Origin of the sequence: Paenibacillus albidus, from assembly GCF_014644435.1 — a bacterium.
GTDB lineage: Bacteria > Bacillota > Bacilli > Paenibacillales > Paenibacillaceae > Paenibacillus_AQ > Paenibacillus_AQ albidus.
The window spans coordinates 57,672-115,342 of record NZ_BMKR01000015.1 but is presented as its reverse complement, the minus strand read 5'-3'; the positions used below and the strand labels follow the sequence as shown (position 1 = coordinate 115,342).

Annotated in this window: 52 protein-coding genes and 1 pseudogene (2 of these 53 cut by a window edge); 41 read left to right on the top strand and 12 right to left on the bottom strand. The window is 50.9% G+C overall.

The window, feature by feature from the left end; all coding sequences use genetic code 11:
* Nucleotides 1–27 carry the end of a carboxymuconolactone decarboxylase family protein gene (locus tag IEY53_RS18450; RefSeq protein WP_189027545.1) on the top strand. 429 nt of this gene lie to the left of the window's left edge, so only the last 27 of its 456 coding nucleotides appear in the window; the start codon falls outside the window, past its left edge; it ends in the stop codon at nt 25–27.
* A 37-nt stretch (nt 28–64) separates the two neighbouring features.
* Nucleotides 65–988: a sigma-70 family RNA polymerase sigma factor gene (locus IEY53_RS18445; protein WP_229696224.1), complete on the top strand. Its 924-nt coding sequence runs from the start codon at nt 65–67 to the stop codon at nt 986–988.
* A gap of 469 nt (nt 989–1,457) precedes the next feature.
* Here IEY53_RS18445 and IEY53_RS18440 read toward each other — a convergent pair whose 3' ends face one another.
* On the bottom strand, nt 1,458–2,813 hold the full coding sequence (locus IEY53_RS18440; protein WP_268240793.1) for a PFL family protein: 1,356 nt from the start codon (nt 2,811–2,813) through the stop codon (nt 1,458–1,460).
* A 30-nt stretch (nt 2,814–2,843) separates the two neighbouring features.
* A complete protein-coding gene (locus IEY53_RS18435; RefSeq protein ID WP_189027542.1) occupies nt 2,844–3,113 on the bottom strand; it encodes an ACT domain-containing protein in 270 nt (89 codons plus the stop codon).
* Nucleotides 3,114–3,398: 285 nt separating this feature from the next.
* Between IEY53_RS18435 and IEY53_RS18430 the strand changes: the two genes are divergently transcribed.
* Genes IEY53_RS18430 through moaA form a run of 4 tightly spaced genes read left to right on the top strand, consistent with a single transcriptional unit; the run spans nt 3,399 to nt 9,716 of the window.
* Entirely contained in the window at nt 3,399–5,030 is a 1,632-nt protein-coding gene (locus tag IEY53_RS18430; protein ID WP_189027540.1) for a GGDEF domain-containing response regulator, read from the top strand.
* A gap of 44 nt (nt 5,031–5,074) precedes the next feature.
* The gene (locus IEY53_RS18425; protein WP_189027532.1) at nt 5,075–5,455 is read left to right on the top strand and encodes a response regulator transcription factor; all 381 of its coding nucleotides are present in this window, start codon (nt 5,075–5,077) and stop codon (nt 5,453–5,455) included.
* A 40-nt stretch (nt 5,456–5,495) separates the two neighbouring features.
* Entirely contained in the window at nt 5,496–8,678 is a 3,183-nt protein-coding gene (locus tag IEY53_RS18420; RefSeq protein WP_189027530.1) for an ATP-binding protein, read from the top strand.
* A gap of 21 nt (nt 8,679–8,699) precedes the next feature.
* Nucleotides 8,700–9,716: a GTP 3',8-cyclase MoaA gene (moaA, locus tag IEY53_RS18415; RefSeq protein WP_189027528.1), complete on the top strand. Its 1,017-nt coding sequence runs from the start codon at nt 8,700–8,702 to the stop codon at nt 9,714–9,716.
* Between the two features lie 96 nt (nt 9,717–9,812).
* Here the strand turns inward: moaA and IEY53_RS18410 are convergent, their stop codons facing one another.
* A complete protein-coding gene (locus IEY53_RS18410; RefSeq protein WP_189027527.1) occupies nt 9,813–10,505 on the bottom strand; it encodes a DUF421 domain-containing protein in 693 nt (230 codons plus the stop codon).
* Between the two features lie 176 nt (nt 10,506–10,681).
* On the opposite strand from IEY53_RS18410, the gene IEY53_RS18405 reads away from it, so the two are divergent.
* The 5 genes from IEY53_RS18405 (at nt 10,682) to cysI (ending at nt 18,293) form a co-directional block, all read left to right on the top strand.
* Complete coding sequence (locus IEY53_RS18405) at nt 10,682–13,252, top strand: winged helix-turn-helix domain-containing protein (protein ID WP_189027525.1); 2,571 nt, start codon at nt 10,682–10,684, stop codon at nt 13,250–13,252.
* A gap of 21 nt (nt 13,253–13,273) precedes the next feature.
* On the top strand, nt 13,274–13,735 hold the full coding sequence (gene lspA, locus IEY53_RS18400) for a signal peptidase II (RefSeq protein WP_189027514.1): 462 nt from the start codon (nt 13,274–13,276) through the stop codon (nt 13,733–13,735).
* 231 nt (nt 13,736–13,966) lie between these two features.
* Complete coding sequence (locus tag IEY53_RS18395; protein WP_189027512.1) at nt 13,967–14,197, top strand: hypothetical protein; 231 nt, start codon at nt 13,967–13,969, stop codon at nt 14,195–14,197.
* 457 nt (nt 14,198–14,654) lie between these two features.
* Nucleotides 14,655–16,514, top strand: a complete 1,860-nt coding sequence (locus IEY53_RS18390) for an assimilatory sulfite reductase (NADPH) flavoprotein subunit (protein ID WP_189027617.1) — start codon at nt 14,655–14,657, stop codon at nt 16,512–16,514.
* 54 nt (nt 16,515–16,568) lie between these two features.
* The gene (gene cysI, locus IEY53_RS18385) at nt 16,569–18,293 is read left to right on the top strand and encodes an assimilatory sulfite reductase (NADPH) hemoprotein subunit (RefSeq protein ID WP_189027511.1); all 1,725 of its coding nucleotides are present in this window, start codon (nt 16,569–16,571) and stop codon (nt 18,291–18,293) included.
* Between the two features lie 103 nt (nt 18,294–18,396).
* On the opposite strand, the gene IEY53_RS18380 is transcribed toward cysI, so the two are convergent.
* Nucleotides 18,397–20,016 carry a cellulose binding domain-containing protein gene (locus IEY53_RS18380; RefSeq protein ID WP_189027509.1) on the bottom strand — a complete coding sequence of 540 codons (1,620 nt, stop codon included), beginning with the start codon at nt 20,014–20,016 and terminating at the stop codon, nt 18,397–18,399.
* A 207-nt stretch (nt 20,017–20,223) separates the two neighbouring features.
* Between IEY53_RS18380 and map the strand changes: the two genes are divergently transcribed.
* Nucleotides 20,224–20,970 carry a type I methionyl aminopeptidase gene (gene map, locus IEY53_RS18375; RefSeq protein WP_189027507.1) on the top strand — a complete coding sequence of 249 codons (747 nt, stop codon included), beginning with the start codon at nt 20,224–20,226 and terminating at the stop codon, nt 20,968–20,970.
* Between the two features lie 102 nt (nt 20,971–21,072).
* Here map and IEY53_RS18370 read toward each other — a convergent pair whose 3' ends face one another.
* Nucleotides 21,073–21,477 (bottom strand): CBS domain-containing protein, encoded by a 405-nt coding sequence (locus tag IEY53_RS18370; protein WP_189027505.1) that lies wholly within the window; start codon nt 21,475–21,477, stop codon nt 21,073–21,075.
* 392 nt (nt 21,478–21,869) lie between these two features.
* Between IEY53_RS18370 and IEY53_RS18365 the strand changes: the two genes are divergently transcribed.
* Nucleotides 21,870–22,751 (top strand): hypothetical protein, encoded by an 882-nt coding sequence (locus IEY53_RS18365; RefSeq protein WP_189027503.1) that lies wholly within the window; start codon nt 21,870–21,872, stop codon nt 22,749–22,751.
* A gap of 49 nt (nt 22,752–22,800) precedes the next feature.
* Nucleotides 22,801–23,250 (top strand): N-acetyltransferase, encoded by a 450-nt coding sequence (locus tag IEY53_RS18360; RefSeq protein WP_189027501.1) that lies wholly within the window; start codon nt 22,801–22,803, stop codon nt 23,248–23,250.
* A 68-nt stretch (nt 23,251–23,318) separates the two neighbouring features.
* On the opposite strand, the gene IEY53_RS18355 is transcribed toward IEY53_RS18360, so the two are convergent.
* The gene (locus tag IEY53_RS18355; protein ID WP_189027499.1) at nt 23,319–24,719 is read right to left on the bottom strand and encodes an SMI1/KNR4 family protein; all 1,401 of its coding nucleotides are present in this window, start codon (nt 24,717–24,719) and stop codon (nt 23,319–23,321) included.
* A gap of 111 nt (nt 24,720–24,830) precedes the next feature.
* Between IEY53_RS18355 and IEY53_RS18350 the strand changes: the two genes are divergently transcribed.
* The 8 genes from IEY53_RS18350 (at nt 24,831) to IEY53_RS18315 (ending at nt 32,080) form a co-directional block, all read left to right on the top strand.
* On the top strand, nt 24,831–25,109 hold the full coding sequence (locus IEY53_RS18350) for a hypothetical protein (protein ID WP_189027498.1): 279 nt from the start codon (nt 24,831–24,833) through the stop codon (nt 25,107–25,109).
* A gap of 85 nt (nt 25,110–25,194) precedes the next feature.
* A complete protein-coding gene (locus tag IEY53_RS18345; RefSeq protein ID WP_189027496.1) occupies nt 25,195–26,370 on the top strand; it encodes a pectin acetylesterase-family hydrolase in 1,176 nt (391 codons plus the stop codon).
* A gap of 91 nt (nt 26,371–26,461) precedes the next feature.
* Nucleotides 26,462–27,265, top strand: a complete 804-nt coding sequence (locus tag IEY53_RS18340; protein WP_189027494.1) for a hypothetical protein — start codon at nt 26,462–26,464, stop codon at nt 27,263–27,265.
* Between the two features lie 258 nt (nt 27,266–27,523).
* Complete coding sequence (locus IEY53_RS18335) at nt 27,524–28,186, top strand: WD40 repeat domain-containing protein (RefSeq protein ID WP_189027492.1); 663 nt, start codon at nt 27,524–27,526, stop codon at nt 28,184–28,186.
* A 93-nt stretch (nt 28,187–28,279) separates the two neighbouring features.
* On the top strand, nt 28,280–29,056 hold the full coding sequence (locus IEY53_RS18330; protein ID WP_189027490.1) for an RNA ligase family protein: 777 nt from the start codon (nt 28,280–28,282) through the stop codon (nt 29,054–29,056).
* Nucleotides 29,057–29,109: 53 nt separating this feature from the next.
* On the top strand, nt 29,110–30,378 hold the full coding sequence (locus tag IEY53_RS18325) for a WD40/YVTN/BNR-like repeat-containing protein (protein ID WP_189027488.1): 1,269 nt from the start codon (nt 29,110–29,112) through the stop codon (nt 30,376–30,378).
* A gap of 254 nt (nt 30,379–30,632) precedes the next feature.
* Nucleotides 30,633–31,286 carry a FusB/FusC family EF-G-binding protein gene (locus tag IEY53_RS18320; protein WP_189027486.1) on the top strand — a complete coding sequence of 218 codons (654 nt, stop codon included), beginning with the start codon at nt 30,633–30,635 and terminating at the stop codon, nt 31,284–31,286.
* Nucleotides 31,287–31,444: 158 nt separating this feature from the next.
* Nucleotides 31,445–32,080, top strand: coding sequence for a spore coat protein (locus tag IEY53_RS18315; RefSeq protein ID WP_229696227.1), 636 nt, complete (start codon nt 31,445–31,447; stop codon nt 32,078–32,080).
* Nucleotides 32,081–32,280: 200 nt separating this feature from the next.
* On the opposite strand, the gene isdG is transcribed toward IEY53_RS18315, so the two are convergent.
* From isdG to IEY53_RS18295, 4 genes are read right to left on the bottom strand one after another with little or no spacing between them, the layout of a single operon-like run.
* Nucleotides 32,281–32,598, bottom strand: a complete 318-nt coding sequence (isdG, locus tag IEY53_RS18310; protein ID WP_189027484.1) for a heme oxygenase — start codon at nt 32,596–32,598, stop codon at nt 32,281–32,283.
* Nucleotides 32,599–32,620: 22 nt separating this feature from the next.
* The gene (locus IEY53_RS18305) at nt 32,621–33,409 is read right to left on the bottom strand and encodes an ABC transporter ATP-binding protein (RefSeq protein ID WP_189027482.1); all 789 of its coding nucleotides are present in this window, start codon (nt 33,407–33,409) and stop codon (nt 32,621–32,623) included.
* Complete coding sequence (locus IEY53_RS18300) at nt 33,406–34,404, bottom strand: FecCD family ABC transporter permease (protein ID WP_189027480.1); 999 nt, start codon at nt 34,402–34,404, stop codon at nt 33,406–33,408. The genes IEY53_RS18305 and IEY53_RS18300 overlap by 4 nt, the downstream gene beginning before the upstream one ends.
* Nucleotides 34,401–35,363: an ABC transporter substrate-binding protein gene (locus IEY53_RS18295; RefSeq protein WP_189027478.1), complete on the bottom strand. Its 963-nt coding sequence runs from the start codon at nt 35,361–35,363 to the stop codon at nt 34,401–34,403. Before IEY53_RS18295 ends, IEY53_RS18300 begins: the two co-directional genes overlap by 4 nt.
* Nucleotides 35,364–35,761: 398 nt before the next feature.
* Between IEY53_RS18295 and isdC the strand changes: the two genes are divergently transcribed.
* The 19 genes and pseudogenes from isdC (at nt 35,762) to IEY53_RS18205 (ending at nt 56,560) form a co-directional block, all read left to right on the top strand.
* A complete protein-coding gene (isdC, locus tag IEY53_RS18290) occupies nt 35,762–36,616 on the top strand; it encodes a heme uptake protein IsdC (protein ID WP_229696223.1) in 855 nt (284 codons plus the stop codon).
* 20 nt (nt 36,617–36,636) lie between these two features.
* Nucleotides 36,637–38,706 (top strand): NEAT domain-containing protein, encoded by a 2,070-nt coding sequence (locus IEY53_RS18285; protein WP_189027476.1) that lies wholly within the window; start codon nt 36,637–36,639, stop codon nt 38,704–38,706.
* 77 nt (nt 38,707–38,783) lie between these two features.
* Entirely contained in the window at nt 38,784–39,710 is a 927-nt protein-coding gene (gene isdE, locus IEY53_RS18280; RefSeq protein ID WP_189027474.1) for a heme ABC transporter substrate-binding protein IsdE, read from the top strand.
* On the top strand, nt 39,710–40,666 hold the full coding sequence (locus tag IEY53_RS18275; protein ID WP_189027465.1) for a FecCD family ABC transporter permease: 957 nt from the start codon (nt 39,710–39,712) through the stop codon (nt 40,664–40,666). The genes isdE and IEY53_RS18275 overlap by 1 nt, the downstream gene beginning before the upstream one ends.
* A complete protein-coding gene (locus tag IEY53_RS18270; protein WP_189027463.1) occupies nt 40,656–41,474 on the top strand; it encodes an ABC transporter ATP-binding protein in 819 nt (272 codons plus the stop codon). Before IEY53_RS18275 ends, IEY53_RS18270 begins: the two co-directional genes overlap by 11 nt.
* 167 nt (nt 41,475–41,641) lie before the next feature.
* Nucleotides 41,642–42,013 carry a hypothetical protein gene (locus tag IEY53_RS18265; RefSeq protein WP_189027461.1) on the top strand — a complete coding sequence of 124 codons (372 nt, stop codon included), beginning with the start codon at nt 41,642–41,644 and terminating at the stop codon, nt 42,011–42,013.
* Nucleotides 42,014–42,133: 120 nt separating this feature from the next.
* Nucleotides 42,134–45,217, top strand: a complete 3,084-nt coding sequence (locus IEY53_RS18260) for an S-layer homology domain-containing protein (RefSeq protein WP_189027459.1) — start codon at nt 42,134–42,136, stop codon at nt 45,215–45,217.
* A 221-nt stretch (nt 45,218–45,438) separates the two neighbouring features.
* Nucleotides 45,439–45,921, top strand: coding sequence for a DUF2975 domain-containing protein (locus tag IEY53_RS18255; protein WP_189027458.1), 483 nt, complete (start codon nt 45,439–45,441; stop codon nt 45,919–45,921).
* Nucleotides 45,922–45,931: 10 nt separating this feature from the next.
* The gene (locus tag IEY53_RS18250) at nt 45,932–46,159 is read left to right on the top strand and encodes a helix-turn-helix domain-containing protein (protein ID WP_189027456.1); all 228 of its coding nucleotides are present in this window, start codon (nt 45,932–45,934) and stop codon (nt 46,157–46,159) included.
* A gap of 517 nt (nt 46,160–46,676) precedes the next feature.
* Nucleotides 46,677–47,222, top strand: a complete 546-nt coding sequence (locus IEY53_RS18245; protein ID WP_189027454.1) for a GNAT family N-acetyltransferase — start codon at nt 46,677–46,679, stop codon at nt 47,220–47,222.
* Nucleotides 47,223–47,245: 23 nt separating this feature from the next.
* Entirely contained in the window at nt 47,246–48,346 is a 1,101-nt protein-coding gene (locus IEY53_RS18240) for a metallophosphoesterase (protein WP_189027453.1), read from the top strand.
* Nucleotides 48,347–48,385: 39 nt separating this feature from the next.
* Nucleotides 48,386–49,381 carry a formylglycine-generating enzyme family protein gene (locus IEY53_RS18235; protein ID WP_189027451.1) on the top strand — a complete coding sequence of 332 codons (996 nt, stop codon included), beginning with the start codon at nt 48,386–48,388 and terminating at the stop codon, nt 49,379–49,381.
* 610 nt (nt 49,382–49,991) lie between these two features.
* Nucleotides 49,992–50,675: a response regulator transcription factor gene (locus IEY53_RS18230; RefSeq protein WP_229696222.1), complete on the top strand. Its 684-nt coding sequence runs from the start codon at nt 49,992–49,994 to the stop codon at nt 50,673–50,675.
* A complete protein-coding gene (locus tag IEY53_RS18225) occupies nt 50,668–51,858 on the top strand; it encodes a sensor histidine kinase (protein ID WP_189027449.1) in 1,191 nt (396 codons plus the stop codon). The genes IEY53_RS18230 and IEY53_RS18225 overlap by 8 nt, the downstream gene beginning before the upstream one ends.
* 67 nt (nt 51,859–51,925) lie before the next feature.
* A complete protein-coding gene (locus IEY53_RS18220; RefSeq protein WP_189027447.1) occupies nt 51,926–52,609 on the top strand; it encodes an ABC transporter ATP-binding protein in 684 nt (227 codons plus the stop codon).
* Nucleotides 52,606–55,281 (top strand): ABC transporter permease, encoded by a 2,676-nt coding sequence (locus IEY53_RS18215; RefSeq protein ID WP_189027445.1) that lies wholly within the window; start codon nt 52,606–52,608, stop codon nt 55,279–55,281. The genes IEY53_RS18220 and IEY53_RS18215 overlap by 4 nt, the downstream gene beginning before the upstream one ends.
* 361 nt (nt 55,282–55,642) lie before the next feature.
* Nucleotides 55,643–55,891, top strand: a complete 249-nt coding sequence (locus IEY53_RS36085) for a hypothetical protein (protein ID WP_373293883.1) — start codon at nt 55,643–55,645, stop codon at nt 55,889–55,891.
* Nucleotides 55,858–56,034: pseudogene (locus IEY53_RS36080) on the top strand (N-acetyltransferase); the annotation flags it as partial. The gene IEY53_RS36085 and the pseudogene IEY53_RS36080, both read left to right, overlap by 34 nt.
* Nucleotides 56,035–56,392: 358 nt before the next feature.
* A complete protein-coding gene (locus IEY53_RS18205) occupies nt 56,393–56,560 on the top strand; it encodes a hypothetical protein (RefSeq protein WP_189027443.1) in 168 nt (55 codons plus the stop codon).
* Nucleotides 56,561–56,745: 185 nt separating this feature from the next.
* On the opposite strand, the gene IEY53_RS18200 is transcribed toward IEY53_RS18205, so the two are convergent.
* Together IEY53_RS18200 and IEY53_RS18195 are read right to left on the bottom strand one after the other, a co-directional pair.
* Nucleotides 56,746–57,516, bottom strand: a complete 771-nt coding sequence (locus IEY53_RS18200) for a siderophore biosynthesis protein (RefSeq protein WP_189027441.1) — start codon at nt 57,514–57,516, stop codon at nt 56,746–56,748.
* 47 nt (nt 57,517–57,563) lie between these two features.
* Nucleotides 57,564–57,671, bottom strand: partial view of a serine hydrolase domain-containing protein gene (locus tag IEY53_RS18195; protein ID WP_189027439.1) — the 3' portion only. It continues 1,800 nt past the right edge of the window; only the last 108 of its 1,908 coding nucleotides appear in the window; its start codon lies off the right edge, out of view; the stop codon is at nt 57,564–57,566.

The following is a 57,671-nucleotide window of genomic DNA, read 5'->3' as shown; positions in this document are numbered from 1 at the left end:
TTCCCCGGTTGTTTTGACGCCAAATAACAACAGGCCCAGGCAGGACGGCAGAGGAGGAAGCGAATTGACGGAATTCGATAACAATACTCAAGGCAGCCCTCCGCTGCCGGAACAGCCGGGAATAGAGGAGCTGTACCTTGATTATAAAAGGTATGCCTTCTCTATTGCTTACCGGATGCTCGGCACGGTGGCGGATGCCGAGGACGCTGTGCAGGACTGCTTCGCGGAGCTGGCGCGGCGGGACCGGAGCGGGATTGTAAATGTGAAGGCTTATATCGCCAAAGGCATTACCAACCGCTGCCTGAATATCCTGAGTTCGGCGCGCAGCCGAAGGGAGACCTATGCCGGGGAGTGGCTGCCCGAGCCGATCTCGGAGCATTACAACGGGCCGGAAGCACTTATGGAACGCAAGGATACGTTATCCTATGCGTTTTTGGTGCTGCTGGAGCGGCTGACGCCAACGGAGAGGGCGGTATTTGTGCTGCGTGAAGTCTTCGAGTATGACTATGATGCCATTGCCGAAATGCTGGGCAAAGCCGAAGCCAATTGCCGCAAAATTTTCAGCCGCGCCAAGCGGAACCTCCAGCCGCTGCACGGCGCGGAGCCGGGCAGCACTTCGCTTGCACCTGCAAGAGAAGCGCTGCTGAAGCGGTTCGTCTCCGCTTTTGCCGCCTATGATGTCAGCGGCATGCTGGAGCTGCTGGCCGAGCAGCCGGTGCTTGTAGCCGATGGCGGCGGCCGGGTGCACACTGTTCTGCGGCCAATGAACGGCCGCAAAGGCGTACTCGCGCTGCTGACCTCGCGCCGGGTGCTGTACAACCTGCGCGAATGGGAGGTTGTGCCTGCCATCATCAACGGTGAACCCAATCTGGTATTTTACCAGCACGGGGAGGTCAAAGGGGTGTTATGCCTCGACATCTCGGGAGCGCGGGTCCAGGCGCTGTACCTGATGCTTAACCCGGAGAAGTTAGGTCGAATAGATAGGTGAATGGGTTTCTGACGATGTAGGTAAAGTGTATACCGCGGGTGGCTAATCGGACATTTCCCCTGAAGGGGAAGATTGGCTAGCCGTAAGCTAAAGAACCCTGCGTCCCGGTAGAAGGGATGCAGGGTTCTTGTTGCTGTTCTGAGACCTATGGTGCCCGGCTGCAAGGCAATCTAATGTATTTAGTGCAGCAGAATCGCACTCAAAACGCTTGAAACTGCGTCCTGATGTATTTCGTACAGCAGGATTATATAAAAAGGGTGTTCTTCGGTATTTCTTGCTTTTTTTGATGCACAAAATACACTCAAATCGGGAATCAGCATGATCTACTCGCTACCTGATGTACAAAATACACTCAAACGGTCGAGGCAATGAACTTGACCGTGCTCATATACTGCTTGTAGCCAGTAACTCCTAACTCCTAACTTCTAACTCCTAACTCCTAACTTTGAAGCCCGTCGCCCTTAACACCTTAATTCTTAAAGCTGTGAATCGGCGCCGGTATCCGGCCGCCCCGGTTCACAAAGCCCGAGCAGTCGAAGCTGTTCACGGCCATGACCGGCGCGTAGCCCAGCAGTCCGCCGAATTCGACCATCTCGCCTACATCCTTGCCGATCACGGGAATCAGGCGAACTGCGGTGGTCTTATTGTTGACCATGCCTATAGCCGCCTCATCGGCGATGATGCCGGAGAGCGTCTCCTTGCTGGTGCTGCCCGGAATGGCAATCATATCGAGCCCGACGGAGCATACGCAGGTCATCGCCTCCAGCTTCTCGAGCGTAAGGGCACCGCGCTGAACCGCCTGGATCATCCCGTGGTCTTCGCTGACCGGGATGAAGGCTCCGCTGAGTCCGCCGACATAGGAGGACGCCATGACCCCGCCTTTCTTCACATTGTCGTTCAGGATGGCCAGTGCGGCCGTTGTTCCCGGTGCACCGGCTTCCTCCAGGCCCATTACCTGAAAGATCTCTGCGATGGAATCGCCGATCAGCGGCGTGGGGGCGAGGGACAAGTCGATAATTCCGAAAGGAACGCCCATTCTTTTCGACGCTTCCTGTGCAACCAGCTGGCCGACCCGGGTTACTTTGAACGCCGTCCGTTTGATGGTCTCGCACAAAGTCTCGAAATCCTGTCCCCTGACTTCCTCCAAAGCCCGCTTGATCACACCCGGTCCGCTGACGCCGACGTTAATCACGCATTCCCGTTCACCGACACCGTGAAACGCGCCAGCCATAAAGGGGTTGTCCTCAACCGCATTGCAGAATACAACCAGCTTCGCACAGCCGATGGAATCGCGGTCCTTGGTCCGTTCCGCGGTCTGGATGATGATGTCGCCCATCAGCTTGACGGCATCCATATTGATGCCGCTGCGGGAGGAGCCGACATTAACCGAAGAGCAGACCCGTTCGGTGACCGCCAGGGCTTCGGGGATACTTTCGATCAGAATCCGGTCACCTTTGGTGCAGCCCTTCTGTACAAGGGCAGAGAAACCGCCGATGAAGTTCACGCCAACCTCTTTGGCGGCGCGGTCCAGTGCTTCTGCCACCGGGACATAAGTATCGGTATGCACAGAACCCGCAGCTATCGCAATCGGGGTGACGGATATCCGCTTGTTGACAATCGGCACGCCGAATTGGCGCTCCAGCTCTTCTCCTGTTTTGACCAGTTTTTCGGCGGAGCGGGTGATTTTGTCATACACATTCTGGTTGAAGGTCCGCATATCCGTATGGGCGCAGTCCATCAGGCTGATGCCCATCGTAATTGTACGCACATCCAGGTTCATTTCACGGATCATTTTATTGGTTTCCTGCACTTCTACGATTGAAATCATATGGCATTTGCTCCTTTGCTCTGCTCCTTATATCCGGTGCATAATGTTAAATATATCTTCATGCTGCAGCTTGATTTCCACGCCGATCGATTCGCCGACCTTCTGTAAATCCTCGACAAGCTCCTCAAAGGATTTGGAAGGACCCGACACATCCACAATCATCATCATGTTGAAGTAATCCTGAACAATGGTTTGCGAAATATCCAGAATGTTCACATTATGATCGGCAAGATAGGTGCAGACTTTGGCGATAATTCCCACTTTGTCTTTTCCGAGTACGGTAATAATTCCTTTCAAGTAAAACAGCCCCCTTAGTTACTCTGTAATCGTCCGCCGCGTTAACGGAGTGAATGATTCAACTATTATGACAAATCATCTCCGAAGCATCAACCAAAGTTTTTTTGTCCGACTCTTCGGAATTTTGTAGAAGTCTGCTATTTTATGTAGAATGTAATTGACAATGCAGGTAGAGTATGTTGAAATGGAAATTTTGAGCATACATTTAAATACCATCGGACCATCTAAAATGAACTTAAGCTCACATTCTATAACATTGATAATTGCCTGACTGAAGGAGTAGCGATGACAACAAGGAAATATAGGGATTTGGTGGAGCAACGCACCAAACAAACTTTGCAGCAATGGTCGGAGCGTCCGGCAGTGGAAGAAAGAGAGATTTATCGTTTCCTGCACAATCTGAAAGGAACAGCAGGGACGGTGGGCTTGAAGGAAGTCGAAGGGCTGGCCGAACGGACGATGCCGTTATTCTCGGATGATAGTCATAGAAGCTGGTCGGTAGGCGAATGGGGGGAGTATTTATACCCGTTCATTGCTGTGTTGGAAGGGGAGGCCCTGGAGGTGATGGAATCACCGCTGAAGCCGGAGCCGGGCAACTCTCTTACCGCTTTGCCGCAGCTGGAGATTCTTTTAATTGATGATGATGTGGAGCTTGTAGCCTTCCTGAAAGAGTCTTTGGAGAAGCAGTCCTATTATGTGCGGATTGCACTTTCTGCGGAACGGGGACTAAAGGTGTTTTATGAAAGCAAGCCGGACATGATTCTGCTGGATATTGTGCTGCCGGACAAAAGCGGGATTGAAGTTCTGGATCAAATTATCGTGAAAGCCAAGAAAGAACGGATCCCGATTCTGATTGTCAGCGGTGAAAAGTCCAAAGCGGTTCAATTGAAGGCCTATTCGATGGGAGTCATGGATTACGTGTCCAAGCCGATTGATATCGAGCTGCTTCTGGCGCTGATCCGTAACAGGTTTGAGATGAAGCGGGAGTGGCAGGAATCCATTATTGTGGATGAGCTGACCGGAGCCTTCAACCGCAAGCATTTCAACCAGACGATGAAGCAGCTGATATCGGATTTCAAGCGTACGGGACGGGTATTCTCCCTGGCACTTATGGATCTGGATCACTTTAAAAGAGTAAATGATCTCTATGGCCATCTCGTCGGAGATGAGGTGCTGCAGACCTTTGCCGATATTGTCCGGCGTTCCATCCGGGTAGAGGATACCTTCTGCCGCTTTGGCGGGGAGGAGTTTGCCTTGTTTTTGCCCAATACAGATGTTGCTTCGGCGGCGGTGGTCATCGAGCGTATTCAGGAGGCTTTTGCCGCCCTGCCGTTCCGGGCCAAAAATGAAAGGTTTCAGGTTACATTTTCAGGCGGAATCACCGAAGTAACAGAAGCTGAACAACAAGCCGATAAACTAGTGGAGCAGGCCGATCAGGCTCTTTATGCCAGCAAGCACGCCGGGAGGAACCAGACTACGCTTTATTCCGATCATCTGCTTGCGATCAAAGCAAATGTGATCCTGAATGTAATTATTGTGGATGATGATGCGCTGATCCGGCGGATTGTATCGAGTAACTTCGCAAGCTGGGAGCCTGCTCATGTCTCTGAGTTGAAAATCAGCAGTTATGCGAACGGGCCAGAGTTCCTGGAATCCAATTGGTATTCGTCTGACGAGAAATATATAATCTTGCTGGATGGTGTAATGCCTGAGCTGGATGGTGTAGAGGTGCTTGAGCAGATTCGCAGCGGTTATCCGGAGGCGAATGTTCTGGTTATTATGCTGACCGGGAGAAATAATCAGAGGGATATCATTCATGCACTGCAAATGGGCGCCGATGATTATGTCATTAAGCCGTTTCATATGCATGAGCTGTTGCTGCGGATCGAGCGGCTGGCCCACAGATTCCTGTTATAAGACATCTAAGAATAACGGGTAGCGGAAAATGGAGGTAATATTGTATGCACAAAGTTTTGGTAGTGGATGATGAAGAAATTCTGCGGATGCTGATCGTTGATACGCTGGAGGATCTGGAAGGGGTAGAACTCCGTACCGCCGAGAATGGCCGGGATGCCCTGGACCTGCTGGCGGCTGAACGTTTCGATCTGGTGATTCTGGATTACATGATGCCGCTCATGACAGGGATTGAAGTGCTGGGCGAGCTGGGGGACGAGCTGAAACAGAAGACCGCCATTCTGATGCTGACTGCAAAAGCACAGGAGGCTGACCGCAATAAGGCGCTGGCGGCGGGAGCCCGCTTTTTTATGGCCAAGCCGTTTAGTCCTATGGAACTTATGCACGTAGTGGAGGGGATTCTCAGTGACTCGGGAAGTAACCTCTAGCCGAAGTATTAGAACAAGATTTTTCCGGACTATTGTTGTTTTGTTTGCGCTGATTATATTGTCCGGGGCGGCCTTCTTTATCTACATCCAAGCCGAGCAGACCAAGCTTGCGCAAGAGAGGGAGATCCTGCAGCACAAAACGGATACGATCAATCAACTGGCGGGAACGCTGAGCGATGTTTTTTTTCGGGCCCGAGGGTATGTTGCACTGAAGAACGATAACGAACTGAAGCTGCTGGACACGGCGCTCACTAATCTGGACAGCATACTGGACAGGTATGCCCGGCTTAATCTGTCTACGGAAGAAGCGGTGTTCAGAAAAGAGCTGCAGAACTTTTACATCGATTATAAAACCAATATCCTGCCTAAAGCTATCCGATTGGTGGAAGCCGATGATTACGCCGCGCTCAGAACCGCTGCACAGGAAGGCAGCACCCAGTCGGTCAATGAATTTCTGGCATACACCAAAACCTACAAGCTGCGGGCGGACACTGCCCTGAATGAAATGGCCAAACATTCCATCAGACTGGCCAATGAGTATACCCTGTTTTCTTTTTTGTTCGGTTCGGTCGTTCTACTGTTTTTTACTTGGCTGATCTGGCGGATCATCCGCAATCTCATCAATCCGATTGAAGAGCTGCAAGGCGCAGTGCATTCTCTGGCGGCCGGGGAGGAAATTCTGCTCGGGCAGCTGCGGAACCAAGATGAGATTGGCAGGTTGTATGACGCCTTTCTGGATATGGCCCGCAGTATTCAGGATAAGGAAGAAGAGCTGATGATGCAGAACGAAGAGCTGCAGGCCCAGCAGGATGAGCTGCAGGAGCAGCAAACCAGGCTGCAGCGTTCGTTAGCCGAGATTGAGAGTATGATGAAGGCTCTGGATCAATCTTCTGCCGTAGCCATCCTCACTCAAAAGGGAGTATTTAGCTATGCCAATGAGAATCTGAGCGCCTATACCGGATACAGCCATTCTGAAATCATCGGGTTTACGTACAGATTATTTGAATTTCAGAACGTTTCCTCGGAGCAGATTTTTGGCAAGCTGAGCACCGGCGGGGTGTGGAGCAATGAAATCCGGATGGCTCACAAAGACGGCTCAGCCGTCTGGATTCAGGCAACAATTATGCCGTATCTGAACGATGAAGGCGTCATTTATCAGTATATTCTCATCGCCAATGACATCACTTCAATGAAGAGTGTCCAGCAGGAGCTGGCCGATACCCTGAAGCACACGGAACAAACCAAGGTCATGCTGGAGCTGAACAATCAGCTGAATCATGATATTACCTATACGCTGGATAAGCAGGAATTTGCGGACAAGTTCATTCATTTTATGAACCGGCTGTATGCTTTTGATGCAAGCTTTTTCCTGCTGGTCAAAGATAACATCGTTACCGCCAAAGGTATTCCGCAAGCCACGGTTGACCGCTATCTGGAGAACGGGAACAATGAGATGCTGTACCGTCTGCAATCGGAGAGATCCTATACCGTCAAACGGCCTGCAGCTCAATCGGAGCAAGGGATTTCACCTGAACCGGTGTTCTCCTACGACTTTTACACTACGGTTGTGAATGCCAAAAATGAGATTCTGGCCGTGTTCTGCGGCAGCCGGATTGGCCATGATTTCAGCAAAGAGGAAGTCAACGAGGTAGAGGGCATGATGAACCGGGTTGCGCTGGCCATCGAGCGGCTGTTTATGTATGAAGAGATCGAGCATGGCCGCAAGCTGAACCAGGATATTGTCAACAATGTAAATGAGGGCATTCAGTTCGTTGACACTGCCGGCACCATGCTGCATATTAATAAAGCGCTTAGCCAGATGTTCAACTATGGCGAGTGGACGGATGGCAGCATGACATCCAGAGACCACTGGCTGAACCATTTCATCCAGGTGATCAATGAAACCGAAGAGATCCGCGCCTTCTATCAACAGGCCATGTCTCCGTTGTCATCGGATTCCAGCAGTATGAAGTATTCAATTCAGACGGAGCTCCTGAAGCATGTAGATGTTTATGCCATTCCGGTGTTCCGCCGGGAGATGCGCATCGGCACCTTGTTTGTCCATCGGGATATTACGAGAGAATATGAGCTTGATTTGATGAAGTCGGAGCTGGTCAGCACGGTCAGCCATGAGCTAAGAACCCCTTTGTCCAGCGTACTCGGCTTCACGGAGCTGCTTTTGTCCAAAACGATGAAGCCGGAAAAGCAGCTGAGATATTTGGAGACAATCCATAAAGAAGCCAAGCGGTTAACGGAACTCATCAATGACTTTCTGGATTTGCAGCGGATGGAATCCGGCAAGCAGCAATATATAACGGAGCACGCCAATCTGAGTGAGATCGTGATGGGCGTCATTGATCAATATAAATTAAGCAGTACACATCATGTGCTGCTGGTTGATGAGGCAAGGAATGCTGAAGTGGAAGTGGATAAAGATAAAATTATCCAGGTCATGACCAATCTGCTCAGCAATGCGATCAAGTTCTCGCCGGACAGCAATGAAGTTAAAGTGCACCTGTTCAATGAGCCCGGACAGATTGTACTGCAAATTCAGGACAGCGGACTGGGCATTCCGAAGGAACAGATCGGCCAGCTGTTCCAGAAATTCAGAAGAATTGACAACAGCGCCTCCAAACGCATAGGCGGCACGGGTCTGGGGCTGGCGATCTGCAAGGAAATTATTGCGAAGCAGAAGGGGACTATCGGCATCGATTCTGTGGAGGGGGAAGGAACGACCGTGTGGTTCAGCCTCCCGACTCGGAATGGCGACCCGGGCCGCCAGGAGGAAGACACGCTTAAATGGAATACCGATAAAGAGGTTAAACCGAATGTGATGATCGTAGAAGATGACTACAGCCTCTCACTTCTGTTATCGGAGGAGCTGAAAGGCAAAGGCTTCCGGGTAACCCATCACTATCATCCGCAAAAAGCCTTCGATCAAGCTTTGAAGACGCCATTCGTTGCTATTGTGGTCGATTTGATGCTGGGAGAGGAGCTGGACGGCTGGGATCTGATCAGCATGCTGAAGGAAGACTCCAGAACAGAAAGCATACCGATTGTGATCTCCTCAGCTCTGGACAAGTCAAATAAGATCCTGATGCAGCATAATGTTCGAAAATATTTGACCAAGCCGTATCCGCCGGGTGAACTGTCAACTACACTTCACGATATTGTAAAAGTCAGCCAGGCGAGCGGGGAAGTACTGTTCCCGGAAAGCTGCTGACCGGGAAGAAGGAGGAATACAATGACGCTGGATAAGCTGAACCGCCCCTTGAAGGATCTGCGAATTTCGGTTACTGACCGTTGCAATCTGCGCTGCGTTTATTGTATGCCCAAGGAAATTTTCGGCCCTGATTACAAGTTTCTCGGCAGGGATGACCTGCTGAGTTTTGATGAAATTGAACAGATTTGCCGCTCCTTCGCAAGCTTGGGGGGCAAGAAGCTGCGGCTTACCGGCGGCGAGCCGCTGCTGCGGGGCGGCCTGCCGCGCCTGATCGGCCGGCTGAGCCGGGTGGAGGGCATTGAAGATATTGCATTGACTACGAATGGGCTGCTGTTGCCCCGGTTTGCAAGTGACTTATATGCGGCCGGCCTGAAACGCGTTAATGTCAGTCTGGATTCACTGGACGATGCCCGGTTTGGAGCCATTAACGGCCTGGGTGTCGGGGTACAGGGAGTACTGGATGGTATGAAAGCTGCGGCGGACGCAGGGCTCCAGGTTAAAGTCAACATGGTTGTGAAGAAGTCCTCCAATGAGCAGGATATTATTCCTATGGCCAGATATTTCAAGGATACGGAGTATATTCTGAGGTTCATAGAATTTATGGATGTGGGGAACACCAACGGTTGGGATTTGAGCCAAGTGATCACCAGACAGCAGATCGTTGACATGATCGACAGCGTTATGCCGCTTACACCCATTGCGCCGCAGTATGAAGGCGAAGTTGCCGCCAGATACCGGTATACAGGAACAGACCGTGAGATCGGAATCATTTCCTCCATTACACAGAGCTTTTGTTCCAGCTGCTCCCGGGCGCGCTTGTCGGCTGACGGCTCCTTTTATACCTGCTTGTTCGCCAGCCGGGGCTTTGACCTGCGGACCTTGCTGCGGACTGATATTTCGGGTGACGAGTTGACCGAGAAACTTCGGCAAGTCTGGAACAACCGGGAAGACCGTTATTCCGACCTGCGGAGCCTGGAGGGGACGGGGCCTTCCCGTGGGGCGGTCCCCAAAATTGAGATGTCTTATATAGGCGGTTAACCGGCGCCCTGAGTATGCAACAAATAAGCTGTCTCCCAGGTAGATTATTCTACACAAAGAGACAGCTTTTCTTTATCTTTAGAACCCGGGTTGCTCTCAGCCGCTTTCCTTTTGGGCACAGGGAATAATGCATAGTTCTCCGTCCTGGTTTATTTCAGCATAGGCGATGGAACGTACATCCGGGCAGCCCTTCTCTTGCAGTTTTTGGCGCAATTCCTGTTCATTCAGGCCAAGACGCTCCAGCATGTCAGGCTGTACTTCGCCGTCTTCAACCACACTTCGCGGCAGCTGGATATCCTGCAAAGGCAACTTCAAATCTCCGCGCGTCGCCGGTTCATATTGCGGTTTTTTTAGAATACTGAGCGAGCCGTTGGTCTCATAAATGGCATACGCTACTTCATGGATGGAAAAAGTATCCTTGGCCCTAAGCATCATTCTTAATTGTTCAAAGTCAAGACTGCTCTTGCGGAGCTTGTCCACATCTACCCGGCCGTCCCGAATCAATATCTCCGGTTTGCCTTCCAGCGGAGTGCGCAGCTTGCGGATATGCTGGGTAAGTTTCTCAAATACAATAGACAGAATGGTCCAGACAGCCAGTGAAAAGATGAGTCTAAGTACAGACTGCTCCTGGTCATATATGGTATCGCCAACCAGGTCTCCCAATATGACGGCAGAAATAAAGTCAAAGGGGGTCAGAGCCGAAATTTCCTTTTTTCCGAGTAACCTTGTCATGGCCCACAGACCGGCAAAGCCGGCGATCAGCTTAATCAATATACTCCCATACTCCATACAGATCCTCCCCCTGGCACTTTCCTGTTTAAGAAGTTCTTAACCATTCCGATAATAAATATAACTTTAAGTCTGTGCTTTCCCGTTTCCTGAGGAAATAGGGGGAAGGGTTGTTTTCGGCGTGCTTTAAGGTTAGTTTATACATAGATACGTTTGAAAAGGAGCGTACCGCTGCAATGAATAATCATGTGCTGCTTAGAACCAAGATATCGCAGCCTGCATCACGCAGACAGATTGTAGACAGGCCGCAATGGCTGGGAAGAATCGCCCGGGGCATGGACTTCAGGCTGAGTGCCGTGAACGCCCCGGCCGGCAGCGGCAAAACCACGCTGCTCGGGCAATGGATTAACCGGAGTGAACATAAGGTGGCGTGGCTGTCACTGGATGAGCGGGAGAACGATTTGCGGAGATTCTGGAGATATGCGGTTTATTCGCTTTCCCAGCAGATATCCCCGGATATGGAGAACCGGCTGCTGCCGCTGGTTGCCGGCTTTGCGCCGGGGAACGTTTCGTCTTTCATCGATGTGCTGCTGAACGAGCTTTATGAGTTTAGCCGGCCGCTTGCTTTTGTGCTGGATGATTACCACGTGATTTGGAATGATGAGATTCATGTCAGCCTGGAATACATGATTGATTATTTGCCGGATTCCGTGCACCTCTTCATAGCTTCAAGGACAGAGCTTCCCTTCAAGGGATACACCAGATGGCTGGCACGAAGAGAGCTGAATGTTGTTGCAGAAGGGGGGCTGGCCTTCTCGGAGGAGGAGGCGGGCCGTCTGTGCAGGAACATCATGGGCAAGCCGTTGTCCGACCCCGTGGTGCGGATGCTGGTGCAGAAGACGGAGGGCTGGGCGGCCGGACTCCAGCTGGCGTTGATCTCCATGCAGCAGGAAGAAGACAGCGGACGGTTCATGCACGACTTCAGCGGCAGAGACCGGGGCATCACCCACTATTTGTTCCATGAGGTATTGTCCGGATTGGAAGAACCCCTGCGGCGTTTCTTACTGGATACTTCCATACTCAAGAGGCTGAATGCGGAAATCTGCGCTGAGATCACCGGGGAACGAGAGAGCAAGGCGATGCTGAGAACCCTCAAAAGCCGCGGACTGTTCCTCCTCCCGCTGGATTCGAACGAGGAGTGGTACCGTTATCATCAATTGTTCGCCGAATATTTGGAGCATGAGCTGAAGCAGCAAGCACCGGAGAGATGGAAGGCGCTGCACGGGAAGGCAAGCAGGGCTTATGCCCGTTCCGGATGGCTCGAAGAATCCATCGACCACGCGCAACGTGCCGAGGAGTATGCTTCGGCCTCGGTATTGATTAACCGTTATGTGGAAACCGCGCTTCAAAAGGGTGAGCTGGGGACGGTCCTTGTCTGGCTGGAACAGTTCCCCCAAGACTACACCTTGCCGGTCCGTCTCTCCCTGCTGCATGCGTTTATTTTTATCGGCACCGGCAACTTCACGGAAGCCGAGGACTTGCTGCAGCGTATTGAAGACACGCTGCACGGCCTGACCTCCCCGGAAGAAAGGGCGGAGGGATTAAGCGGGTTGTTTTTTGTCAAAGCCAATCTGGCCTTCTCTTCGGGGAAATTCACGGAATGGTTCCGTTTTGCGGAAACGATCCAGGCCAAATTGCCGGAGGATGCTGTATTTTTTAATTTCAATTACAATACCGGAGAGCCCTTTGTGCGCAATACCGCATTTGGTCTCAAAGGAGTCATGACGGCGTCCACCGCATCTGTGGGCACTAAGTTTATAGACATCCTCCAGAGCCATGGCTGGGGCGATTCGATGATCTGCCAGTATGTGGTGCAGTCCTTGGCGGAAGGTTATTACGAGAAAAATATGCTGAAGGAGTGCCTGTTCTGGTTGGATACGCTGGCCGAAGGCCGCAGGTACCGCCAGACGCCGGGATTGTTCGTGCCGTTCCGGCTTACGCTGGCACGGCTCAAGCTGAAGGAGGGCCAGCGCCAGACTGCCCGTGCGATTGTAGCCGAGACCCTGGACAAGATGGAACGCGGAGGCGAATTCCACTGGGTTCGCCCGCTGCGTGCGTTCACCGCTATGCTGGACGCATTGGAAGGGAAACTTCCGCAGGCTGCCGAGACTTTGCGTGCCCTGCCGGTCTCCCTAAACCACCGGGTGACACTTGAACAGTCGCTCGAATTCATGACCTTGGCCCGTGTGCTTCTGCTGCAGGGAGCCTATGAAGATGCGCTGGGTTTGCTGGCTGCTCTGCGGCTGCAGGCTGAAGAAGGGGAGCTGATTAATGTAACCATTGCCATAGCCACCCTTCAGGCCAGAGCCGAACACAGCCGTGGGCGGCTGAGGGAAGCTGCCGCTTTCCTGCGTACAGCGCTGCGGCTGGGGCTGCCCTTCGGGTATGTCCGCACATTCGCGGACGAAGGCGTACCTATCTACAGACTGCTTGAAGAGCTGTCCGTCAGCACCGGGCCCGTGGATGAAGCGATGATCGCCTATATCGCCATGCTTATGGAGGTAATGGCTGCAGAGGGGAACGCGGGGGGCAAAGAGCGGGAGGCCGGCCCGCCCGTCGTTGAGCCGCTTACACCCAAAGAACTGGAAATTCTGGATCTGCTGCGCCGGGGGGACTCCAACCAGGAAATTGCCGACGGGCTCAGCTTGACGCTGGGCACGGTTAAAGTCTATGTCAGCCGGATTTACAGCAAGCTTGGCGTGAGCTCACGGGTACAAGCTTTGCTGAAAGCTCAGGAAATTCTGTAAGCGGGAGAGAGGGGGATAAATTTGCTTTTTTATGTGATTTCCGTATTGGTCATTATGGCTGACCAGGTCTCCAAAGGGCTGGTCCGCTCCCATATGCTGGTAGGCGAGACCCTTCCGTTCTGGAACGATTACCTGACATTCACCCATTACGAGAACAGTGGGGCGGCTTTTAGTTCATTTCAGGGATATGGACGGTATTTTGTGATTATAGCGGTAGGTTTTGTTGCGGCCATTCTTTATTATCGCCGCAAAGGCGAGATCAAAGGCCGCTTGATGGAGACGGCGGCAGCTTTTCTGGCAGGCGGAGCTATAGGCAACGCCATTGACCGGTTTCTGTTTCATAAGGTTACCGATTTTCTGGTCTTTGGAAAAAGCGGCGGCATACTCAATCTGGCGGATGTCGCGATCAATCTGGGGATGCTGCTGCTCGTGGCGCACTGGATTGTGAGTCATTTCAGACAACGCAAGCCTTATCAGCTTTGAGCCGGGAGGCAGTCAGGCGCTCCGGTTGGAAGGCAAAAACTATGCCTTAGGATGAGCAGCTGCAGCGGAAAAAGCTCGACTGAAAGGCAAAAATGCCTTAGGATGGGCAGCTGTAGCGGAAACAGCTCGGCTGAAAGGCAAAAATGCCTTAGGATGGGCAGCTGTAGCGGAAACAGCTCGGCTGGAAGGCAAAATGCCTTAGGATGAGCAGCTGCAGCGGAAACAGCTCGATTGGAAGGCAAAAATGCCTTAGGATGGGCAGCTGTAGCGGAAACAGCTCGATTGGAAGGCAAAAATGGCTTAGGATGGGTAGCTGTAGCTGAAACAGCTCGATTGGAAGGCAAAAATGCCTTAGGATGGGCAGTTGTAGCTGAAACAGCTCGATTGGAAGGCAAAAATGCCTTAGGATGGGCAGCTCTAGCGAAAACAGCTCGGCTGAAAGGCAAAAATGCCTTAGGATGAGCAGCTGCAGCGGAAACAGCTCGATTGGAAGGCAAAAATGCCTTAGGATGAGTAGCTGTAGCGGAAACAGCTCGGCTGGAAGGCATTAGCTGTTCAGGCCAGTCTCCGCTGGTAAAAGAAAAGCAAATAATAGGCGCTTTTTTATCAAAATCTTTATCATTTTATCTAATACAACTTATCATTTTTTGTGATGAAGCTGCTTAAATCGGAGTGATTTACTCTGATATAAGCGGTTTTTTCGCTTTTTATCTCTATTATTGTATTAAAATACAAAAATTAGGGGTTTGCTAGTTCATTGATCGTTTTCTGTAATTATGTTAGCCTGAATCCATGACGATCTAATGCTGTCTCTCATGCTTACCGGTAAGCTCGCGGAAGCAGTGTGATCAGGATTCGGGATTGCTATCAGTTAATCTATGAAACTACTAGATTTCATGTTTAGGAGAGGTGGATATTGTTGCAACTACAGGTAACGAACAGTCCCTTTAACGAGAGCCAGATTGAGCTCCTCAACCGCCTATTGCCAACCCTGACGGAGGCGCAGCGAAATTGGATCAGCGGGTATTTCTCCGCAATCAGCACAGCTGCTGCTCAGGTTCCTGCGACTGTGCTGCCGTTGGCCGCAGCTCCGCAAGCACCGCAAGCACCGGAAGCCGCTGCTGCACCTAGCCAGCCTGTATCCCGCGAAGTCACTGTGCTGTTCGGTTCCCAGACCGGCAATTGCCAGCGGCTGGCGGCAAGCTTGTCCCGAAGGCTCGAAGAACAGGGCTTCCAGGTCACGGTATCCGCGATGAACCAATTTAAAACGAATGGGCTCAAAAAGGTGGAGAACCTGCTGATCCTGGCAAGTACACATGGTGAAGGCGAACCGCCGGATAATGCGAAGGCCTTCCATGAATTCCTCTACAGCAAACGTGCGCCTCAATTGGAGAGTCTGCGATTCTCGGTGTTGGCGCTTGGAGACACCTCTTACGAATTCTTTTGCCAGACAGGCAAGGATTTCGATCAGCGTCTGGAGGAACTTGGTGCGCAGCGCCTGAGCCCGCGTGTCGATTGCGATCTGGATTATGACGAGCAAGTTGCAGAGTGGGTGCAAAATGTCATCCAGGCTTTGAACGGCAGACTGGATGCACCAGAGATTGCCGCAGAAGCGGTGGTGGCTGCTGAAGACACCGGCATTCAGGAATCGGCCTACACCCGCAACAACCCTTTCCGCGCCGAAGTGCTGGAGAACCTGAACCTGAACGGCCGTGGATCGGACCGGGAGACACGCCATTTGGAGCTGTCCCTGGAAGGTTCAGGACTGGCTTTTGAGCCAGGGGACTCCCTCGGTGTCTACCCGGAGAACCATCCGGAGCTGGTGGGTGCCATCATTCAGGCCATGGGCTGGAACGCTGATGAACCTGTACCTCTGAATAAAAAAGGTGAAGAAGGTCCTTTGCACGAAGCCTTGAGCCATCATTATGAAATTACGGTACTGACCAAGCCGCTCCTGGAGCAGGCTGCCCCATTATCATCGAATGGCAAACTCAGCGAGCTGCTGGCCCCTGAGCGGCAGCAGGAGCTCAAAGATTATATTCAGGGCCGCGATCTGCTGGATCTGATCCAGGACTTCGGACCTTGGCAGGTTTCCGCCCGCAGCTTTGTAACGATCCTGCGCAAGCTGCCTGCCCGTCTCTATTCCATATCGAGCAGCAACAAGGCCAACCCGGATGAAGTTCATTTTACGGTCCGGGCCGTACGTTATCAGGCCCATGGACGCGAACGCTTCGGCGTCTGCTCCGTACATTGTGCGGAACGGGTGCAAGCGGGGGATACGCTGCCTATCTATATCCAGCAGAATCCGAATTTCAAGCTTCCAGCGAACCCGGCTGCTCCGGTCATTATGATCGGTCCGGGTACAGGCGTTGCTCCTTTCCGCTCCTTTCTGGAAGAAAGAGAAGAGCTGGGTGCTGATGGCAAGACTTGGCTGTTCTACGGCGACCGGCATTTTGTAACGGATTTCCTCTATCAGACGGATTGGCAGCGCATGCTGAAAGAAGGCGTACTGACCAAGCTTGACGTAGCATTCTCGCGCGATACCGAAGAGAAAGTCTACGTGCAGCACCGGATTCTGGAGAAGAGCAAGGAGCTGTACGAGTGGCTGCAGGCGGGTGCCCATATTTATGTCTGCGGCGATGAGAAGCATATGGCGCATGATGTGCATGCGGCACTCGTTACAGTGATTCAGGAAGAGGGCGGCATGAGCCCGGAAGAAGCGTCGGCTTACCTTGAGAATCTGCAGCAGGCACAGCGTTATCAACGTGACGTGTATTAAGGTACTGAGCAATAATAAATAGCAGGCGAATGATAGCGGAAGGAGATAGCAACAATGGTTAAAAAAGAAGCGGTAAAGCCCATCGGCGGACCTCCAAGCGATGTTGAGCATATTAAGATAAACAGCAATTATCTGCGGGGGGCGCTTGTTGAGACCCTGAACAATCCGATCACCGGAGGTTTGCCTGAGGATGAGAACCGGCTCCTCAAATTTCACGGCAGCTACATGCAGGATGACCGTGATCTGCGTAATGAACGGGAACGGCAGAAGCTTGAACCGGCCTTCCAGTTCATGCTGCGGATAGTAGCCCCGGGCGGTGTCGCTACACCGGCGCAGTGGCTGGTTATCGATGAGCTGGCCCATAAATACGGCAACGGCACACTGCGTGTGACGACCAGGCAAGCGTTTCAAATGCATGGCGTCCTGAAATGGAACTTGAAGAAAACGATCAAAACCATTAATGATACGCTGCTGACCACACTCGCCGCCTGCGGCGACGTGAACCGTAATGTAATGAGCAACCCGAACCCCTATCAATCGGAGGTTCACGGAGAAGTGTATGACTGGGCGCGCAAGCTTAGCGACCACCTGGCACCACGGACCAAAGCCTACCATGAAATTTGGCTGGACGGCGAGAAGGTTGTAGACACCCAGGCAACCGGGGCAGAAGTGGAACCGATTTACGGTCCGGTCTATTTACCCCGTAAATTCAAGATTGCCCTCGCCGTTCCACCGTCGAATGATGTGGATGTTTTCTCCCAGGATCTCGGATTCATTGCGATTCTGGAAGAAGGCCGGCTGATTGGCTTCAACGTGACCGTAGGCGGCGGAATGGGGATGACGCATGGCGATACCAGCACCTATCCGCAGCTGGGGCGGGTCATCGGCTTCTGCCGTCCGGAACAGATTGTGGATCTGGCGGAGAAGACGGTTACGATTCAGCGTGATTACGGCAACCGTTCCGTGCGCAAGAACGCACGGTTTAAGTACACCATTGACCGCCACGGTCTGGAATGGTTCGTCGATGAACTGCATGAGCGTCTGGGCTGGCAGCTGGAGGCGGCACGTGAATTTCATTTCGATCATAACGGAGACCGTTACGGCTGGGTGAAAGGAAGCAACGGCAAATGGAACCTCACGCTCTACGTCCAGAGCGGCCGGATTCATGATCAGGAAGGATATGCCCTGATGACGGGACTGCGTGAGATCGCGAAGCTGCATACCGGAGACTTCCGCCTGACACCAAATCAGAATGTAACGATTGCCAATATCCCGAATGCGAAGAAACGCAAGGTTGTAGAGCTTGTAGAGAAATACGGACTTACAGACGGCCAGCACTTCTCAGCGCTGCGGCGGAGTTCGATGTCCTGTGTCGCCTTGCCGACCTGCGGTCTGGCTATGGCCGAAGCCGAACGTTATATGCCTTCATTGATTGATAAGCTGGAGCTGGTTATTGATGAGGCCGGCTTGCGTGATAAAGAAATTATCATCCGTATGACAGGCTGCCCGAACGGGTGCGCGAGACCGGCACTGGGTGAAATCTCGTTCATCGGCAAGTCGCCGGGCAAATACAATATGTATATGGGCGCCGGATTTACTGGCGACCGGCTCAACAAGATCTACAAGGAGAATATCGGCGAGCAGGAAATCATCGGGACGCTTACGCCCATTCTTCACCGTTATGCCAAGGAACGGGAGCAAGGCGAACATTTTGGGGATTTCGTCATCCGTGCCGGTTATGTCACTGCTACGACGTCTGGTACCAACTTCCACAACTGAGCAGGTATGCGGAACAGGTTATCAAAATGAAAAAGGCTGTTTCTTTTTGCAGGAAATCCTGCATAAGAGACAGCCTTTTCACTATGAAGAGGGACCCTGCTGCTTAAGGGGCGATGCCCCAAACCAGCGCTCCGTTCTGATGCAAGGTCACCTGATCCCAACTGGCATAGGCGGTCTTTAACGGATCGAAAGAGAAATCATTGGCTTCATTGAAATTGCTCCAATCGCTCTTGTGGACCCGCAGCTGAATATCCCCGGTCTGGCCACCGGCCGGGATCATGCCTGCCGAAGAGGTGAAGCTCAGCTCCAGGTACGTATCGGCATTCGTTCCACTCGCAGCTGCAAAAGCCGGGGTGATCCGCTCCGCGCCCACCTGAGCCCAGTCAATGGTGGCATTCAAAGTCTGTGTGCCCTCCTTGGTGAAATAATAACGGAGCTGCAGCTCGCTCAGGTTGACGGCGGTGCTGCCGTTGTTTTTGATGTTGAAATAAGGTTTGATCTGATTATCCGCAGCATGGGTGTCTCCGGCACGATACTCTACCACCAGATTGCCGGCAGGTTCAGCCGTAGGTTGAGCCGTCGCGGTAGGTGTGGCAGTCGGCCCAGGCGTCACGGTGGGTCCAGGGGTAGTGGTGGGTGCAGGAGTGGCCGATGCTGTCGGGGAAGGTGTGGCCGTAGGCGTCGTACCTCCATCAGGCACAGGCTGATACCCGGGTGTAGTATAGATTTTGTTCAACACGGAGGTAGCCAATGTGCCGTTTACGCCGTTCACCACCTTGCTGCCCCAGGCTGTGAGTGTTCCGGCGGGGCCGGTGGCCAGGTCCAGATATTCAACGCCGCCGCCATTGCCGTACCATGACCAGGCCAGCCAGCCTACTCCTTTTTGCCGGGAATAACTCATAATGGTGTCTTCGTCCACATCGCCGCTGGTATGCCGGTCTCCAAATTCTCCGATGATGACCGGTACCCCGATGACTAAAGCGTTGTCAATATTGCTCGTGACGGTCGCCGCATTGCCGCCGGAATATTCATACATGTGGATCGAGAAAATCGTATTTTTCAGCGGATCGCTGTCAAACACTGTTTTGCCGGCGGTAAATATCGAGTTCGGATACTGCCCATAGCCAGCGGCATCGACCACAAGGGTGTTCCTGATGCCTGCGTTCCGAAGGGCCGGAATCGCTGACTGATAGCCGCTGGACCAGGTGTCTGTATTCCAGGAACCATACCATTCATTGGCGATATTGACGATGACCCGGTCTTCCTTGCCAATCAGGGCATCCTTGATACTGATCCAGTAGTTGACAGCAGCATTTAGATCGGATGGATGATCCGACCCGGTTGCATCATGCACTTCAAGCATGGCGGTAAGCTTATATTGATCGCAGAGGGCAAGAATGGCTTGAACCTCGGACAGTGTGTCCTGTGACCAGCGGCTGCCGTTCGAAAGTACAATCCGCACGGTATTTGAGCCAGTGGCGGCAATGGCGGGGATGGCGGCGGTAAGATCATTTTTGTACCAGGTATGAGCATGGTTGACTCCCCGCATGATAAAAGGGCTGCCGGTAGCGTCCATTAGATTGGTTCCGCTTACATAAAAACCCTTGACAGGTACAGCTGCAGCCTCGGCTTGCTGGCTGGGCCAGGCAAAAGTACTGATCAGAACCAGAATGGCCACCATCAGGCTCATTCTCCGAAACGTGAAGCAGAGCGTATTCCTCATCTTCAACTTCCTCCTCTGTTCGATTTGGATGTTTCTGAAGTCCGGGTGTATTCTGCTGAAGAAGATTCGCTACAAAAATGTAAATACCTTCTTTTTATGGATGCAAAATCAATAAAATCGGAACAGGCAGCAAAAAATTTGGATTTTTGCAGTTTTTCTTTCATAATATAAGAGCAGAACGATTATATCAGATGAAGAGGCGAATTTATGATTATTATCAAGACCCACGAAGAAATTGAAAAAATGCGTGCGGCCGGCAAAATACTTGCAGAATGCCATCGGCAAATCGAACAGCTGATTCAGCCGGGGATCACGACCTGGGAAATTGACGAATTTGCAGAGAAATTCATATTATCTCAAGGCGCAACTCCTGAACAAAAAGGGTATCACGGGTATCCTTATGCGACTTGCGCATCTGTGAACGATGTGATCTGCCACGGATTTCCGAAGAAGGAGAAACTCAAAGAAGGTGATATTGTCACCATTGACATGGTGGTTAACCTGAACGGGTGGCTGGCGGATTCAGCCTGGTCATACGGGGTGGGGACGATCAGTGAAGAAGCGTCGAAGCTCTTGCTGACTACAAAGGAATCGTTGTTCCTCGGGATTGAGCAGGCGGTGGCAGGGAATCGGATCGGCGATGTGGCCCATGCGATTCAAGTCTATGCGGAGTCCAAAGGATACGGTGTGGTCCGTGATTTCATCGGGCACGGGATTGGTTCCGACATGCATGAAGCACCCGAGGTTCCGCATTATGGTCCTGCCGGCAAAGGGCCGCGCCTCAAAGAAGGCATGGTCTTTACGATTGAGCCGATGCTGAACACCGGAAGCCACCGGACGAAGGTGGATCAGGACGGGTGGACGGCCAGGACGATCGATGGCGGACTATCTGCACAATATGAGCATACTTTGGCTATAACCGCGGATGGACCGGTCATTCTGACTGAGCTGTAAACATCTTTTGGCATGACACAGGGGCTGTCTCCCTGACAGATCTGTCGATTCATTCGATAGACCTGCGGGAGACAGCCCCTTATTTCTTGGGGAATAACGCTTTCAATCCATAATGTTACGGGTGTAATATTCAATGATATCCTTGCGGCGGATAATTCCGATAAACAGGCCTTCGGCGTCCACGACAGGTACAAAATTCTGGTCTGCAGCGAGGGTCAGCATATCCTCCATCTGTGCTTTGATAAACACACTTTCATTATGCACATGCTTCTGGATCTCGCTTACCGGAACTTCAGCCATCTTCTCGAAAGTCAAATCCGGCGTTTGTCTCAGCTTCCACAATAAGTCTCCCTCCGATAGAGTTCCTACATATTTACCCTCGGTATCAATAATCGGAATGGCTGTGTAATGATGCTGCTCGAGCTGCTCCAAGGCTTCAAGCATGGACATGGAGGAGGTGATGTAAGCAACCTGGTACTTTGGCAATAAAAAAGAAGAGATTTCCATCGGTAAGTCTCCTTTACTGTAGAATGGTGGCTATATAGATTGAACCTGAAAATATAAGAAGATCGGGACAGTGACGGAGGGGGATTTTGGAACTGGAGGAGCGGTAGCGCCCGCCCGAAAGCTTTCCGCAGGAAAGCTCGCATCGTAAGCATAAGCTGCCCTGCAGATTTCAACCGTTAAGGGCGGTAATAATAAAGAAATCTGCAGACGGGCAGCGGCCGGAAGTCCAAACATTCACCGTAGTCACGTTCCAATCCCAATCAGAAAAATTATAAGTTCAATCTATATATGACTTTAACTATAACATATTGTTTGTGATTCTCTGATTTTATTGACCCCTAGTAAATAATCCAATATACTGCTAACATGTGGAAAATAAAGGGGGGTGCCCGTTGGACAGCTTCATTGATGTTGAAGAGGTGGATTTTGATACGGTGGTAAAAATGCTTAGGATGGCCTATTCTTTTGAGGCGTGGGACCAAATAACCGAAATCTCAGATTCCTTACATAAACGTGTCCAATCCGTATACGAGAATACACTCAATCCATTGCGGGCCGTACCTGTGCCGAATTTGGAGAGGCCGCTTGTTTATTACTACGGTTATACTTTATTAATGAAAGGCCTGGCCCTAAAAAAACTCAAGAAATTCAGTGAAGCCAAAGACTGTATTCTGCAATATGCCAATCTCAGCTGGTTTGAAGAACTGGACAAGGCCGGCGAACAGGAAGTGAAAGAGTACCGGTTCCGCTCACGTGCGGAGCTGTTCGGAATTGAATTGCTGTCCGGCAACACCAGGGTGCTCGGAGATTATATCCTTTTTCTGCAGCAGCATCCACAAGAACTTTTACCCGGCATGCTGAACATCCTGGAATCTGCCAATGCGCACAATATGGATATCCACGTTACCCTGCATATGTTTTTACAGTCAATCTGGAATCTCCCCCCGCACATCCTGACACAGCCTGATATTATCGGCAGTATGTATTTCCATTCATTTCTTGATGAACTGCTCCAGTATATTATGAACAAAGAGGAACACGGAACCGCCGTTGATATCATCCTGAAGATTCTGGACGTATTGAAGCAGGTGGAGAATCTAAAGGTGTTTAAAAAAACAGTGGCTGCATTCGAAATGATGCGGGAGCAGGCTACGGAAGCGCAGATCGGCAAGTTCAGATCCATTTTGATCTCTTATCTAAAAGAGGACATGCACAGCGATGATGAACTTGTACTGGCCAAAACCAAGGTATCGTCTTCTGCTTCTGTATGTTAGGAATGCCGGCTTGAAAGCCGGATATTACCCTGGAAAGGAACAAAAATCTATGGATTCATTGGAAGCAACTATCCAGCCTTTAGAGCCTTATGATATGGAAGAAGTCATGACAATATGGCTTGAAACGAATATTTCAGCCCATGCTTTTATAGCCGCAGACTATTGGAGAGGCAATTATAACTTGGTAAAAGAGCAATATATGCCGATGTCTGCAACCTTTGTGTACAAGCAGCAGGAAGAGATCAAAGCCTTTATCAGTATTTTGAATGACTCCTTTATTGGGGCGTTATTTGTATCGCAGGAGCATCAGGGGCAGGGCATCGGCAGACAACTCCTCGATTACTGTCAAACCAGATATCCAAGCCTTGAACTGGATGTATATGCAGAGAACAAAAGTGCAGTAGATTTCTATAAACGCTGTGGTTTTGTCATTAAGGGCGAGCAGCGTAATGAGAGTTCGGGACAACTGGAATATGTAATGGCATGGACCGCCAAATAAATGAAAGGGCAGTCCTGCGTGCCGGTAATGGCAAACTGGGACCGCCTATATGGAGAGCAATTAGTTCTTTACCTTCTAAAAAACAGTCTTTTTATGCCTGAAGCAATCATAGGTTGACTAAGCAGGCTGATAGCTTTCTCTCTGGTTTCTTTATGCGGATGAACCGCCGCAGCCTGCAGTACGGGTTGGGCTTGTCGCCCAAATTCCTCCAGCCGGGCGAGCACGTTCGACAGGATGTAATCTTCATTATGCTCATGCTGCTCGAGCAGCTTGCCGTAGCAGGGGAGAAGCCTGGCATCTGTTACCCCCCTCAGTGATTGCACAGCTGTAAGTACAATTGAGGGATTGTCCGCTTGCAGACATTCCATGAAATTCTGCACATAGTTTGATTTGTCCGGCATTTTACCAACGGTGTACAAAGCTTCCCGCCGAAGCTTCTCGTTCTCATGCCGGAAGAAAGCGACAAAAGGCCCGGAATCGGCCTGCCCGTTCTGTTCCAGAATATAGGCGGCAAGCGCAAAAGCCTTAGGCTCGGAAATAGTGGGAAGACACTGCAGAATAAGTCCGGTGTATGGGGTCTGATCTGAAATATAGTAGCGGATCGTCTGCAGCGCTGCGGATTGCTCTTCCTTATGGCGGCTGGTCAGCAGATCCCTTATCCAAGGCCCAGCCTCCTCTTCTCCGAACTTGGCCAGCAATTCCAGCGCGGTGCTGCGAGACGCAAGCGCTGAATCCGCTGCCCGCATAATCTCTTTCAGAAGCAGCAGGGTACCCGGGTGGACCGTCCGCAGCTTATACATTCCTTTTAATGCACTCAACTGAACTTTGGGGTCTGAAGCCTCGCGGTATAACGTAGTTAGCTCAATGTCATCACCACCGCGGGTCATCCCGAACCAGGAGGTTGTATAGCCATGGATAATCTCGTCCAGCCAGCGTTCATACCAGTCGAGAAAATTCGCTTCATAGGTTATGAAAGGCTTTTGCAATTCGCCATCGTAATAAACGATCCGCCCGGTATATTCTCCATTCAGCACCAAACCCATCTCATAGGTACAGCCCTGTGTGCCGAGCCCAAGCATCCCTTGAAAAAGGCGGTCAAAAGCCTCGTCGTATTCATCACCGTCGGCTTCATCCTCAAAGTCGGTCAAAGCCTTCCACTCTTCATCGCTCAGGTCCGGTTTCAACTGAAAAGGCTCAGATAGCCGATCTCCTGAGTTGTTTTTGTTTAGAGGATAGATACCGTAATAAGGGCCGGCACCGCCGTTGCCCATCCGTGCGAGAAAATAACGGTAAGGCAGCGGCAATTGGATACCATGTTCCCGCTCGAAGGCTTCAATTTCCTGCATGGAAAGAACCGGTTTTCTTGTGTATTGGTGCGATTTGGCTCCGAACACTTCACGGCCGCCATCCTTGAGGCTTGCTTGTTCGATTTTACTTATAATGCGTTCAATTTGTTCATCCCACGACATGGACAGGATTCACCCTTTCCAAAATTATTCCAAAGTGTATACTATGGTTAATAGTAGCATATTGAAACCCGATTTTCCCTTTTTCAGGACCATGAAAGGAGATCATAAGTGATGTCCCACTCTGAACTGCAGATGGTTACCTTTGAACCAGAGCTTGTCGAAGCCGCCCGTTTGCCGGAGAGCACCCGGCTTCTGCTGATTCAGCAAGGTCTGCCTGGTGATGGGCCGGAGAATAAACTAGGAATACCAGCCACAGGGAAGGCCTATGATGCGCAGCAGGAAGCAGCAAAGCTGCGCGCGTATTTTCTGGAAACGGATGCGCGAAGTCTGGCAGAAGAAGAACAATTTTGGAGCGTAGTACTGGAACAGCTGGAGGACGAACTGCTGTAGCAAATATACTCTTAGAAATTTAAGTATACACTTTGTGCAATACATGCGCGTTGTGTATACTTTTTTGTATGCGGAGGGGATGTACATGGGGAAGAAACGAAATTGGCTGGTCATCTCAATGATCGGTTTGGCTGGAGTGGTTGTGGCGGGGGGGCTGCTCGTGTATCTCCGGGTTACCGCGAAGCCAACGGAGATTGCCAGGCAGGCGGAAACCAGACAATATACATGGAATAAAGTGGATTTGGGTGCACAGGTTATGTCGGGTGACGGGTCAGAGTATCATCTGCTGACCCAAAAAGGGCAGAGCCGCAACTGGATCATCTTTTTCTCCGGCGGCGGAGCCAGTTGGGATGCCGCAAGCGCTGCTCAACCGATCAAAGTGATGAATGTTCTGCGGGGCCTTGATGCCGGGAATTATTTTGCCAATATCCCTGTCTATTTGTTGGCCTTGCTGAACGGGATAACGGTTACCGATCATCCTGAGAATCCCTTTAAAGACTGGAATGTCGTGTATATTCCGTACAGCACCGGAGATTTCCACACAGGGAACCGGAGTGCCTCATATCTGAAGGAAGACGGAAGTCCGTTCATTATGCATTACAAGGGACGGAGCAATGTGCAGCACAGCCTGGAATGGATCTATGCGAATGTGGACCAACCGGAGAAGCTGCTGATCGCCGGTGAGAGTGCGGGCGGCTTCGGGTCGGCTTTTTGGGCGGGTGAAATTGCCGGGCATTATGAAGATGCGGAGATTTATCAGTATTCTGACAGCTCCTTTTTGTACAGCGGGAAGTGGCCGGATATTGTGGATCAGGAATGGAATGCGGATTTCGAGCAGACCTTCGGATATCCTGCAGCAGCGGATCTGATCGGAGCTGCCTTTGAGGGCAACCGCCGCAAGCTGCCTGCAAACGTGGTACTCTTACAATCCTACTCCCTTTATGATGAGGTGCTGATCAGCTTCCAGAACAAGATTAACGATTACAAGGGACCGCTGGACCGGCAGAGAATTGAGGCTTGGTCCCGCCAACTGCGGGACTCGGTGCACAAGCTGTCCACCCTGCCCAATTACTACTATTATTTGACAGATTCCGGGCGGAACGCCAAGACGGGAATGACCGGGCATACTTTTGCGACCCGGCAAGTTTTCTATCAAACAGAGCAGGACGGTGTTCGGCTTGCGACCTGGCTGGATGATATCATCAACCAGCAGAAAAGGTATTCGGTGGGCAGCCGTTACCTGGACGAACAGGCGGACTGACGATAACAAGCGGCGGATGCTTACGAAGGCAGGAGTGAAAGGCCCCGCACTGTTCCCGGTAAATGAAGCAAGGTGAGGAGGGGATCTGCCCGTGGAATGGCAGAAGGTCTTGGATAAGGCATCGAAATGGAATGCTGAAGGGCAGTTCGAGGACACGCTGAAGCTGCTGGGAGCATCGGCACCGGATCGCATAAGCGGATTGTCCGGACAGGAAGACTGGCGTTTGGCCTTCCGCAGGCAATATATATACGCAGAAGCGCTGATATTCAGCAGCCGTATTTCTGAAGCAAGCGATGCGGCTGCGGTTCTTAAAGAACTCTATGAAGCAGGATCAGAGCGGTTCGGTTATGCTGAAGATATCTATGGTTGCATGGAAGTGATAACGGGTATTTTTGCCCTGGTTCAACCGGACGGTGACCGGAGAGAGGGGCTCCGCAAGCTTGGGGGCATTCTGGACCGTGGACATTTGCCTCCGAATCTCACCTGCCGGGTGCAATATTATTTGGCCTGGGCAGATGTTCAGGATTACAATCTTATTGATGCGCTGTGCAAACTGGAGGGAATTGGTGAAAGCGGTACTCCGTATGAGGGGCGGCTGGTTCAGGAGCTAAAGCGGAAGATTGAGGCATTAAGCGAACTGGATTTCCAGGCTCTGCGCCGTGAGCACCGGGCTTTTGTAGAGATCGGGGAGGAGGGGGCACGGATTATGAATCTGTGCCTGAACGCTGAAGGAACCTTGCTGGCCGTAATGTACAGTGATGGTGTGCTGAAGCTGCTGAACCCGGAGGATGGGGCAGAGCTGGTCTTGTTAGCTGAGGCAAGGCCGCTTTTTCGGGAATATACGGAATATGTTAGTCTTGCTTTCAGTCCGTGCTCCCGATATCTTGCTGTTTGACATGGCATTGGAGAGGTAAGTCTCTATAATGTAGCCGACAAGTGTCTTCACAAGGAATATGACTGTACCGGCCTGGACTGGGAGCAACTCGAGCCGCACGCTTATTATCAGGAATATACGCATATTCAGTTCAGCGCACAAGGCCGTTATCTGGTCATTGTACCGACGGCAAGACATTATGATCCCCAGGGGGATGATGGTTACGGGATTCCCGAATGCTTCGGTACGTTCTATTGTGTGGAATGCGGCAGCGGACGTGTGGTGCTCCAGCATACCTATAAGGACAGCAAGATTGCAGCTATACAGGTTAGTTCCGATGAACAACTGCTGGCAGTCGGAGTATTTGGTGGGGAATTAGCGGTCTGGGATCTAAATAGCGCAAGCAGGATAGCCAGGCGTGACGATTTTGTCTGGCTTGGGAACCCGGGGTGGATTGGAATGACTCAGACGCTGGCTTTCAGCAAGGATGGCAGGAAACTGGCTTATGCCGCACTTGACCATTCGATTGGGATTATTCACTCTACTGGCGGATTGGAAGACGAAAGGATTCATCTCGAGCAAGACCGGACCTGCTGTGCGTTAAGTATGGACTCGCTCGGAACGGTAATTTTTGCCGAATACAACCATTATCAGCCCTTTTATCTCAGCAGGTGGTCCAGCGGACAGGAAATTGTCCAGAGGTTGTTTACGGGCACCGGGATGAATGTAGAGGAAATTGTCATTAACGAAGAACGCGATGAGCTGTGGGTGAACCACTCCCCCAGAGTGGAGATTCGGAAGTATAGCACTGCTGAGCTGATTAAGCTCTACGATCCTTATCTATGGAAATATTCAAGATTCATAAGAAACAATGCGGTCTCGATCAGCGGGCAGGCCAGTTTGGCGGCCATTAGCCACGAAGGAAAAATCCGGCTGGGGTAATCAGGGGTTGTCTCCGGTCCATCCGGGGAAGAAGATCAGGCAATGATTGTTGATATGTTCATATACTAACCCGATAAAGGAGACCTTGCGCTTATGGATTTGAAGAAACTAAACTCGTTAACGAAATACCCCAGCATTCTAACCTATCATCAAATGGCCGAGCGCGGCCGGCTGTCAGAGGTGCTATCGGAAGGAACGGCTTTCCCTGAGGCGGAGGATGTTTTTATCTATGAAAAAGTGGACGGAGAAAACGCCCGGCTGATCTTCTTCAAGAACAGCGCCGGAGAAGCCGATTATATCATCGGTTCCAGAGAGGAATTGCTGTATGCCAAAGGAGACCGGATCGGTAATCCATACGGGTTCATTGCCGAATTTCTCAAGCCTCTGGCGGAACGGCTGGCGCCCGTTATTTTTGCCCAAGGGGACTTGGCGTTGACGGTAATCTATCAGGAGTCCTATGGCGGTAAAACAAAAGCAGCCAAGAACTATACCCACACCAAAACGCAGGGCTACCGTGTATTCGATGCGTTCTCGCTTGAGCAGGCGGAACTGGAGCGGCTCCTGTCCTTGCCACAGGACAAAATAGCGGAATGGCGCGATCAAGGGAGACAGCCTTTTTATGCTGAAACGGATAAACGGACTTTGATCGAGAAGTGGGAGGTAGAGGCTGCTCCGCTGCTGGCTGAGGTGAAAGGGGCCGATGTTCCGATTCCCCTGGGAGAGCTGTATTCGTTTCTAAAGTCCTTTGAAGAGACACGGGTGGGGATGGACGCACATGGGAAATCAGAGGGCATTATTGCCAGAACCGCAGACCGCAAGCTGATCCGCAAAATCAGGTTTGAGGATTACGAACGGACCTTTAGAAATTGAAATGTAGACTGATGTTCATACAGCTGCTTTTGAGATCGGGAGGCAAGTGGACGATGCATGCTTATACTTGGTTGAATAAAAAGGTGAAGCTGGCTGTTTCCGCCAGCCTCCTGGCAGTATTATTATCCGGTTGTGCGAATGTTTCCGGTGATCCGGTTTCTGGCGGTTCCGGGGCACAAGGGAGTCCTTCGGGCATGCAAGAGGCAGCAGTAACCCCCGCGCCCGCTGAGCCATCACCTTTTGCGAACATCCGGTTGTCCGGGTTACAGCTGGCCAAAGATCATACGCTTTATGTATGGGGGAACTCTGATGAATCAACGTTAACTCTATTTCAAAGTACGGATGGAGGCGCCAGGTGGAAACGAATAAGCCCTGAGAATCCTGTGTTGCCCGGCAGTGCTTATGCAGAGCCTACTGTAACAGCCCATGACCGCAACCACTTGTGGTTGTTCCCGGGTGAACCAGAGAATACAAAGACCGCCTGGTATTCTGCAGATGGGGGTTCCAGCTGGAAACAGAGCCCCACGAAGCTGCCGTATATGTTTTCGCAGCAATCTGTGTTTTTAAATGAGAAGGAAGGTTTTTTGCTTTCACAGACGGATGCCGCGATGGGCTCCTCAGGTAAAGTGCTGTATGAGACTCAAGATGGCGGAGTAACCTGGAAGCTGGTAACAAGCAATATCTCGTTAGAAGGCGGTTTTTCGCCTGCTATGGAGGGCTCCTTTCCCACCTATGGTTTTACAGATTACGGCATGAGCTTCAGAGATCGCGGGCATGGCTGGGTACCGCTGCAGACCCGGGACGAAAGACCGCATGTCGTACAGACTTCGGATGCGGGTAAGTCGTGGCAGGAAGTTAGTCTGCCTGTCCCTTCAAGCACGGGGTGTCTCCCGCAGATAATGGCGGCACCCAGCTTTTATGGCGATGATAAGCAAGAGGCCTGGATGCCGCTGCAATGCTCAAGTGACAACAGTGCCCAGCTTGGCGGCTATTATTCGCAGGATGGCGGGAAGACATGGACTTACCGGAACTTTAGAGAACATGCGGTCCGGGTAGAACCGTCAGTGGAAACAGCGATGACTTTTATTTCGCTGCAAGAGGGCTGGATGTGGGATGGGGAGCAGCTTACGCACACGACGGATGCCGGAGTCACCAGGAATCCTGTTGGCGGAAGAGCATTTGTTGACATGTTGCCAGACAAACCACAGCTGGTGAATTTGGTGTTTGACGGGCCTGACCAAGGCTGGGCGCTGGTCCGGAATGAAACGGACAGCCGCCTGCTGCATACGGGGGATGGCGGAGTGAGCTGGTCCTATGAATAGAGAACTTGAGCCTGATGGGATTATTTCATATAATAAGGATATGAACAGGCAAAGGAGTTGGTACAAATGGCAATAAGCGATTGCCGGATTGGCCCAGCCTCATGCAAAGCCGATGTTAGAGGCGATACTTTGCATGGGCATACGATAAAGTAACAACTATATCGCCCACAGACTTACAGGTTCGTTTCTAATCCTTGGCTTTGTACCTTATATATCATATTTTTCCATACTACATGATAAGGGAATGAACCAGGATGTGTGAATCATTTATTAGAAACCATGAATTTAACTATATCAAAAAGCAAGCAGATTTCCTGCTGCATACGCTCCGGACCACCGCTGATCCCAAGGTGCTGGAGTCTGTCAGATTGGCTACGGAAGCCAAGATCGCCGAGCTGTTCCCGGACATGACCGGTGCGGTCAGGCAGCAACTCTTACAAGTGGCCGGACTCACAACCGCAGAGGATTTTCAGGAGTATCTGAAGCAACTGGAGCCTTATCTTGTGGAGTTCCCGCAGGTCAGCGCCAAGCAGCTCCAGAAGTTGTTCCCCAAGAATAAAAAGCTCAAGCTTCCGGATTTGTCGGGAATTGATTTTCGCTGGATAAGCTACCTTAGCTGGAACGACATCTCTACGAATAAGTTATATCTCGTGTACCCGCTGGACGGGCAGCTGGTTGGCATTGAAGGCAGGTATATGCCCACCAATAAGAGGAACTACTGCTTCGTTTGCAATAAATACAAAGAACTGGCTTTGTTTACCGCGATTTCGCGGAAAAGACCGGCCAATGCCTCACCGGATTATTTCAAATCAGTTGGCAACTACTTGTGCTTAGACGGTCATGACTGCAACAGAAGCATTACGGACCTTGCTCCGCTTGAACGTTTTATTGAGCATGTAAACGGATAGCAGTACTATAAAGGGGTCTCCCCAGTCAAACATGGCTGCGGGAGACCCCTTTTTTGCGGGCGGATATTAAAAACTGCGGGCATGCATAATTTACTCCTTAATTCTTCATATTATTGAAGTCACTTATCCCGATTTCAAAGGAGAATCAGAGCATGAACATGCAGCAGCAAACCCAGACAGCCAGTACGATGACGGGCGGTCAGCCGCTTAATCACGGCGCCCACGAAATGTTCGATGTGCACGAAGTATTGTCCTGCCAGATTGATGTGCTGAATTCCTACATGATGCTTAGAGCATTCGTGAAGGATCAGGAGCTGCTTGACATTCTGGACCGCCAATACAACTTCATGCTGGAGCATTACAACCTGACCTGCCAATGCTTCAAAACCGGACAAAAGCCGGCCCGAGAAACAGGTACCTATATTATCCCCAACATGACACAACCTGTCTATGGATTTCAGCCTGCTGAGCCCAGCAAGCCCAACCAGTCCATGGCGGACGTGAAGGATGCAGGAATCAGCAGCCTAATGCTAGGACACATTAAATCTCATGCTTCCTTGCTGGCCATAGCATCCTCGGAAGTGACGAATCCGACACTTCGCCGTGTACTGTCAGCACAGGTGCAGGAGTTTGTTGAAATGGCCTATGAGCTGTTCTTGTACCAGAACAAAAATGCTTATTACCAGGTTCCGCAGCTTCAGACGTCTGTAATGCAGCAAATGCTGGATGCTTATGTACCGGCTGCCGGAGCTCCCCAAATGCCCGCCAATAACGGGGGCGCAGCCCTTCACTAATTAAAGAGGCCCGGCTGCTATACAATGTTCGGAAGCGGCCGGGTTTTTTGTTAGGGTTGTTAATCACAACGGGACTGTCTCATAAGCCGTAAAATGGCTGTGTGGGACAGTCCTTCTTTTTTTGAGTAGGAGAGACGATAGCGCTTGTGTGGACGCGCCGCGAACGGAGCGTTGTTTGGGTCGCTCATTTACAGAAAAAATCACACACTGATCGGGTGGCGCACGATTTTGACCTCATGAAATGAAATGGCATTGGACAAAATATATTCAGGCATCCCGCCCTTATGGGAATGGGATTCGCGGAAGGCATCGCTGCGGGTCCAGCCCTGGAAGGCTTCTTTTGAATTCCAGCGTGTGCTGATGGTAACCTCATCATATTCGGCAGGTTTTTCGTTCAGCAGCACCTCCAGCCCCAAAAAACCCTCCATCTCCTCCACCTTGCCAACCTTGTCAAAGCGGTTAATCAGCAGCGAAGCCTGGCCTTTGGAAATTTGTGAAGTGTTGTTAACAATAATCATGGAATACTCCTCCAATATTAGATTAGTTTAGATTAGGGATAATTACGGGGTAGTTCTCCACATAAGTGACAGAAGCGTTCAAGTCATAGACTTGGTGTAAAAATTCAGTGTCCAGCAAAGCCCGCGGAGGGCCAGCGGCAACAACGGCTCCCCGCTTAAGCGCAATCATATGATCGCAAAAGGCGACAGCCTGCGGCAGATCATGCAGCACCATAACAATGGTTATGCCAGTCTCATGGTTAATGGCTTTCAGCATGCTCATGACCTCAAATTGATGAGCGATATCGAGAAAGGTGGTTGGTTCATCAAGCAGCAAAATATCCGTATTTTGGGCTAGAGTCATGGCAATTCTGGCTTTTTGCTGTTCACCTCCAGATAAAGTATGGAACATGCGGTCTGCATGAGCGGTTGTACCGGTCAGCTGCAGCGCACGATTAATATGATCAATGTCCGCAGTGTACGGACGGTAGCTCCAGGGGCTCTGATAAGGAGAGCGGCCGTAAGCAACCAATTCTCTTACGGTCAGGTTATCGGGCACAAGCTTTGATTGCGGCAGCATAGATAAGGTTCGGGCCAGCTTGCGGCGCGGGAACCTCCGCAGATCCTCGCCATGTACAAGCACTTCACCGGAATAGGGGGAGGCCAGCCCGGAGAGCACTCTAAGGAGTGTCGATTTCCCGGAGCCGTTTGGCCCGACAATGGTTGTAATCTTCCCAAGGGGAACGGAGAGCAGAATATCCTTCAGTCTGAATCCGTTATGCCCAAAGTGAAGGCAGCGGCATTCGATGGCCGGAGCAGCAGTTGTACTCATGGCATCAATTTCCTCCTTCTGAGCAGCCACAGGAAAAAGGGTGCACCCACACCGGCGAGCAGGATGCCAACCGGCAGCTCGATTGGATCGAACCAGGTGCGGGCGGCGGTATCCGTGAAAACAACAAGCGTTGCACCGCCCAGGATGGAGACCGGCAGTAAAAAACGGTAATCCCCGCCGATAAGCAGCCGGACAGCGTGCGGTACCACCAATCCCACGAACCCGATCAATCCCGCTATACTGACTGCGGTTCCTGCAAGCAGCGCGGCCAATACGATAATCAGGAACCGCGAAGCTTCCACCCGCAGCCCCAGCAGCCGGGCGGAGTCATCCCCTAACAGCAGCAGGTTCGCCGGTTTGATCGCCAGCAACGCCAGGGCAAGACCGGTCAGAGCATAAGGGGCGGCAAAACCGAGATGATGCCAGCTCCGTCCGCTGAGCCCGCCCGACAGCCAGGGCAGCACCGCCTGCACCCTGTCACTGAACACCACCATAAAACCATTCATGGCCGCGCCGAGGAGGGCATTGATGGCTACGCCTGCCAATACAATTTTCATTGGCGAAGCCCCGCTGTCCCAGGCAAGGAAGTAGATCATAATGGCAGCGAGAAGGGCACCAAGAAAAGCACCGGCTGGAAGCAGATAGCTGTACTGGGGAAGGACGACCATAGTAATAACGGCGGCCAATCCTCCGCCCGCGGACACACCTATAATGCCGGGGTCGGCCAAGGGATTGGCCATAACCCCTTGCAGCAATGCCCCGGAGGCGGCCAGACAAGCACCGACAAGCACTCCAATCAGCACCCGGGGCAGCCGTAAATCCATAATGATCAACCCGGAAGTCTCCGGCCGGCTGCCGAACAGGATAGACCATACTTCACCGGGAGAAATGGGAACAGAGCCGTAGGTCAGTCCGTAAAGGCAGGCCAGGAGCAGCAGAAGTGGAGTAAGGATAAGTGCCATTAGTCTGCGGGTATTGCGCTGCTTTTTATTCATTGCAGCTCCAGATTGGAGAACAGTGTTATCAGCATTTGCAGCGATTCTGTTACCCGTGTACCCGGATTCGTACCGAACAGCTCGGCGGGCAATACGCTGACCCGATTATGTACAACGGCATCGAGAGAGCTCCAGGCTGCATTTTGCCGCATTTCCTGTTCAAAACCTTGCTGCACTTCTGCCGCATTGCCGTGGGTCATAATGAGAATAAACTGCGGGTTGGCCTCCACAATCCGTTCTGTATTCAGAGTGGCATATTGCGGATAACTTTGCAGCGCCGGATAATCGGCGGCAATATTCACACCGCCGGCCAGCTCCAGAATATTACCGCCCAGTGAATTCGGCAGTGCAGCCATATAGGTTCCAGGGGCACCGTAAACAAGAAGCACCCGCGGTTTTTGCCTCGTGCTGGCTGCGGCTGCGGACTGCACTTCGGCCTCAATGCCCGAGATAATTTGCTGCGCCTGCTGTTCTTTATTGAGCATCTGGCCAAAGAGAAGGATCTGCCGGGTAATGTCTGTGACCGAATGGGCCTGGGTCAGCACCAGCTGTGCCCCAACTCCTTCAAGAGCCGGGATGTCTTTGGCATTCAGCTGTGCATTACCCAGCACCGCGTCAGCCTTGAGATAGGCGATTTTCTCCAGGTCCACCTCATGTGCGGAGCCGACCTGCATAATCTCCTCCGTACCTTTTACCGGAGTTGTCCCCGTAGAAGTGGGCCTTCCGACCAAGGCTCCCCCCAAGGCAAGGATAATGTCCGCCTCTCCGCTGCCTAAAGCCACAATATGCTTGGGGATACCGGGAAAGCTGAGTTCTCTGCCCGTGAAATCGGTAAGAGTCAGCGGTTGTCCGGTAGAAGTTGCAGCTATAACTTCACGTTGACCACCGGGACCGCAAGCGGTAAGCAGGAGAGAGCATAGTGTAAGGAGCAGAAGAGGTGAACGCCATTGTTTGAGCATAGATAACCTCCTGCATCTTATGAATTTCCTCTGGGCAGCTTCAATCAAGCTGTAGAGGATGATGGGTAGAGAGTGGAATGCTCTTCCAGTTGAATGATAATGAATATCATTATCGTTGACAAACGATTTTATTGAAATAATTCACAAATATTTCTCTTGATTACGTCGAAAAGGTGATAAAATTCATAATTATATTGCTGAAAAAGGTTGACAAAGTATAAAAAATCACATTATTATCATCTCAATAACCAAATCCTACATGTTTGCCGGTCCGTTTTAGGGATGTCTGGGAAATATAAGAAAAAGAAAGGAGCAGGAGGTGCTTTTTTTTTGAAAGATAATTGATAATGATTATCAATGATAATAAAATAGAATTCAGAATGGAGGCGTTGCAAACAGTGAGGATTAGCAAAAGAATATTATCGGGATTAGTGCTGCTTCTGTTCGTCGCCTGCGGCCTTGAGCCGCTGGGTAAAGCCTCGGCCGCTCCTGCCGACGGAACGTACAGCCTGGATTATGTCATCAAAAAGGCGGAAGATGAATCCGTTTCCATGGCGAATGATTATTTTGAGAAGCCGGCACAGCTGACGGTTTCCGCAGGGAAAACCAAAGTTCGTCTACAGCTGAATCATAGTGAATGGATTACGGAGTTTCAGGTTCCGGGCGGGAATGCCAAGGTTGTAAGCAGCAGCAAAACCGCCGATACCCGGGTTGTGGAATTTGAGGTGAAGAATATCGATGAGCCGGTGATAGCCAAAATTCATGTTACTGTGCCGTCCATTGATTACGATCACGACTATACGATCCGCTTTGATTTTGATACGGAAAAAATGAAGGCGGCGGCTGCGCCGACGAAGAAGCCGTCGGCCACCGCCGTGCCGACGAAAAAGCCGTCGGCTACCGCTGCGCCGACGAAAAAGCCGTCGGCTACCGCCGTGCCGACGAAAAAGCCGTCGGCTACCGCCGTGCCGACGAAAAAGCCGTCGGCTACCGCCGTGCCGACGAAAAAGCCGTCGGCTACCGCTGCGCCGACGAAAAAGCCGTCGGCCACCGCCGCGCCGACGAAAAAGCCGTCGGCTACCGCCATGCCGACGAAAAAGCCGTCGGCCACCACCGTGCCGACGAAAAAGCCGCAAGCTGCCGCAGTAGTCACCGAATCCCCGTCATCCAGCAAGACGCTGCTGGGTGGGGGAGGAGTCGCCTTACTGGCAGCCGCTGCAGGTTATGCGATTTATAAAACGAAGAAAAAATAAACCAAAGGGGAATGATCGTTTTGAATAAAGCAAGCTTCACTTATCTGATTAGGATTATGGCCTTTATCTTACTTATAGGTTCCGTGCTTCAGCCGCTTGGCGGAGTCTCCGCCGCTGAAAATGTACGTTACAAGGATGGGCAGTATGAGCTGCCATATACCGTCTTGAAAAACGGCACGAATGATCCTTCCGTGATGGGGAGTTACGTTATCACACCTGCAAGTCTGAGTGTGAAAGACGGCAAAAATTATGTCTCCATCACAGTTAAGCAAAGCAAAGAAATTACCGGTCTTAAGCTGACCGCTGCAAATGGCATGTTGTCGGAAGGGATAGTCACAAACAGCGATACAGCTAACAACCAAAGAACTACAGAATTTGAACTGGGCAACTTATCTGCGACCATTGATGGCTGGGTCAAAATCGAATGGCCTGCACTCAGCTATTTTAACGAATACGATGTGGATCTCAAATTCGACGCCAGCCAGATTCCACTGGCAGACAAGGAGCCTGCGCAGCCGGCAGAACCTGTCTTGAGTGATGGGCAATACACAATAGATTACACCGTCATGCATGCGACCTATGAGCAGGACTCCTCGATGAAAGGTTATTTCAGCAATCCGGCAGTACTGACGGCGAATCAAGGACAGAAGACGATCTCGTTCAGTGTGATTAAAGACAGCTCGACGATTACGGAAATTCATGTAGCAGGTGATGGCATGAATTATGTTCCGGTGACGACGGTAAGTGAGGACAAGGAGGCTAATACCCGGGTGGTTTCTTTCCCGGTTGAGCAATTATCGGGCCTGCTGCCGGGTAAAGTGCGAGTGGTTATTAGCTCCAGAAATTATGATATGACCCATTCCATTCGTTACAAATTCAATCTGGATTCCATTAAAGCCGTTTCCGGCGGCGGAGAAGTACCCACAGCACCGACGGCCACTCCTGTTCCGACGGCTACACCGGATTCGACAAAACCACCAGTTTCGGAAGGCGGTGGAGGCACGGTCACACCTCCAAGCGCTACAGCGACACCAATGCCAACCTCGGCACCCGGTTCCCTTACGGACGGGCATTACAGCATTGATTATTCCATCCTCAAGGACAGCACCAGTGAAGTATCCATGATGGATTCCTACACGCTGCATCCGGGAACGCTGGTGGTGTCCGGCGGACAGAAATACCTGGCCATTACATTAACACAAAGCAAGGAAATTACGGGCTTTACGGTAGAGCAGAATCCGGGTTCGGTTATTGCTGCCGATGCGGCGGCGAATACACGAACCGTGTTGTTCCCGATCAGCGGCCCGGGAGCCAGGCTGAACGCATGGGTCAAAATCGACTGGCCCGAGTTCAATTATTTCAATACGTACAATGTTGATATCCGCGTTGGCAGCACGGTAGGGGAGAAGGTCAATGATCCGGCCGGTACGATATCGACCGGAACGCCGGCTCCATCAGCAACACCGGCGCCTTCCGCCACTGCCGGAGCGCCAACGCCAACGCCGCCGGCCACCGGCCAAACAACGACACCAGCCGGTCAGAACACAGCGGCGGCCGTGAACCTTAGCGATATCAGCGGGCACTGGGCGCAAGCTGCCATTGAAGAGGCAGTTCAAGCCGGGCTTGTCAAAGGTTACGATGACAATACCTTCCGTCCGAACAACCCGATCAGCCGTGGCGAATACGCCGTATTGCTCAGCCGGGCGCTGAAACTGGAATCCGGCGCCTCAGCAAGCAGCGCATTCAGCGACCAGAGCAGTATTCCTGCATGGGCTGCCGAAGGTGTGGCCCAGGTAGCGGAGAAGAAGATCATCGGCGGGTATGAGGACGGCACTTTCCGGGCCGACCGCAAAATTACCCGGAGTGAGCTTGCGGTCATCATCGTCCGCGCCAAGGGAATAACCATTGAGCCAAGCGCGGCGCCTGGCTTCAGCGACGCAGGCGATATTGCAGAATGGGCACGGCCTTATGTTGCGGCTGCCGAGCAAGCGGGCCTCATTAGCGGCAAAGGCGGCAATCGTTTTGTCCCGGGGGAATATGCAACCCGGGCCGAGGCGGTAACCTTGCTGCTGAAAGTATTGAACCCGTAAGGCCTAGACTCGCGAAGGATGCCGGATGAACGGCGTCCTTTGCAGTTTTTCAAAGAAAGGAGCTACACGAACCCATAATGAGAAAAACATTCGCACTGCTGGCCGCCATGTGCTGGTTCGGGGTGCTGCTGGGATGCGGGGGGAACACAGAACGGCAGATTCGGTCCTCAGCCATGGCGGAGGTGTTGCCCAACGTTTCGGCAAGCGGCGGCACCTCTGAAGCGAAGCCGCGGATTATTGCCACTACGGTTTCTTCCACCGAGATGATGGATTTGCTGGACTTGGACCTGGTGGGTATCCCCACCAGCACAAAGGTTCTGCCTGAGCGTTACGCACAGGTGGAGAAGGTGGGCAACCCGATGAGCCCGGATATGGAAAAGCTGAAATCGCTGAAACCTAGCGAGGTCCTCTCGGTGACAACACTGAAATATGAGCTGGAGCCCTTGTTTAAAAGCGCCGGTGTAGAGGCTACTTTTCTGGATCTGACCAGTCTCCAAAATCTGGAGGATTCAGTGGTCCTGCTGGGGGAGAAGTATGACCGCCGGGAACAGGCTGACAAGCTGATCGCCCGCTATGAGAACAAAATCACCGAAGTGAAAGCGGCCATAGCCGGCAAGCCCGCACCGAAGGTGCTGATATTGCTTGGGGTGCCGGGCAGCTATTTGGTGGCGACCGAACATTCCTATATCGGAGATCTAGTGAAGATCGCCGGAGGGGTGAATATTGTCCAGGGTGAAACCGTTGAATATTTGGCATCCAATACGGAATATTTGCAGCAGGCGAATCCAGACGTCATTCTGCGTGCGGCACATGGCATGCCGGAGGAAGTGGTTAAAATGTTCAACGAGGATTTTATCAAAAATGATATCTGGAAGCACTTCAACGCTGTCCGGAACAACCGGGTCTATGATCTGCCGGAGGAATTGTTCGGCACCACGGCGAACCTTGCGGCGGACCGGGCGCTGACGGAATTGCTGCCGATGTTGTACCCGGAGACCGAGTGATGAGAGCAGCAGGTACAACGAAGAGATCGCTGTGGAGCTTTGCCGCTGTCTTTGGGCTGCTGGCGGCGGCGCTGTTATGGTCTGTCCTCAGCGGCAGCTTGCAGGTCAATCTGCCTGAGCTGCTGCAGGGCCTGGTCACTGGCACCAATGACAATGTGGCGATTATCCGCGACCTGCGGCTGCCGCGGGTGATCGTGGCAATGTTCAGCGGTGCGGCACTGGCTGTCTCGGGAGTGATCGGTATTTCCTCGGGTGCCGGGTTTGTTTCACTGACGATGGTCACGATTTTTCCTGCCTTGTTCTTCTGGATGCCCCTGTTTGCCTTTCTGGGCGGAGCCTTTGCCTGCCTGCTCGTATTTTCCCTGTCCTGGAAATCGGGCCTGCAGCCGTTGCGCTTGATTCTGGTGGGAATTGCAGTGAATGCCACGTTTACAGGATTGGGGCAGTCGTTTAATTACAGAGGCAGCTACGCGGTAACGATGGTGAATATGGCCACGACTTCGGTCTTTAATCTGAAGACCTGGGAGGATGTGCGGATTATTGTCCTTTACGGCAGCATTGGCCTGATCCTGGCTCTGCTGGTCAGTCCGTGGTGCAACGTGCTGGTGCTGCAGGACAAAACGGCCAGGAATCTGGGCATGCACGTAAGCCGGGTGCGGATCGCTGTATCGGCGGTGGCGGTACTGCTGGCGGCGACGGCGACCGCCATTGGCGGGTTGATTGCTTTTGTAGGCCTGCTGGTTCCGCATATTGCCAGGCTACTGGTCGGATCGGATCATAAGGTCCTGATCCCGTTTTCGGCACTGGCCGGAGCCCTGCTTATTTTGGTGGCAGATACGCTGGGCCGCACGTTGCTGGCACCCGTAGAAATTCCGGCTTCGATTATTATGACGGTGATCGGCGGTCCTTTCCTGATCTTTTTGCTGCGCAAAGGGGAGGTGAACCATGGAGATTAAAGAGGTGTCGTTCTCATATCACCGCAAGAAAAAGCTTCTGGAGCAATTAAGCCTGACTATTCCCCAAGGGTGCACCACCGCCATTATCGGCCCCAATGGCAGCGGGAAATCAACCTTATTAGGGGTTCTGGCTGCCAATTACGCGCCTTCTTCCGGTACGGTCATTCTGGACGGGCAGGACCTCTCACGCTACAAAACACGGGAGGTTGCCCGCAAGCTGGCCGTTGTGCACCAGCATAATACTGCGCCGGGGGATCTGACGGTGGAGAAGCTGGCTTCTTTCGGGCGCCTTCCGCACCGGGCATTGCTGGTGCCGGAGCGGGAAGCGGACCGGGAGGCCTTGGAGTGGGCGCTGGAGTGCACCGATTTACAGGACAAACGCCAAAAACCGCTGGCTGAACTGTCAGGCGGCGAGCGGCAGCGTGTATGGCTGGCGCTTGCGCTTACCCAGAAGACGCCGATTTTATTTTTGGATGAGCCGACTACGTATCTGGACATCTTTTACCAGTATGAAATGCTCGATCTGATCCAGCGCCTGGGCCAGGAACACTCGCTGACTGTCGTGATGGTGCTTCATGACATAAATCAGGCTATTCACTACAGTGATCATCTGATTGCGATGAAAGACGGCCAGGTGGTGCTGGAGGGTGCACCGGAAGAGATCATAACTGCGGAATCCGTGAAATCCATATATGGGGTGGATGTTGTCGTAAGAAAGGAGCAGGAGACAGGTCTGTATATCATTCCGGTCAAAAAGAAAAAAATTGAAAGTTCAAAATTGCGACAAAAAAAGATTGACAAAATATAACACGTACAGCTAGAATCAAATCAAGTAATTGATATTGATAATCATTATCAATTACACGGAAGGATTATACCCGGGGGAAGGCAGGGATGAGATGAAGGAACCGGTAAGGTAAAGTGCCAGCCAAGTGCCAGAGAACTTAAATATATTCATAGGGAGCGTGTTGATTCATGGTAAAAGCAAAAAAGACAGTTTCGTTGCTAATGATGGTTGTGTTGACGTTGATGCTGGCTGTTCCTGTATTCGCGGCGAGCAAGTCCTATCAGTTTTACTACGAAGGTTCGTACGATTCCCATTCCAGCACCTACATTGCAGCCCCGGCGGAAGTTAACGGCAACACGGTCACCATTAAGCTTACCGGTAATTATTTTCCTTCTTTGACGGTTGAAGGGAACACTTACACAGGCTCATACAATTCCGGCACTAACCTTACAACATTCACATTCACCTCTGCCAATCCGAGCGCGGATATCGATATTGAGCTGTTCGTGTCCACTGTATTTCACAGCCAGCTGTATGATTTGACAATACACTGGAATTAGAGAGCGGGCTTTGCTTGCTGAAAGATAAAAAGGGATGTCGCATGAATCGGGAAGAGAAGCGGAGTGCCGTTTCCTCTTCCTTCTTTTATATAAGTGGTCAAGAGAAGGGGGATGAATGAAATGACTGTGTTGAAAAAAGCAGGTGTCCTGCTGCTGGCGCTTCTGCTGCTGGTTCCGTTTGGTGCCTGGACCCAGACAACTGCAGGCGCGGAGACTGCTGTGCAGGACGGTACATACAGTGATATATTTTATCGTTATTTAAAGGATAACAGTACAGCCGATTCGGCGGCGCATGTATTCTTGAATGTTGAACATTCGGGGAAGCTCACTGTGCAGGGGGGGCAGGTTATTTTTGAACATGAGGTAGCCGCAGACAATTATGCACTGATCCCCTATATCGGGTTCCGCAAACCGGGTTCAGCCAAAGCTGTAATTAATGGTAGTGATGTGCAGGGCAAAGAAGGTTACCAACCCTATTCCGTCGATTCCGGCAGCGGTACCGCCGGCAACCTGAAGGTGGCCCTGAATATTGAAGATATCCGGAAACCGACAGACATTTTGATGCATGTCATCATTCAGGATCATCCGAAGTATCCCGGTCTGAACTATGATTACTGGTATAATGCACAGCTGTGGCTGGATACCTCGAGCCTGGGAACCGGCCCTGGAGAAGGAGAGGAGCCAGGCGGGGGTGGCGAATTGCCGGAGGTTACGCTTGGACAATTGCAGGAGCTGATTACCGTCTCGCGTTCCGTATACGATAATACCGCGGAAGGAACTGATTTCGGACAATACCCGGCAGGCTCCAGGGCTGTACTGTACGATCATATTACCCGGGCCGAAACCATAGCCGGACAATCCGGGCCCACGGAAGATGTCATCAAGACCGCATACGATGAGCTGAGCGCCGGACTGGCGCAATACAAGGCCTCCGTGTACACTGCAGACAAGGCTGCACTAAAGGCAATCATTATGCAGACAGAACAATTATTGTCCGGACTCAAGGAAACCGGCAGCGCAGAGGGAAAAGCCGGATATATTTTTGCCCCGGTCTCGGCGGGTGAATATATGAAAGGCGTCTCCTCGTCTCTTAACGGGAATATCCTCCAAACTGCAAAAGCGTTGCTGGCCAATGACAGTGCTTTGCAGTCCCAGGTGGACGCATCGGTCAAAGCGCTGACGACCCGATTCAATAATAACAAGGACAGATATTACGTGGTCACAGAACCGATAGCTGTTCATGTGGTGGATACCTTAGAGCCGACGGCAACTTTCTCGGTATATGCCGGGGATTTCGGCAGTACGGCTGTGCTGCTCAAGAATCAATGGAATGAATTCAATGATAAGCTTCACGCGAATCTCATTTTTACTAATCCTCAGATCCGTGAGGTGGTGCAGTCAACGCCTACTTTTGCCGGGGATTTCTCCACGAACAGACTGGATTATTCGCAGGAGCAATACAGAGCTATTGCGCTAACCCAAGGTTCAACGGAAACGCAAAAGCTCTATCAGGTCACCATTCGCAATGTGATGGGCACGGCCGCAGCGGGGGCCAACTGGCTGGGTTTGTCCTATGTTCGCTACCAGGCCGGAGCGGAGACCCGGGGGGTATATATCAGCTATAATACCGGCCTGTTAAAAGCATTAAACGCCGGGGTTGCTGAGGCTGCACAATTCCTGTCCCATACTGTGGCCCCCAAAGGGGCGGAGCAGCGTTATGCGGTGGCCAGAGCTAAGGTTGAACAGGCGGTTCAGGCAGCGGAGCAGACCGGTTCCAATCTGTCGGCCACCCGGCCACAGATCGCTGCGGCCGCACAGGGACTGCAAGCTACCCTGGATGAATTGAAGCAGAACGTAGCGTATCCCGTGAATGTTTCGGTAGCGGATGGAAACAAAGACGCGTTCTCTCTGGCCGCAGGGTACTTCCGAAACCAGGCACTGGTCGCCACAGTAGCGGGTGATACCTATGGATTGGTTAGGACCAACCCCATAGTGGAAGAGCTTCAGGTACGCGCTGGCGAAGAGTGGCTGACCGCCGAATATGCGGATGAAACTCTCGGGGAACCTGTGCGCAGCTTCAAGGTCAAATCTATTGATCCGGCAGGGCTGACATCAGCCCGGGTCCGGATTGGCGGCACCCTGTATGCAGTGCGGCTGAACTTCGGTATGGCTGACAACAGCCGCTTAGCAGAGGTGTTAACGGGTGCGCAGCAGTACTATGATGCTGCCGAAAGCGGCACAGAGCCGGGGCAATATCCGGCTGAAGCCAAAGCTGTGCTTGCCCAGGCGATAGCGCAGGCCCACACTGCTGCAGCGGATCTTGCCGGCTCGCAGATGAAGTCCGACACGCTGCTGGCAGCACTGGAGGATGCGCTGGCACGGTTGAAGGCTTCCGTCATACCGCAACCTGGTACGCCGGTTGAAGAACCCGGCACCGGACCAGATCCAGGGCCCGGGCCAGATCCCGGCACTGGACCAAATCCGGGTACGGTTCCGGATTCAGGGAATGGGCCGGATGCCGGTTCAGGCAGCGGTTCAGGAGCAGGGAACAGTTCGCCAGCTTCACCTGCCGCAACACCTTCTTCCGGCGGAGCCGTTCCGGGTGTAATTGTGGCGGGTGGCGGCACAACAGCTTCGGAGGAACCCGGACCTCCAGATGTCGGACAGATTAGCTTCAGTGATATCCAGGGCCACTGGGCATTGGAAGCTATCCGGCAGGCGGCTTCACTGGGGATCGCAAAAGGATTCGAAGACGGTAGCTTCCGGCCGGAAGCGATGGTGACCCGGGCAGAATTTGCCGTGTTCATCAGCCGGGCGCTGAAGCTTAATACAGATGCTTCTGCGGCGATAGGGTTCACCGATCAGCAGCAAATTCCGGGCTGGGCGCAAGACGCGGTGACTGAGCTTTACGGTGCAGGTCTGCTGCGTGGTTATGCCGATGGCAGCTTTCAGGCCAGCGGCCGGATCACTCGTGCTGAGATCGCGGTTATTGCCGCCCGCGCGGCGCGGCTTACGCTGGAAGGACAGCAGCAGCCGGACTTTACGGATAGCAACAGCATTCCGGTCTGGGCCCGCAGCGAGTTGGCTGCAGTGGTAAGGGCCAAACTTATGCAGGGCAAAGACGGCAACCGTTTCGATCCGTTGGCCAATGCCACACGCGCCGAAGTGATTACACTGGTGATCCGGCTGCTCGAACTGCCCTGAGCAATAACTTGAGCGATAATAATAAAAAACGCAGCAGCCTGTGTTATCAGTAGGCTACTGCGTTTTTATGTTTTGAAGAAAGCAGTCCGAGCTCTTTCAATACTCAAAAAGAATATCTATATAACAACAATAATATATCTATTTAGGATATTTTTTTATTGCAAAACGATAAATGATGTGGTAAATTCAAATTAAATTTAAGAATAAGCGGGGGGCTTTTTATGGAACGAGGAACAACACTTTTTTTGAAGGCAGCTGTTATTGTTATTGGAATCCCAGTTCTTGCTATGTGCATATTTTTGGTGCCTGAGATAGCGGAGTTTGCGGCAGAATTGTATCCGGATTATACGTATATGAAATATCTCGTTTTCATTGATTTGTATGCAACGGCGTTGCCTTTTTATTTTGCTCTCTATCAAGCGTTTAAACTTTTAGGCTATATTGACAAGAAAGAAGCTTTCTCGGAATTATCTGTACGTGCTTTAAAAAAAATAAAATATTGTGCAATCACATTCAGTAGCTTATATGTGGTAGGCATGCCGCTCTTCTATCTCATGGCGGAGGTAGACGATGCCCCAGGTATCATAGTAATCGGAATGGTTCTGATTTTTGCCTCCATGGTGGTTGCCGTTTTTGCTGCTGTTCTCCAAAAGCTTTTAAAAGAGGCTATTGATATAAAATCAGAAAATGATTTGACGGTCTGAGGTGAAAACAATGGCGATTATAATCAATATTGATGTGATGTTGGCTAAAAGAAAAATGAGCGTAACCGAACTTTCGGAGCGGGTTGGAATAACAATGGCTAACCTTTCTATACTGAAAAATGGAAAGGCAAAAGCGATTCGATTATCAACTTTAGAGGCGATTTGTAAGGCTTTAGAATGTCAGCCTGGAGATATCTTAGAATACAAAGGTGACGAAAACACCACCATTATCGATTAACGTATCTGCTTGCTGATAGAGGACCCATTCATTGAAGTAACGGTTAACGATAGTTCAATAACCGGGCATAAGGGGCTGTCCCATAAGTAGAATTTTCTACGAATGTGACAGTTCTTTTGTTTTTGAAAACCGTAAAACGACAGCAGAGCAGCGATTCTTCCGGAGAATCGCTGCTCTGCGTTTTTGGTCATTGGTGACTTGCTTTAGCAGATTGTGTGCAAGGGAAAGTTACCCGACTATCGAAGGTCACTTTTTCCATCCCTCGAAGCAGGAAACGCCGGAATCCTCGGTTGTCCACACCAAGTGCTCACGTCTATCCGGCTCAAAAAACTAGGGTGTCCCAAGCAGCCATTTCATGGCTTTTGGGACACCCCTATTTAGAGAAGATCCTAAAGAAAAGGAGAATGGGCTACTCCGGGTGCATCCAATTCATGCTACTTTTTTCAAAAGGATTTGGCCTGCGGGCAGGAAGGCGTGTACAATTAAAACAAAAGAAGCGGGAAAGGAGCCTTCACCATTGATTGGGAGTGAATTTACGTTTGCCAGCTTAACACCTGCAGATCTGCAGGAGGAGCTTCTGGATTCATTTATACGAACACAACATGTTCATAGGGTATGGCGTATGAACGAAGGACAAAAAACACTTGTCACAGCTTCTTTTACGGATGACTGGGATCAACAAACGAAACGGGATATCGTAGCCAGTGATTGGAGAATTTGCCTCGCGGGCGGAGGTATGGTACATTGTGCGCTGCATAACGGCCGAATCGTTGCATTTGCTACGCTGCTGCGGGAGTTGTTCGGGAGCAGGAAGCAGTATGCGGATCTGCTGCAGCTTCATGTCTCCAGTGAGGTGCGGCATAAGGGTCTTGGCAGAACGCTGTTCATGAAGTGTGCGGAGCAGGCCGGCATCTGGGGGGCCCGTAAGCTCTATATTTCTTCGCATTCCGCCGAAGAGACCTATTCATTTTACCGGGCGATGGGATGTGTCCCAGCCGAGGAACTTCATTTGCACCATGTTAGAATGGAGCCGTTCGATCTTCAACTGGAATATGATCTCTAGTACATAAAGGAGCTTTGTTAAACATGTTTGTTTTGGCAGGAATTGCTTTTTTGCTGGTATATGGTGTCCTTGTATTTTATATCGGGTGGAGCGGCTGGCGGTGGATGAAGCCGGTGGTGGCTGCCCGGTTCCGGTTGTTTTATGTGATTGCATTGATATTTTTGGCCTTGTCGTTTATTCTGGGCCGGCTCTTCTCCAGTATTTCTTTGCTGGGAATTATCGGCTCCTACTGGCTGGGTATCTTTTCGCTGCTGCTGTTGCTGCTGCCGCTCGTGCATTTGAGTATGTGGCTGCTGCGACTGACCCGCTTGCCGCGGCACGGTGTCCAAAAATGGGCGGGTTCGATCACACTGGTGGTGTTGCTGTCGCTGCTGGCGTATGGATCTTTTAATGCCTACAGTCCGGTGGTCCGTGAATATGATATTCAGATTGACAAGCCTGTGGAAGGCATGCCCGGGATGAAGATCGTGATGGCGGCAGATATGCATTTTGGCCTGCTGTCCGGGCCGGCTCATGCCAAGCGGATGGTGAAGGAGATCAATGCGCTGGAACCCGATCTCGTACTGTATCCCGGCGATCTTATCGATGACAATCTGGATGCCTATGTGAACAGCGGTATTGGTGAGATCATTAAGGATATTGAGGCTACCTACGGTGTGTACGCTTCGCTGGGCAACCATGATAAGCTGGAAGGCCCGACACAGAAGCTGATTGATGTGCTGGAACAGAGCAACATGAGTGTGTTGTATGACGAGGTAATCAAAGTAGAGGACAAGCTGACGCTGATTGGACGCAAAGACCGCACAGAGAAGGACCGTGCCGAGCTTGCTGACCTGATCAAGAAAGCCGATATGGAGATTCCCGTCATTCTGCTGGAACACCAGCCGTATGATCTTGATATTGCCGCGCAGAATAAGGTGGATCTGATGGTATCCGGGCACACTCACCGGGGGCAAATTGCTCCTGCGCACCTGATTACCGGGGCTATTTTCGAGAATGATTGGGGATATCTGCGCAAAGGCTCCATGCATTCGGTGGTCACCTCCGGCTACGGCTTCTGGGGTCCCCCGCTGCGGATCGGCAGCCGATCCGAAATTGTGTTGCTCAACGTTAAATTTAAGTAACCGGTGTAACAAAGGTATTCATGGAGAGGTGGATATGAGATGGAGAAGCTGCAGCAAGACGTGTGGAACAAATTGACCGATGCGGACAAGGAAGTGGTGCTGCGCCAGCTGCCGGACAAGCTGCCCCTGGGTTTTGAATATCTTGGACTGCAGAAGTTTGAACGTTACGGCCGTGGGCTAACAACGGGTGTCTTCGCGTATAAGGGAAGCGAATTTGTTGTGGTGCCGGGGAAGCGGGTGACGCTTGGCTGGGAGCAATGGCAGGACGGAATGGATGAATGGACTGCTGCTGATCTGCTGGAATCCGTAAGTGAGTATCAAATAGAGGATGTGGACGGCTTCCTCCTTGAACAAATGTCCCCGGTCCGTGAAGCGGTTATTCCTCCGCTGCTGGTAGAGCGGCATATCCGCCAAATCGGCTGGATTGAGCTGCCGCTGGATGATCCAGCTCTCCTGGACGAGGAGCATTATAAGGAGGAGCTGGAGAAATTCAGAGGGTCCTCCATTACGGAGTACACGCTGTATAATGGGTTTAAGCTTAAGCGGCAGGACGAGGGTATAAGAGCTTTTTTGTTCAACAGCGAATCAACCTATGAGAGCCTGCTCGAAGAGATGGCGGCGGAAGGCTTCAGTCTGCCATCCGAGGAGGAATGGGAATACCTCTACGGCGGGGGCTGCCGGACTTTGTTTCCGTGGGGCGACAGCTTCAATTATGAGCTGAATCTCAGGTATTTTGAGGAAGTTGAGATGGGGAAAACGGATGAACAAGAGCCTTATGATTTGGAGCAGCCGAATTTCTTTGGTCTTTGTTTCACAGGAGATCCTTATCAATATGAAGTAGCGGCCGGACCCTCCGATTATGTACTCAAAGGCGGCGACGGAGGTGGGATGTTATGCGGCGGAATGGGACCGCTTGTCGGCTATCTTCCGAATACCGCAGTGTATTATCGTGACATTCACAGTAAGGAGCTGGCTTGGGAGGATATTGCCGAACATATGAATGTCAGACGGCTGATCCGTTTGTTGCCAGAATAGCAGTAAAGGTCAATAAAGAAGCCCGGTCCCCCAGCAAAATCCAATAATCAGGAGGATTTATAAGGCTGGGGGAATTAGCTGAAGACATTAGCAGGAGAGCAGGCCTTCAGCTGCGATACAATGAATTATGAAAGTTTAAATGCATACGGAAATCCGTTACAATGAAGACATCACCAAGGGAGCCCCAACACAAGATGCATGGGTTGCCAGGTGAAAAGAGTGAATTCCTAATCACCCATTCCAAGCAAGCAGCAGCTTGCCAAGAAGGAGAGTGATTCCAGTGAAAAAGGTTAGCGAAGCGTACCCATACGATGGCTCACTCCAGGAGAAACGTCCGTGACAACGTAACTCGTGAGGATCGTGTACGCGGGACATCACCCCATATGCAGGACATGGATGAATGCTCTGATGGAGCATAAGGGGAGTAACGGAAAAGAATTGAATAACAAGACCCATGTCAAGGATATGGATTGTTGCTGGAGGAAATGATTAACTTGAATAGCGAAATCATCACATGAATCCCTACTGCCTTCATTATAAGGTGAGTGGGGATTTGTGTTTGTTATGGGGATATTTTACTTAGAAAAGTAAAAGTATGTATACTGTAAGTATGAGAATACCATACATACTTATTGTTGAAGATGATGAGACCATTGCTTTTGGCGTACAAGTGTTTTTACAAAAAAATAATTTTTACGTACAACACGCGGATACCGTACAAGCTGCGAAAACCATGCTTGAGGCCTTTCATTATGATCTGCTGCTGCTGGACTGCAATCTTCCGGATGGCAACGGCTTTGAGTTCTGTTCTTATGTCAAGAAGAGGTCTGATATTCCGGTTATTTTTCTGACTGTCCGGGATGATGAGCGTGATATCGTACAGGGCCTGGACCGGGGTGCTGATGATTATATCGTGAAACCCTTTCCGCTCCGGGTGTTGCTCTCCCGCATCCATGCCGTTCTCCGCCGGGCCGGGGCTGCATCTTCTACGGCAGACATATTGTCGTGCGGAGCCCTGCAGCTTGACCAGGCCAGAACACAGGTATTCTGTGGTAGGCAAGAAGTACCGGTTACGGCAGGCGAATACCGTCTGTTATTAATCCTGCTGCAGAATAAAGGTCTGACATTGACCCGCAGTATGCTGCTGGAGAAGTTATGGGATCTGGATGGAGCGTTTGTCAATGATAACACGCTGACCGTGATGATGAAGAGGCTGCGGGAAAAGCTTGGGGCTTCATCCTCTATTAAGACAATCCGGGGCATCGGTTACCGGCTGGAACCAGCTGATGAATAGACGAAGAAATATCAAGCTGTTATTACTAGCTTTTGTCGTCGCCGTAATTGCAGGACTATGTATGGGCATTGCTATGTCCTGGATAGCCTCAAAGGTGAGCTACACCCAGATCGCTCAATTCACAGGCAGCCTGTACAGCCGTCATCCAGAACTGGAACAGGTCCTGCTTCAGGGGATACATGACCACAGTACTGCTGATGTGTCTGCAGGTTCTGAACTTTTACATAGGTATAGGTATACAGAGCATCTACTTGATGATAGGAACCGTCAGTTGATTATTACTGGAAGTCTGGGAATATGGATGGTTGTATTTTTAGGGATTGCCGTAATAATGTACCGATTAGGTAAGCAAAGAGAGGCGAGAGTAGCTGGACTGACCTCCTATCTCTATTCCATTAATCAGGGCATGGACCGTGTTCTTCCGAGGACTGGAGAAGATGAGTATTCTTTTCTTGAGGATGAATTATATAAGACTGTTGTTGAACTACGGCAAACCCGGGAGCTAGCCTTACAAGGGCGGCAAATCCTTGCGGATAATTTGGCCGATATTGCCCACCAGATCAAGACCCCTCTAACTTCAGTATCTCTGATGACCGAACTATTGGCAGATAACATTCGGAACAGCGAAGACGGACTTTATGTGGAGAACATCCACAATCAACTGGGTCGTCTGGAACGGCTGGTGTCTTCTCTGCTTACGTTGTCGAGACTGGATGCGGGAACATTGGAGGTTCAGCGGTATCCGGTGGATGTGTATGCAATGTTGACTAGTGCCGCAGAACCGCTGGTAGAGGTCATGGAGCGCAGAAAACAAACCTTGATTCTGCAATCGACTCCTGCTGCAAGTTATCTCGGTGATTTTCATTGGAGTACGGAAGCAATGCTGAATTTGCTGAAGAACTGTTCGGAGCACACACCCGCTGGCGGAATCGTTACCCTATCCTATGAGCAAACCGCGTTATATACCAAAATCGTGGTGGAGGATACGGGAACAGGTTTTGCTCCAGAGGATATTCCGCATTTATTTGAACGTTTCTATAGAGGAAAGAATGCCCGTAAAGACAGCGTTGGCATCGGGCTCGCTCTGGCCAAATCTCTAATCGAGAAACAGAATGGCCGTATCCGGGCAGAAGAACGGGCTGAGGGCGGGGCTCGTTTTGTCGTGAAATGGTATGAACATTAAGTATGGCCATGTCACCAGAATGTCATTTAGGATTGGTAGAGTAGGCAATGAAGGAGGTTCAATCAAAGTGGAAATATTACATTGTGAGAACTTAACGAAAGCCTATGGTTCCGGGCAAACCATTGTTAAAGCCCTTGACGAAGTTACCCTTACAGTTAAGAAAGGAGAGTTTGTAGCGATTGTTGGTGCTTCGGGTTCGGGCAAATCCACCCTGCTGCATCTGCTGGGAGGTGTCGACCGGCCCACCAGCGGTACGATTCGGATTGAAGACCGCGACATATCACAGCTTAACGAAACGGAACTGGCGCTCTTTAGAAGAAGAAAAGTCGGGTTAATCTATCAGTTTTATAATCTAATTCCCACCTTAAATGTAAGGAAAAATATTGTGCTGCCCTTGTTGCTGGACGGCAAACAACCCGACGAGCAACGGTTCACCGAGATTGTTCACGCAATGGGGCTGGAGACACGGCTGGGACATATGCCTTTCCAGCTTTCCGGCGGACAGCAGCAACGGGTGGCCATTGCACGTTCTTTGATCTACCGGCCGGCACTGCTGCTTGCGGATGAACCCACCGGGAACCTTGACAGGAAGAATACCGATGAAACGGTGGAGTTGCTTAAACTCACACATAAGAAATTCAATCAAACTGTTCTGCTCATTACCCATAATGAGAAAATCGCTCTGGAAGCGGAGCGCATTCTCACGATTGAAGATGGCCGCTTGATTTCAGACAAGGCGGTCAGACAATGAAGATTATCCGCGAATATGTCCATGCCCATCTTAAAGCGAACAAACGGAGCAGTTTTTTTATCTTCACAGCTATTATGATCGCAGCAGCCTTGCTGTGTGCCGTGGGTGTATTAACCTACTCCCAGTGGCTAAATGAAAGGGAGTTGACTGTAAAGGACAGAGGGGATTGGCATGCCCGCTTTGGAGAGCCAGTTACAGCAGAACGTCTAAAATATATTCAGTTCCACCCGCAGGTGGAAGAAATCTATCTGGAATCCCAAAGTCAATCGCTACAGCTACCGGGAACAAAACGCCCTTATCTGAATTTGGTGCAGCTGAACGCCGGTACATGGGAAAATACCCCCTATCAAAGAACACTTCTGGAAGGCAGATTGCCTGAACGGGACGGAGAAATCGTTGTTTCCAAGCAGTTCTTCATGGAGAATCCTCAATATACAATCGGGGACAGCGTTATCCTCCTCAAAGGGCAGCGTGTATTAAACGGCGTACAGATTACTGAGGAAGCTCCCAGATTGAAGGGAGAGAGCTTTCAGGCAGCAGGAGAACAAGCCTTCACAATCACCGGTTCAATCAATGTGACATCTGTATCCGTGTATCCCTGTTATTACGCCTATGGTTTTATTGAGAGTTCTGCGGCTTTGCCGGAAGAGCGGTTTACAGTATCTGTGCGTCTCAGAGATATCTCCGAGACTTACGAAGTGGCTGCGGAACTTGCTGAGCAAGGCGGTTTGAAGCCTAAGGCTTCGGGTGAAATGGAAATCGAATATAATACCGGCCTTCTGGATTTATATGGAGTCAAGGCGCCCCATGGCGAGCGGATATTCCTCCAATTATCAGGCTACGCGCTGGCCTCCGTACTAACCACGGGTCTGGTCATGCTCCTCTTTATTATTCTCATCTATAATGCATTTACGGTTACCGCAGCAGGACAGATTAAACAACTGGGGATTCTAAAAAGCATAGGAGCCACCCCTGGCCAAATTCGCCGCGTGGTTTTTTATGAAGCTATGGCACTGGCCTGTGTTGCGGTTCCGATAGGGCTTCTTCTGGGTTATGGGGGGATGGCTATCCTGATCCAAGGAGCATCCGCATTATTGGAGGAAAGCTCAAATTCACGGCTCCACGCCCCGTTCTCCTGGCCTATACTAATTATAGCTGGGGTTGCGAGCTTTGCTACCGTAGGGTTGTCGGCTTGGGTTCCGGCGAGAAAGCTGGCCAAGCTGATGCCGATTGAAGCTATCCGAAATCCCAGAGGGTGGGTGCAGACCGGGAAGGTGAAGGGGTTCCACTGGGCTCATAGATTCTTCGGTATTGAGGGTGAACTTGCATACAACTCTTTTGCAGCCAACCGAAAAGCCTATCGAACAACACTGATCTCACTAACCTTGTTTATTACGCTTATCATTGGTTTTAGAAGCTTCGCAGTGATCTGGATGACGGACCAGACACTGGTGCTCGCCGAAAAAGAATATACACTTGATATATCAATAGCTACCATTGAAGAACCTGATCCAGCTATGTTGAGTCAATTGTCTGCTCTGCAGGGGATAAAGAAACAGGTCGTATATCGAGGTGCAGAGCATACCCTAAGCTGGGAAAAACAGAAGATCAGCCGGGAATTTGCTGCTGCCGGAGGGTTTAAGGACAGCTATTTTTCAGATTCACCAGATAGCAGGATGCCTACCAATCTGGGACAACAAGAGGGGAAACCACAAATTTTCCTGGAACTAAAAGGACTGGACAAGGCTTCCTTCGCCGATTATTGCCGTCAGATTGGTGTGGATGCAGAACAATTTATGGGTGCTGCCGAGCCCAAAGGAATTATCGTTAACCGCACCGGAGGCAATATCTCCTCCTTTATTCATGAATACAACCTCCCTGAAACGGAATATCTGGCTATTGCAGTTGGCGAAAGGCTCTCTTTTGATGAACGGTCTCTCGTACAGCAGCAGTCAGAGGGGAAATATACGCTTACGGTTGGTGCATTGACTGAACAGTATCCCGAGTTGGATGAATATCACTATCCATTTGATCTTGTGGTGGTTCTTCCGATGGAGGCCTACGAGAGTATTGTGCAAGATTTGGACGCAGAAAGAGCACTGGATTATCAGACGCTTTCGTATAAAATGGGTATCGATAGGGAACAACTGGCGGCAGCCAGGCAGCAGGCTGAGGCGATTCTCACGCAGTATTTGCCAGATGAAGATTGGAGCATGCTCTCCTTGCTGGACAAAGAAGAAAGCAACAGCCGGACAATCCATTCCATCGAACTGCTTGTAAATAGCTTTGCCATTCTGCTGGCCTGCATAGGAATTGCCGGAGCGTTCTCTACAGTGGCGGCAAACCTCTCGGCCCGAAGACGTGAGTTCGCGATACTTCGCAGCACGGGAATGTCTCCCCGGGGAGTGAAGCGTATGCTGTGTCTGGAGAGTTTGTTTTTCGGGTTGTTGCCTGGTATCTTGGCTCTGCCGCTCTTAATTGTTGTCTGCACCTTTATGCTGCATAATACAAGAATTGCAACCTGGGCAGATTTTATGAAAAATGTCCCTTGGAGCTATTTATTCCTGTGCTATTTGCTTGTGTTGTCCAGTGTAGGGCTGGCCTACCGGATTTCCGGTTTAAGAATCACCAGAGAGAATATTGTTGAAGCAATCCAGGACGAGGCATTGTAGGGCGAGAAGGGGTGCACTAAGAGCCACGGCAGACGCGGCACCCTCTCCGAAATTTATACGGTGATTTCTTTAACTGCCAAAGGGAATAATACCCACTAATTGTACGATATGGGCTGTGGCGGGATGGCTATCGGGAAAATCACCCGCTAATTTCACAAAAAGGTGCGATTTCGGTGAGTTGAATGACATTAGCGGGTGTGATTCCCTATAATGTGGATGAAAAGAGCTAATCTGAGGATTTAGTGGGTGGATTTCCCTATAACCGCGAACAACCATATAAATAAAGAAATCTGCAGCCGGGCAGCGGCTGGAAATCCAAACATTTGCCGAAGTCACGCAGAAATTTAAGAGGGAGCACGATATGATCCGACAAATGACACACTCCAATAGGAATGATTTTATCAAGTCAAACGAAGGTTTCATGGTATCAGGGCGGATTATTCCGAAGTATGAAAACGGCAATTGGACGTATACCGAGGAGCTATTTGCTGAATCTTATTTCAAGCAATATGAACATGATGAAATGAACATAAGTTATCTTGAAGAAACGGAACAGCATTATTGGAACAAGCCGCTCAGTGGGCCAAGCAGAACAACCTTGCGGGGTTAATGCTTGAAACCCAAGATGTGAATGTTTCAGCTTGCCGTTTTTATGCTAAAAACGGATTTGTTATTGGTGGAGTGGATAACATGCTGTATTCCAATCTTCCGACTGCCAGTGAACAAGCGGTTTTTTGTTATTACAGGTTTTAGGAACGAACTCCATTTGTTATAGCAGTGTAAACGGATACACAGGGAAATGTAAACAAATGGGCGGAATCGTAAGGGAGAAGAACGCAGTTCAGGCAAACCGCGGGAGAAGGAGGATAACGCCAAAATACCGCAGATTTTGAAAGTTTAAAATAGGTATAATATAGGTTAAGATGTAGACATCACCAAGGAAGCGATAACCACAAGAGCAGTACAGCTTTACAGGATGCTTCCGCAGGTGATTGCTCAACCCTTAAATTAAGAAATTAGTTTAAGAGAGGAGAGAGCCCCGATGATCTAGCGTTAGCGAAACATACCGGAAACGGATGCAGCAGGAGGAAGGCGAGGTGACAACGTCTTTTTGGCAGACCGTGGGTATGTGGGATCTGAACGAAACGAATCGGAACCGAAACTTAAGGAAAAGTTCATTCAAGGCAAGAACAAGCTTGCTAAGAAGGAGTCGATTCCAGTGGAAAAGGTTAGCGAAGCGTACGGATACGATGGCTCACGCCAGGAGAAACGTCCGTGACAACGTAACTCGTGAGGATCGTGTACGCGGGAAATCACCCGAGAAAATGAATGACAATACCCATGTTTGCGAAGGATATGGATTGTTGCTGGAGGAAAAGATTGAATTGAATAGTCTATTGAAACCATAAATCCCCGGTGCCTTATACGTAAGGTAGCGGGGATTTGTGTGTTTCCAGCAGATACTTAAGAATATTCAAAGCAAATTACGGCTTTACGAAGCTGGTGATCGTAGAAAAGATACACTTTATCTGCTCCGTAGGCTTGAAAGTAATAACCCGTTAAAGCACCGATATAGCGGAAGACCTCTCCGTTTTCCCTTTTGGGTACATGAATCAGATTGGTCATCTCAAAAGCAAGGAGTTCTTCCGCAGATTCCCCATATTCCTCGATATATTCTTGGGCTTCGTCGGACATGAACGCAATATCATCCAGCATTCCATTCATTTCCGGGTAGCTCAGACCCCAGCCTTGGGCTTGTTTGTTCTCGAATTCCTGCTGCAGCGCTTCAACCGAAACCAGATCTTTGCGGAAACTGGAATAAGGATAGATTTTATTGTTTTGCTGAAAAAAAGTTTTGCGGATCTGATAGTCCTTGTCGTTACAGGCATACGCTTCTTTCATCGCACTCTGATCCTCAGGGTCCTCCTGGATCTCCTGATGCCGGATAAAATAATTCCAATCCGCCTCGAATCTGTATTTCCCGTCAATTACATCAAATCCGAGCATATCTTCTTGGGTATAGAGGTTATGAAACTCGCGAGTGTTGTCTCCTACAGAACCATCATAGATTTCTTTTACGGAGACAAAATGCACCCATTCATCCAGATCAGGGTCCATACATTGCAGATTAATGGAGCAGATCGGCAAAAAATGCTGGCGGTGATTCTCAATATCGTCATAAAACACTTCTTCATACGCTGGAAAAGGCCTGAAAAATGCTTGAGGGATATTCATTAGGGATGGAACCTCCAGGATCAATTATGGAATCGAATATCATTGTATCACGAATAATGAAGCGAAAGCATATTCCAATAGAGTAAAAAGAAGGTGTACCCCAGGCTCAAAGCGATGCCAAGATAACGGCCCAATACTGCCAGTTGCTTCTTCTC

Coding starts and splice junctions, on each gene's coding strand:
- IEY53_RS18360 (WP_189027501.1), top strand. CDS start 22,801: ATGGATTCATTGGAAGCAACTATCCAGCCTTTAGAGCCTTATGATATG.
- IEY53_RS18325 (WP_189027488.1), top strand. CDS start 29,110: ATGCATGCTTATACTTGGTTGAATAAAAAGGTGAAGCTGGCTGTTTCC.
- IEY53_RS18200 (WP_189027441.1), bottom strand. CDS start 57,516: ATGAATATCCCTCAAGCATTTTTCAGGCCTTTTCCAGCGTATGAAGAA.
- IEY53_RS18235 (WP_189027451.1), top strand. CDS start 48,386: ATGGAGAAGCTGCAGCAAGACGTGTGGAACAAATTGACCGATGCGGAC.
- IEY53_RS18230 (WP_229696222.1), top strand. CDS start 49,992: ATGAGAATACCATACATACTTATTGTTGAAGATGATGAGACCATTGCT.
- IEY53_RS18215 (WP_189027445.1), top strand. CDS start 52,606: ATGAAGATTATCCGCGAATATGTCCATGCCCATCTTAAAGCGAACAAA.
- IEY53_RS18370 (WP_189027505.1), bottom strand. CDS start 21,477: ATGGAAATCTCTTCTTTTTTATTGCCAAAGTACCAGGTTGCTTACATC.
- IEY53_RS18410 (WP_189027527.1), bottom strand. CDS start 10,505: ATGGAGTATGGGAGTATATTGATTAAGCTGATCGCCGGCTTTGCCGGT.
- IEY53_RS18270 (WP_189027463.1), top strand. CDS start 40,656: ATGGAGATTAAAGAGGTGTCGTTCTCATATCACCGCAAGAAAAAGCTT.
- IEY53_RS18260 (WP_189027459.1), top strand. CDS start 42,134: ATGACTGTGTTGAAAAAAGCAGGTGTCCTGCTGCTGGCGCTTCTGCTG.
- map (WP_189027507.1), top strand. CDS start 20,224: ATGATTATTATCAAGACCCACGAAGAAATTGAAAAAATGCGTGCGGCC.
- IEY53_RS18225 (WP_189027449.1), top strand. CDS start 50,668: ATGAATAGACGAAGAAATATCAAGCTGTTATTACTAGCTTTTGTCGTC.
- IEY53_RS18255 (WP_189027458.1), top strand. CDS start 45,439: ATGGAACGAGGAACAACACTTTTTTTGAAGGCAGCTGTTATTGTTATT.
- IEY53_RS18265 (WP_189027461.1), top strand. CDS start 41,642: ATGGTAAAAGCAAAAAAGACAGTTTCGTTGCTAATGATGGTTGTGTTG.
- IEY53_RS18345 (WP_189027496.1), top strand. CDS start 25,195: ATGGGGAAGAAACGAAATTGGCTGGTCATCTCAATGATCGGTTTGGCT.
- IEY53_RS18240 (WP_189027453.1), top strand. CDS start 47,246: ATGTTTGTTTTGGCAGGAATTGCTTTTTTGCTGGTATATGGTGTCCTT.
- IEY53_RS18425 (WP_189027532.1), top strand. CDS start 5,075: ATGCACAAAGTTTTGGTAGTGGATGATGAAGAAATTCTGCGGATGCTG.
- isdE (WP_189027474.1), top strand. CDS start 38,784: ATGAGAAAAACATTCGCACTGCTGGCCGCCATGTGCTGGTTCGGGGTG.
- cysI (WP_189027511.1), top strand. CDS start 16,569: ATGGTTAAAAAAGAAGCGGTAAAGCCCATCGGCGGACCTCCAAGCGAT.
- IEY53_RS18355 (WP_189027499.1), bottom strand. CDS start 24,719: ATGTCGTGGGATGAACAAATTGAACGCATTATAAGTAAAATCGAACAA.
- IEY53_RS18330 (WP_189027490.1), top strand. CDS start 28,280: ATGGATTTGAAGAAACTAAACTCGTTAACGAAATACCCCAGCATTCTA.
- moaA (WP_189027528.1), top strand. CDS start 8,700: ATGACGCTGGATAAGCTGAACCGCCCCTTGAAGGATCTGCGAATTTCG.
- IEY53_RS18430 (WP_189027540.1), top strand. CDS start 3,399: ATGACAACAAGGAAATATAGGGATTTGGTGGAGCAACGCACCAAACAA.
- IEY53_RS18305 (WP_189027482.1), bottom strand. CDS start 33,409: ATGAGTACAACTGCTGCTCCGGCCATCGAATGCCGCTGCCTTCACTTT.
- IEY53_RS18405 (WP_189027525.1), top strand. CDS start 10,682: ATGAATAATCATGTGCTGCTTAGAACCAAGATATCGCAGCCTGCATCA.
- IEY53_RS18300 (WP_189027480.1), bottom strand. CDS start 34,404: ATGAATAAAAAGCAGCGCAATACCCGCAGACTAATGGCACTTATCCTT.
- IEY53_RS18250 (WP_189027456.1), top strand. CDS start 45,932: ATGGCGATTATAATCAATATTGATGTGATGTTGGCTAAAAGAAAAATG.
- IEY53_RS18275 (WP_189027465.1), top strand. CDS start 39,710: ATGAGAGCAGCAGGTACAACGAAGAGATCGCTGTGGAGCTTTGCCGCT.
- IEY53_RS18320 (WP_189027486.1), top strand. CDS start 30,633: ATGTGTGAATCATTTATTAGAAACCATGAATTTAACTATATCAAAAAG.
- IEY53_RS18295 (WP_189027478.1), bottom strand. CDS start 35,363: ATGCTCAAACAATGGCGTTCACCTCTTCTGCTCCTTACACTATGCTCT.
- IEY53_RS36085 (WP_373293883.1), top strand. CDS start 55,643: ATGATCCGACAAATGACACACTCCAATAGGAATGATTTTATCAAGTCA.
- IEY53_RS18315 (WP_229696227.1), top strand. CDS start 31,445: ATGCAGCAGCAAACCCAGACAGCCAGTACGATGACGGGCGGTCAGCCG.
- IEY53_RS18380 (WP_189027509.1), bottom strand. CDS start 20,016: ATGAGGAATACGCTCTGCTTCACGTTTCGGAGAATGAGCCTGATGGTG.
- isdG (WP_189027484.1), bottom strand. CDS start 32,598: ATGATTATTGTTAACAACACTTCACAAATTTCCAAAGGCCAGGCTTCG.
- IEY53_RS18350 (WP_189027498.1), top strand. CDS start 24,831: ATGTCCCACTCTGAACTGCAGATGGTTACCTTTGAACCAGAGCTTGTC.